A 54,395-nucleotide genomic window follows, 5' to 3' on the forward strand; every position below is an offset into this window, starting at 1 on the left:
CAGGTGGCTCCAGTCGATGGGCAGCAGGCCCATCGGCGATGTCTGGTAGATGAAGCCGTAGGCCGAGGTCATCAGGGCGAAGCAGACGCCGGCGATGAGGCCGATCTTCAGGCCGTTCATCCAGCCCGGCGCGCCGTCGCGGGCGATGAACCAGCCCAGACCGACCATGGTGACGAAGGTCTGGACCAGGCCCAGCATCATCCACATCGAATCGCCGCTGCCTTCGTCGGTGACGCCGGTGAGGGCCATCCATTTCTCGGCGAAGATCAGGCCGTACCAGAGGAAACCGGTGAAAAAGGCGACCACGGTCGCCACGATGATGCCCAGCCAGTTCAGTTTCGCCGCCATGTCAGCCCCTCCAAGGCTGCGGATCATCCGCTTCCGGACGAGGCTACGCCTGTTCCCGAAGCGATCAATGAACGATGTTCACTCAAGCGCCGCGGCGATGCGGTCGGCGAGCGCGCGCAGGGTTTCGGTGTCGGCCATGGGGGCGTGGCCGTGGCCCTTCATCGCCCGGTCGGCCCAGCGGGGGATGATGTGGAAATGCAGGTGGAAGACGGTCTGGCCGCCCGCCTCGCCGTTGAACTGCATGATCTGGAGGCCGTCGGGCTGCAGCGCCTTTTCGACCGCGCGGGCGGTGCGCCGCGTCGCCTCGGCGAGGCGGGCGAGGGCGTCAGGCTCGATCTCCAGCAGGGTGCGGGCCGTGGAGGTCTTCGAGACCAGCAGGACGTGGCCTTCCGACTGGGGGAAGACGTCCATGAAGGCGAGGACGTGATCATCCTCCCAGACCTTCACCGACGGGATTTCGCCGCGCAGGATCTTTGCGAAGATGTTGTCGGGATCATACGGGGCGTTGAGGGTCATGGCAGGCTCCGGGCGGCTGTCAGGCGAGGCTAGCAACGGAGGCGAGACGAGGGGAGCCCCGGCGGCCGTCGGGTGTTATGGTCAAGGTCAAAAGGGAGTCGGCCATGTTGCGGTTCATCGTCCAGTTTCTCGTCACCTGCCTGGCCCTGTGGCTGGCGGCGCAGGTCGTGCCGGGCGTCGGGTTCACCGACACCCCCTCGCTGCTGCTGGCGGCGGTGCTGCTGGGCGTGGCCAACGCCATCGTGCGGCCGATCCTGACGATCCTGACCTTCCCGCTGACCATCATCACCTTCGGCCTGTTCCTGCTGGTGGTGAATGCGGCGGTGATCGGCCTGGTGGCGATGCTGCTGGGCGGGTTCGTGGTCGACGGCCTGGCGGCCGGGATCGGCGCGGCCATCGTCACCGGCATCGTCAGCTGGATCGCCGGCTGGTTCATCGGCGAGGACCCGAAGCGCGACGGCTGAGCCATCAGCCGCCCCTGCGGAAGGGCGAGAGCTCTTCGGCCATCACGGCGATCTCGGCCTCCACGGCGGGCCGCTCGCCTTCCAGATAGCGGGCCACGGGCTCGCGCAGGGCCGGGTCGGCGATGAAGTGGGCCGAGTAGACGGGGGAGGGCAGGTAGCCGCGGGCGATCTTGTGCTCGCCCTGGGCCCCGGCCTCGACACGCGACAGGCCGCGCGAGATCGCGAAGTCGATGGCCTGGTAATAGCAGAGCTCGAAATGGAGGAAGGGGACCTCCTCCAGCGCGCCCCACTGGCGGCCGTAGAGGGCGTCGGCGCCGATCAGGTTCAGGGCGCCCGCGATGGCTTGACCGTCCCGGAAGGCCATGACCAGGGCGATGCGGTCGGCCATGGTCGCGCCGAGGCGGGTGAAGAAGTCGCGCGTCAGATAGGGCCGGCCCCATTTCCGCTCGCCGGTGTCCATGTAGAAGGCGAAGAAGGCGTCCCAGTGCGCTTCGGTGATGCCGGCGCCGGTCAGGACGCGGATGTCGAGCCCGGCCCGGGCCTCGCGGCGTTCGCGGCGGATGGTCTTGCGGCGGTTCGAGGACAGGGCGGACAGGAAGTCGTCGAAGGTCGCATAGCCGTCGTTGCGCCAGACGTACTGCATGTCCTGCCGCTGCAGCAGGCCGGCCTCGCCCATGGCGGCCCATTCGGACCGTGTCGGGAAGTTGACGTGCAGGGAGGAGACGCCGAGCCGCTCGGTCAGGGCCAGGGCGCCCTGCAGCAGGGCTTGCCGGATCGTGGCCGGGTCGGCGTCGGGATGGGCGAGGAAGCGCGGGCCGGTGACGGGGGTGAAGGGCACGGCGGCCAGCAGCTTGGGATAGTAGCGGCCGCCGGCGCGTTCGTAGGCGTCGGCCCAGCTGTGATCGAAGACGTATTCGCCCTGGCTGTGGCCCTTGAGCCAGAGGGGCATGACGCCGAGGACGCGGCCGGTTTCGTCCCTGAGCGACAGGTGGCGGCCGGCCCAGCCCTGCTGCGGGACGGCGCTGCCGGAGGCCTCGCAGGCATCGAGGAAGTCGAAGGAGACGAACGGGTCGCCGGAGGGGGCGGCGCAGGCGTCCCACGCCTCGCGGCCGATGTCGGCGACCCGGTCGTGGACGTGGATCGTGAATCCCGTGCTCATGCGGGCGTCCCGCGAAGCGGGCCTTGATCTTCGCGGCGCGCCGGTCGGGCGAGGGGAAGCTTCATCACGAAGGACACGAAGGGTTCACAAAGCACACGAGGGGACTTGCGCATGGCTCCGGCCCCGTTGTGCCCTTCGTGAGACCTTCGTGTCCTTTGTGATGAACCCGCTTCGCGGGGGAAGTCAGTGGTCACCGCACCTCGACGATGGCGTCCACCTCGACGGCGAAGCCGAGGGGGAGTTTGTAGACGCCGACGGCCGAGCGGGCGTGGCGGCCCTTGTCGCCGAAGACCTCGACCATCAGGTCCGAGCAGCCGTTGATGACGGCGGGGATGGCCTCGAAGTCGCCGGCGGCCTGGACGAAGCCGCCCAGTTTGACCACGCGGACGACGCGCTCGAGATCGCCGTCCAGGGCGGCCGACATCTGGGCCAGCAGGTTGACGCCGCACATGCGGGCCGCGTCCTTCGCCTGGTCCGGCGAGACGTCGGCGCCGACGGTGCCCTTGATCCCGCCCGCGGCGTCGTTCGACAGTTGGCCGGAGATGTGGACCAGGTTCCCGGTCTGGACGAAGGGCACATAGTTGGCGACCGCCTTGGCGGGTTCCGGCAGGGAGATGCCGAGTTCGGCGAGGCGGGCGGCGACGGTCATGGGAAGGCTCCTGGGGGTTTGGCGGCGGTTTAGCGCGGCCGGATCGTATTGTCTTCTCCCTCTCCCGAAGTGGGGAGGGATGTCGGCGTGAAGCGACGACTGGGTGGGGAAGTGTGAAGCCGGGCGCCGTCGGGGCGGGACTGGCGTTCCCACCCGGGCTCCGCTGCGCTTCGCCGTTCCTCCCCCTGAAGGGGAGGGATAAAAAATGCGGTATTTTAATACCGTTCCCTGATAAGCATTCTATTTCAATAGGATAGTCTATATGTACGCATCTTGTCTGCCTTGACCCCACGCCCCCCTTCCTCTATCAGCGCGCCTTCCGCTCGTCCCCGTCATCGGGAGGGGCCCTCCGTTCGTCTGTCCCAGGAACCCCGAACATGCTGAAGAGCACCACGGTCGCGCTGAAGCCGGCCGAGGTCACGAAGAAGTGGATTCACATCGACGCCGAAGGCGTCGTCGTGGGCCGTCTCGCGACCTTCATCGCCAACCGTCTGCGCGGCAAGCACCGCGGCGACTACACCCCCCACGTCGATTGCGGCGACTATGTCGTCGTCACCAACGTCGACAAGGTGGTGTTCACCGGCAAGAAGAACACCGACAAGATCTACTACCGCCACACCGGCCACCCGGGCGGCGTCAAGCAGACGACCCCGGAGAAGGTCCTGAACGGCCGCTTCCCCGAGCGCGTGCTGGAGAAGGCCGTCGAGCGCATGCTGCCCAAGGAGAGCCCGCTGGCCCGCCTGCAGATGACGCACCTGCGCCTGTTCGCCGGCGCGGCGCACACCCATGAAGCCCAACAGCCGGAAACGATCGACTTCAAGTCGGCGTCCGCCAAGAACACCCGGAGCGTCTGAGCATGACCGACGTGACTGCTGAAACGCCTGTCGTCGAGAACGACGCTCCCGCCGCCGCGCCCGCCGCGACCGGCTTCGATGCCCTCAAGGGCATGGGCACCGCCTCGGCCTCCGAGGACGCCCCGGTCTATGTCCAGAAGCTGGACGCCCAGGGCCGCGCCTATTCGACCGGCAAGCGCAAGAACGCGATCGCCCGCGTGTGGATCAAGCCCGGCTCGGGCAAGATCACCATCAACGGCAAGGATCAGATGCAGTATTTCGCCCGCGAAATCCTGCGCATGATGATCGCCCAGCCGCTGGAAGTGACCGACCGCCTGACCCAGTTCGACGTCGACTGCACCGTGCAGGGCTCGGGCCTGTCGGGCCAGGCCGGCGCCATCCGCCACGGCCTGTCGCACGCCCTGACCCACTATGAGCCGGCGCTGCGCCCGGTCCTGAAGCCGCACGGCTTCCTGACCCGCGACAGCCGCGTCGTCGAGCGCAAGAAGTACGGCCGCGCCAAGGCCCGCAAGTCCTTCCAGTTCTCGAAGCGCTAGGCCGTTTCACATACGGTATGGAGGAGGGCGCTTCGGGAAACCGGAGCGCCCTTTTTCTTTGGAGACGCCAGTGGCCATCACGATCGAAAAGGGCATCGAGCAACCGCCGACGCACTGCGATTGCTGTGGTCGTGCGACGCGTGCGTTGAGTGGTTACGCCTCGGACGAGCTTGGGGCGCTCGCCACGTATATGGTCCAATGGACCGACGGCCACGTGGTCGCGAACGGCGCCAATTTCGATCTCATCGTCGGTGCATGGGGCGGCGCTCCCTCATCGAAGCGCATCGCGGTGAGCCTTGAGTATCGGCAAATGGCGTCGGGGCCGGGCTTTACGATCATCGACGCGCCTGACCGCGCCTTCTCGATGAGCCCCGTTGTCGGCGAAGCGTTGAGCCGCAGCGATGTCGTCGGCACAAAGCTGGCGGACGAGGTTTTCGCCATCATCGACGCAATCTGGCTACAGGACGAGCGCATCCGCGATCTGCGCCCTGAGAACCAAATCTAAGAGCAGACGTCCGGACATGACCCACACCATCTTCATCGACGGCGAGGCCGGGACCACGGGGCTGGAGATCCGCGAGCGGCTGGAGGCGCGCTCCGATCTGGAACTGATCCTGCTGGGCGACCGGCGGCGCGACGTGGAGGCGCGGCGCGAGGCGCTGAACGCCGCCGATGCGGTGATCCTGTGCCTGCCGGATGAGGCGGCGAAGGAAGCCGTGGCGATGATCGAGAACCCCGCCGTACGGGTGATCGACGCCTCGACGGCGTATCGGGTCGATCCGGCATGGACCTATGGCTTCGCCGAGATGGCGCCGGGTCAGCGGGAGAAGATCGCGGCCTCGAAACGGGTGTCGAACCCGGGCTGCTATCCGACCGGCTTCATCGGCCTGGTCCGGCCGCTGGTCAGCGCGGGGATCATTCCGGCGGGCTGGCCGGTCACGGTCAACGCCGTGTCGGGATACTCCGGCGGCGGCAAGGCCATGATCATCCGCTACGAGGACGAGACCTGCTCGGCCCATACGACCGAGGCCTTCCACGCCTACGGCCTGTCGCTGCAGCACAAGCATGTGCCGGAGATGACGCTGCACACCGGGCTGGAGCGGCGCGTGCTGTTCGCCCCGGCGGTGGGGCGGTATCTGCAGGGGATGCTGGTCGAGGTTCCGCTGCACCTCGGGGCCCTGCCGAAGTCGCCGTCGGTCGAGGTGGTGCACGGCGCCCTGGCCGCGGCCTATGCCGGCTGCCGCTTCGTCGAGGTGGCCGAGCTGGAGGAGACCGAGGCCATGACTGGGATCGATCCCGAGGGGCTGAACGGGACCAACCGGATGCGGCTGCATGTGTTCGGCGACCGGGGCGCGGAGCAGGTGCGGCTGGTGGCCCTGCTGGACAACCTCGGCAAGGGGGCGTCGGGAGCGGCGGTGCAGAACCTGAACCTGATGCTGGGGCTTGGGGAAGATACTGGCCTTTCGTGATCCTTCTCCCCTCGGGGGGAGAAGGAAGGCGCACTTGAAACTTCCGCGGCGACGCCGACGTATCTCCGGCATGAGCCCGATCAACCGCCGCCATCTGCTCGTGACCGCCGGGGCGGTCGCCGTGTCCGCCTGTTCGCCCGGGCGCGCGGATGCGTCGGAGCGGCAGTACGCCGGTTCGCCGTTCCGGCGGATCACCGACGCCCAGTGGCGTCAGCGGCTGCCGCGGGCCAGCTATGACGTGCTGCGCCATGAGGCGACGGAGCGGCCCGGGACCAGTCAGCTGAACAATGAGCACCGGCGCGGGACCTTCGTCTGTCGCGGCTGCGACCTGCCGTTGTTCCGGTCGTCGTGGAAGTTCGACAGCGGCACGGGGTGGCCCAGCTTCTATGACGTCATCGCAGCCAACATCGGGACGAAGACCGACTTCGCCATCGGCTTTCCGCGGACGGAGTATCACTGCGCCCGCTGCCTCGGGCATCAGGGGCATCTGTTCATGGACGGGCCGAGACCGACCGGAAAACGCTATTGCAACAACGGCGTGGCGCTGAAGTTTCAGCCGGCCTGAGAGCGGGCCTTGATCGCGGACTCGGCCGTCACCCCGAACCAGACGGCGGCGATGATGACCAGCAGGCCGTAGTCGCGACCCGGCCAGAAGACGGGCACGGCGGCGGAGAGAATGACCATCATCGGGAACAGGGTGGCCCAGACGGCCGTGCCCGGCGCGTCCGGATGGATCATCGGCGGGCGCGGCGTGATCTTCATCATCCGCAGCATCACCGGATTGAGCAGCACGAAGCCGCCGGCGCAGATGATAGCCAGCAACGGATTGCGGATCAGGCCGACGGGCGGGCCGTAGACGGTGGCGGTGATGACCACCAGCAGCAGGGCGAAGCCGGTGGTGACGGCCAGCAGGAGATTGGGTTCCAGACGCTTCAAGACTTCACTTTCACATAGGACCCCGGCGCCGGTTCTATCGCAGGAAGCGGGCCCTTTTTGGGGTCGCGGGCCGGAACCCAGCCGCCGGATTTGTCATGCAGCCAGTCGGCCCAGTGGTTCCACCAGCTGCCGGGATGTTCGACGGCCTTGGCCTGCCATTCGCCGAGCGTGGCGGGCAGGGCGGGGTTGGTCCAGTGCTGGTATTTGTTGGCCGAGGGCGGATTGACCACCCCGGCGATATGGCCCGATCCGGCGAGCGTCAGGGTCACGTCGGCGTTGGAGAAGGCGCGGGCCGAGCGGTAGACCGAATTCATCGGCGCGATATGGTCCTCGCGGCTGGCCTGGAAATAGAGGGGGAGGGTGACCTTGGACAGGTCGACCTTGAGCCCGCCGATGACGAACTCGCCCCGGGCCAGCCTGTTCTGGCCGTACATGGAGCGGAGGTAGTCCATGTGCAGCTTCTTCGGCATGCGGGTCTGGTCGGCGTTCCAGAACAGCAGGTCGAAGGCGGGCGGGTCCTTGCCCATCAGATAGTTGCTGACGAAGAAGGACCAGATCAGGTCGTTGGCGCGCAGGGCGTTGAAGGTCTCGGCCATGGAAGCCCCGGGCAGGACGCCGCCGGCGGCGTCCATCTGCTGCTCGATCTCGTTGAGCCAGTGCTCGTCGGTGAACAGCAGCAGGTCGCCGGCCTCGGCGAAGTCGTGCTGGGCGGCGAAGAAGGTGTTGGCGGTGACGCGCCTGTCGCCCTTCGCGGCCATGTGGGCCAGGGCCGCGCCCATGAGGGTGCCGCCGATGCAGTAGCCGACGGTGTTGATGTGCTCGGCCTGCGACTGCTCCAGCGCCTTCTCGACAGCGCGGTAGATCCCCTTTTCCAGATAGTCGTCGAAGCCGAAGCCGGCCTTGTCGACATCCGGATTGACCCAGGAGCAGACGAAGACCGTGAAGCCCTGGGCCGAGAGCCAGCGGATCATCGAGTTCTCGGGCTGCAGGTCCAGGATGTAGAATTTGTTGATCCAGGGCGGGAAGATCAGCAGGGGGATGGCGCGCTGTTTCTCCGTCGCGGGATCGAACTGGATCAGTTCGAACAGCTCGTCGCGCCAGACCACCTGGCCGGGGGCGGTGGCGACGTTCTCGCCGACGACGAATTTGCCGTAATCGGCCTGGCTGATCTTCAGCTTGCCGGCGCCGCGCTCCATGTCGGCGGCGAAATTCTGCATCCCCTTCACCAGCGATTCGCCGTTGCTCTCGGCCAGGGCCTTGAGAGCCGCGGGGTTGGAGGCGAGGAAGTTGGAGGGGGAGAAGGCGTCGGTCAGCAGTCTGGTGAAGAATTCGGCCCGGCGCTTGGTCAGTGGATCGACGTCCTCGACGCTGGAGACGAGGCCGTTCATCCAGTCCGAGGTCACCAGATAGGACTGGCGCATGACATCGAACATCGGGTTTTCGGACCAGGCGGGGTCCCTGAAGCGCTTGTCCTTGGACAGTTTCGCCTCGTGGGCGGCGGGGGTCTCGTCCCCGGCGGCGCGGCGGGTCGTGGAGGCCCACAGGTCCATGTAGCGGTTGAACAGATCGGCCTGGGCGGCGAACAGCTTGTCCGGGCGCGAGGCCAGGCTGGTCATGACGGAGTTCATGGCCGGGCCGACGTTGAACGGGTCGGGCGAGAGGGCGGCGGGGCGGTCGGCCTGGGACAGGGCGGCCTCGGCGATGGCCGACTGGGCCGTCATGGCCGCCCGGGCCAGGTTCATCGACAGGGTTTCGAGCATCTGGCGCTGGTCGGCGCCGGGGAAGGCGAAGGCGTCGGCGGCGGCCGGCGCCGGTTCCGGTTGCGGCGCGGGCTGTCCGGGCGGCGGAGCCGGCTTGGCCTCGGCCTGGGCGGCGCGCGGGCGGGGCGGCTTGGCCGAGGTCGGGCGGCCGGACTTGCGCGGCGGGCGGGGGGCGATCGTCTCCGGATTGGGGGCGGGCGGAGGGGTCGGGCGCTTGGCCATGGGGGAGGGCTCCGGGGTCGTCAGGATCGGTGCAAGGGCCGCGCGCCCTTCCGCCTGTGGCGATCATGGCATATGACCGCCCCTGATATGAACGCGCCAATCCGGAAAATCGCAGCGATGACGGCGGCGACCCTGCTGACGGGGGGGCTGTCGGCCTGCGCCGGCCTGTTCGACCCCGCCACCGACGCCACTTCGCCGGTCGCGCCCCGCGTGCAGGCGCTGGTCGACGCGCACCGGGAATACCCCCGCTGGGCCGACTTCCCCAAGGTCGTCGAGCCGCTGCCCGCGCCGGTCGCCATCGCGGCCCGGGTCAACACGCTGCGGGTGACCGGCGGCAGTCTGGCGGGCGAGGTGTCGCGCATCGACTGGCAGACCGCGGGCGATCCCGAGGTCTTCGCCGACGACGTCCGGGCGCGGGTCGAGGCCACGCCGGTCGCGCCGGTGACGGCCCAGACCCAGGCGGAGATGGACGAATTCGTGCGCCGCACCCGCGAGCGCGGCCGCGCCCCGCCGCCGGTCGATCGCCGGTAGATCCAACAGAACAGTCGCCCGGACGGCAGAATCCGGGGATCATCGCCTCAGGAGAACGCCCATGGCCGCTTCGGCTCCCTATGCATCCACGCTTGCCGCCGACGCCGCGCGGGTGACCGAACTGGCCGCCATCGCCAGCTACGCCCAGATCGGCCGCGGCGACGAGAAACAGGCCGACCAGCTGGCCGTGGACGCCATGCGCACCGCGCTGAACAGCCTCGACATCGACGGCAAGATCGTCATCGGCGAGGGCGAGCGCGACGAGGCCCCGATGCTCTACATCGGCGAGAAAGTCGGCACCGGGAAGGGCCCGGCCATCGACATCGCGCTCGATCCGCTGGAAGGCACGACCCTGACGGCCAAGGCCATGGCCAACGCCCTGTGCGTGCTGTCGATGTCGCCGGGCGGCGGCATGCTGCACGCGCCCGACACCTACATGGACAAGATCGCCATCGGTCCCGGCTTCGCGCCCGGCACCGTCGACCTGGACATGAAGCCGGGGGACAACGTCCGGTCGCTGGCTTCGGCCAAGGGGGTGAAGCCGGAGGACATCACCGTCTGCGTCATGGACCGGCCGCGCCACGCCGAGCTGATCGCGGCGCTGCGCGAGGTCGGGGCCCGGGTGCTGCTGATCACCGACGGCGACGTGGCGGGCGTGATTCACACGGCGGAGCCGGAGACGGGCATCGACCTGTATCTGGGCTCGGGGGGGGCGCCGGAAGGCGTGCTGGCGGCCAGCGCGCTGAAATGCGTCGGCGGCCATTTCCAGGGTCGGCTGATCTTCCGCAACGACGACGAGCGGGAACGGGCGCGCAAGACGGGGGTCACCGACTTCGACCGCAAATACGACCTGCATGAGCTGGTGTCCAAGGACGCCATCTTCGCCGCCACCGGCGTGACCAAGGGCGCCATGCTGGACGGGGTCAAGGTCGCCGACGGCTTCGTTTCGACGCATACGCTGGTGATGGATTCCTCGACGCGGACGGTCCAGCGCATCCGCACCATCCGGCCGCTCTGATGGCCGACGGGGGCGCGGACGCGGACTTCGGGCCTGCGTTCCTCGGCGTGTCCCGCTCCCTGTCCGGACGCGCCTGGCGGCAGCGGCCCGCCGAGGCCGGTCTGATCCGCAGCCATATGCAGGCCCTGGGTCTGGAAGAGCCTCTGGCGCGGGCGCTGGCGGCGCGCGGCGTGCGCGCCGATCAGGGGGCCGACTTCCTGCAGCCGACGCTGAAGGCGCTGTTCCCCGATCCGTCCAGCTTCATGGACATGGATGCGGCGGCCGAGGCGATCCTCGATGCTTTGCAGGCCAAGGCCTCGATCCATGTCTTCGCCGACTATGACGTCGACGGGGCGTCGAGCGCGGCCCTGCTGGTGCGCTGGTTCCGGGCCGTGGGGGCCGAGCTGCCGATCTATGTGCCGGACCGGATGACCGAGGGCTACGGCCCCAGCGCGCGGGCCTTCGACACGCTGAAGGCCTCGGGCGCCGATCTGGTCATCACCGTGGACTGCGGCGCGGCGGCCAATGAGGCGGTGGCCCATGCGGCGGCGATCGGGTTGAAGGTCGTGGTCATCGACCACCACATGATGCGCGAGCATCCGCCGGTCTGCGCCGCCGTGGTCAATCCGAACAGGCCGGGATGCAACTCGGGGCAGGGCAACCTGGCGGCGGCGGGGGTGGTGTTCGTGCTGCTGGCGGCGCTGAACCGCGAGGCGCGGCGGCGCGGGATGTTCGGCGACCTGAAGGAGCCGGACATCCGCCAGTGGCTGGATCTGGCGGCCATGGGGGCGATCTGCGACGTGACGGGCCTGACCGGCTTCAACCGGGCCCTGACCAGCCTGGGCCTGCGGCGGATGTCCGAGTGGGCCAATCCGGGCCTGCGAGCGCTGCTGGCGGCGGCGGGGGCCGAGCCGGGGCCGGCCAAGTCGAACCATGCGGGCTTTATCCTGGGGCCGCGGATCAATGCGGGCGGGCGGATCGGCAAGTCGGATCTGGGCGCGCGCCTGCTGTCGACCGACGATCCCGTCGAGGCCGCGGCGCTGGCCCAGGAGCTTGACGCCCTGAACATCGCCCGGCGCGAGGTCGAGCGGCAGGTGACGGAACAGGCCACGCGCATGGTCGAGGCCACCGGCGCCCACGCGGATGGTTCAGCGGTGGTGGTGATCGAGGGCGACGATTGGCATCCCGGCGTGGTCGGCATCGTGGCGGGCCGTCTGCGCGAACGCTGGCGCAAGCCGGTCGTGGTCATCGGCGTCGATGCGATCAACGGCGTCGGCAAGGGCTCGGGCCGGTCGCAGCCGGGCATGAATCTGGGCAAGGCCGTGCAGGCGGCGTGGGAGAGCGGCGTGCTGATGGCCGGGGGCGGCCACGCCATGGCCGCGGGGCTGACGGTGCGGGCCGACGACATCGGCCGGCTGCGCGATTTTCTGAACGAGCGGATGGCGGGCGAGCAGGCGGCGGCGGATGCGCTGGACCTGGTCGAGATCGACGCCCTGATCGATCCGGGCGCGGCGACGCGGGGACTGTTCGAACAGTTCGAGCAGCTGGCGCCGTTCGGCCCGGCCAATCCCGAGCCGCTGTTCGCCCTCGAGCATGTCTCGGTGCGCGACGCTGTGGCCATGACCGGCGGCCATGTGCGCTGCCGGCTGGTCGGGGCCGACGGGGCGTCGGTGAAAGCCATTTCCTGGCGCTGCGCCGATTTGCCCGGCGGTCAGTCGCTGTTGTCCGGACAGGGCGGGCTGAGCGTGGTCGGACGGTTGAAGGCCGACGACTGGAACGGCCGCAAGGGCGTGCAATTCGAGATCGAGGACGTGGCCGATCCGCGGATGGCGTGAATACCCGGCATATTCCCGCGAGCCGGGATGCCCGGAATACTGTGTGTCGGCCCTCGGCGTTTTGCGGGTTGCACGGCCCGGAATCGGCGGCTATATCGCCCGCTCTCCGCGCAGCGGTCCCTTCGTCTATCGGTTAGGACGTCAGGTTTTCAACCTGAAAAGAGGGGTTCGACTCCCCTAGGGACTGCCAGCGCGGAGCTTCCCTTTTTCGCTGTGACCGTCGCAACGCCGAGCCTTTCCGGGTCTGGCGCGTTTGAACGTCGCGTCCGGTCGCCGGGCGAGGGAGGAGCCGGTTGATCCAGATGCCCGAGACGCCCACCCCGATACGCGACCTGCGGCGTGAGGACGGCCGCGAGTCCGTGCTGATGGTCGAGGACAATGCCGAGGTCCGGACGATGGGCGCGACCCTGCTGGAGGAGGCGGGGTTCGAGGTCCACCAGGCCGGCGACGCCGACGAGGCTCTGGCGCTGGTCGCGGAAGGCCTGTCGTTCGACCTGCTGTTCACCGACATCGTCATGCCCGGCGCGATGGACGGGGTCGCCCTGGCGGCCGAGGTGCGCCGGCTGCGGCCGGGAACGCCGGTCCTGCTGACGACCGGCTGGGGTGACCGCTCGGATGACCGCGGCGGGCTGGAATTGATCGGCAAACCCTACCGCAGCCCCGATCTGATGCGGAAGATTCGCGCCGTTCTGGACGAGCCGCAGCCGCCGATCTGAACACAATTCGGCGATTCCGGCGGGAAACCGGAGTTTTTTGCTTTTCCGGCCTTCACAGAACCGTGTTAAATAAGCGCCGTCCGCAAGGGTTGCGGGCAGGGGGAAGGCTGTGTCTGACTACGAGGGCGTTGGGACGATTACCGCCGCGGTGCGTATCGCGGGGCGGGTGAAATGGTTCGATCCCGGCAAGGGATACGGCTTCATCGTGCCCGACGATCCCAGCCTGACGGATATGAAGGATGTCCTGCTGCACATCTCCAGCCTGCGCGACAGCGGGCGGGATACGGCGCCCGAAGGCGCGCCCATCACCTGCGATTGCGCGCGGCGGCCCAAGGGCTGGCAGGTCACCGAGGTCCACGAACTGGGCGAGGGCGATCCAGACCTCGCGCCGGCGCCGAAGCGCAGCGGCTATGAGGGCCTGAGGCAACAGGAGGCGTCGCGGATCGCCGACGGCGAGACGGCGTCCGGCGGCCCGCTGGAGACGGCCGTGGTAAAATGGTTCAATCGCACCAAGGGCTACGGATTCGTGGTGCGCGACGGCGCGCCCGGCGATATCTTCGTCCATGTCGAGACCTTGCGGCGCTGCGGGCTGGATGACCTCCTGCCGGGCGAGACGGTCGCGGTGCGGTTCGCCGAGGGGCCCAAGGGCCTGGTGGTCGCTGAAATCAGGCCGGGCGGATAGTCTCCGCCCCCGAAGAGGGTGGATGCGTGATGCTACGTCGTGGAATACTGGCCGTCCTGTCCACCGCGGTCCTGCTGGCCGGCTGCGCCGGGGCGGGAACGCCCAGGGACGCCCAGGGAAACCCTCTGGAAGCCCTGACCATCACCACCGCCAGCGGCGAGCACCGCTTCATGGTCGAGATCGCCGACGACGACGCCGAGCGCCAGCGCGGGCTGATGTTCCGCGATCCGCTGGCGGACGACCGCGGCATGCTGTTCCAGTTCCCCGACGTGGCCGAGCGCGGCTTCTGGATGCGCAACACACCGAGCCCGCTGGACATCATCTACATCGACCCGCGCGGGCGGATCGTCTCGATCGCGAAGAACGCCACGCCCCAGTCGGACACGGTCATCCCGTCCAACGGCCCGGCCAGCGGCGTGCTGGAACTGCGGGCGGGTCGCGCCGACGAGATCGGGGCGAAGGCGGGCGACAGGGTGCGCCATCCGTTCTTCGCAGAATAACCCGGCCGGGTGCGTTGCGGCGCGGCGTCGAGTGTGTCAAATCCCGCCGCCGGAGTGTAGCGCAGCCTGGTAGCGCATCTGGTTTGGGACCAGAGGGTCGGAGGTTCGAATCCTCTCACTCCGACCAAAAACTCTGGAAGCGTGCATAGGCCCCCCGGGCTTGAACTTGCGTTCCCGCTGAAACGCGCTGTCGCCGGGCAGGGCCTCTCCTAGACCACCGTTCCGAACAGGCGACCGATGCCGGCGGTGGCGGCCATGGCGATGACGCCCCAGAAGGCCACGCGAAGCACCGACCGCGGCACATTGGCGCCGCCCGCCATCGCGCCGAGCGCCCCCAGCCCCATCAGCCCCGCCAGAGCCGTGACGCCGACCCATACGATCAGGCCGTTGAGCGGCGCCAGCAGCACCACGACCAGGGGCGGGGCCGCGCCGAGGGCGAAGGTCAGGGCCGAGGTCAGGGCGGCCTGGATCGGCCGGGCGGTGGTGAAGTCGGAAATGCCCAGCTCATCGCGGGCATGGGCGCCGAGGGCGTCCCGCGCCATCAGCTGTTGCGCCACCTGCCGCGACAGGGCGGGCTCCACCCCCCGGGCGGCGTAGATGGCGGCCAGTTCGTTGACCTCGGCTTCCGGATCGGCCGCCAGTTCGGCGGTTTCGCGGGCGAGGTCGGCCTTTTCGGTGTCGGACTGGGAGCTGACCGAGACGTATTCGCCTGCGGCCATCGACATGGCCCCGGCCACCAGGCCCGCGACGCCGGCGATCAGTATGCCGCCGCGCGCGGCCTCGGCCGCCGCCACGCCGACGACGAGGCTGGCCGTGGAGACGAGGCCGTCGTTGGCGCCGAGAACGGCGGCGCGCAGCCAGCCGATGCGGGCGACGAGGTGGCGTTCGGGGTGACGCTCAAGGCGGCTCATGGACGGTCTCCCCGGTCAGCGGCGGCGAGGCAGCATGAGCCCCAGGGTCCCGTCCTTCAACACATACTGGTGGATCAGGGCGGCGGCGGCGTGCAGGCCGATCAGCCAGTAGCCGGCGACGCCCAGGGTCTCGTGCCACTCCTCGAGCTGTTCGGTCAGGCCCTCGTTCGGCGCGACCAGGGGCGGCAGGGAGAGGCCGAAGAAGGGAATGTCCTTGCCGTCGGCGCTCAGCGCCAGCCAGCCGAGCAGCGGCATGGCGATCATCAGGCCATACAGGGCGAGATGCCCGACCGCCGCCGGCCAACGGGTCCAGCCGGGCGAAGGCGACAGGAGGGGCGTCCGCCAGCGGGCGATCAGCCGGATCCAGACGAGGACGAAGACCGACAGACCGAGCATGAAATGCCAGGTCTTCAGGCCCTCGCGGATGTCGCTGCCGCGCGGATAGAATTCCCGCAGTTCGATGCAGGCGTAGACCGCGGCCAGCAGGAGCAGCATCAGCCAGTGCAAGCCGATGGACAGCCCCCCGAACGCGGGGCGGGCGTGGCGTGACTCGGACAGATAGATGATCATCGGCGAATTCCCGCAGGCTGTGACCAAGCTGCGCCGTACCTGCTGCGGCGGATTTGATCCAGCGCAACCGCCGCTGCGTCGGATCGCCGCGCGCCGCGCCGGCGTCGGGATCGCCCGGCGCTGGACCGGGGTCCGGCGTCGGGGTATCTGGCCCTGCGCGGACCGCATCCGCCCACGACCGCCAGGAGCCCTCCATGCTTGCCCGCATCTACCGCCCCGCCAAGACCGCGATGCAATCGGGCAAGGCCACGGCGAGAGACTGGCGTCTGGAGTTCGAGCCGGCGTCGGCGCGAACGATCGATCCGCTGATGGGCTGGACCAGCTCGTCCGACATGAACGGCCAGGTCCGCCTGACCTTCGATTCGGCCGAGGAGGCGGTGGCCTATGCCGAGCGGCACGGGATCCCGTTCCGCCTGCACGAGCCGCAGGATCCGCCCGTGATCCTCAAGGCCTACGCTGACAATTTCGCCACCTTCCGCAAACAACCCTGGACGCATTGATTCCTGTTGCGGCTACCGCGCTTCGCGCTACTTGAGCCGCGCGGTTGTTCGGCTACCGCGCTTCGGGCTACTTGAGCCGCGCGGTTGTTCGGCTACCGCGCTTCGGGCTACTTGAGCCGGATCGCGCGGTGGCCGTCGGCGCCCATAGCTCAACCGGATAGAGCACCCGCCTTCTAAGCGGGATGTTGCAGGTTCGAGTCCTGCTGGGCGCGCCATTCCTGAACCGGCCCGGCGCCCGCGCATTGAGGGGCGATGCGGATCGCCACCTTCAACATCAACGGCGTCAACACGCGGCTGCCCAACCTGCTGGCGTGGCTGGAGGCGGCGCGGCCGGATGTCGTGTGCCTGCAGGAGCTCAAGTCCACGGACGCGCAGTTCCCTGCGGCGGCCATCCGCGACGCGGGGTATCACGCCGTGTGGAAGGGCGAGCATCGCTGGAACGGAGTGGCGATCCTGTCCCGGAGCGCAGAGCCCGTGGTGACGCGGCGCGGCCTGCCCGGGGACGGGGGCGACGCGCAGAGCCGCTATATCGAGGCGGCGGTTGAGGGGGTGCTGATCGCATCCCTGTACCTACCCAACGGCAATCCGCAGCCGGGGCCGAAATTCGACTACAAGCTGGCCTGGTTCGAGCGGCTGATCGCCCATGCGGCGGATCTGCTGACCAGCGGGGCGCCGGTGGTGTTGGCGGGCGACTACAATGTCGTGCCGACCGAGGCCGACATCTACAACAGCCGCTCGTGGAAGAAGGACGCCCTGCTGCAGCCCGAAAGCCGGGCGGCGTATGCAAGGCTGCTGGACCAGGGCTGGACCGACGCGATCCGCGAGCGGTTTCCGCACGATCCGCCGCCGTGGACCTTCTGGCAGTATTTCCGGCAGGCATGGGAGCGGGACGCCGGTTTGCGGATCGACCATCTGTTGCTGAGCCCGTCCGTGACCGGGCGGTTGAGCGACGCGGGGGTGGACCGCGAGGTGCGCGGGCGCGAGCGGGCCAGCGATCATGCGCCGACCTGGATCGTGCTGGACTGAACCGGCACGCAGCGGGGCCGTTCAGGGGTCATGGCGCGCGCCCTGAAGGTCTTTTCCTATTCCGACGGTTTCCATTCGTGGACCGTGGCGGCGACGTCGCGGGCGAAGGCGCTGGAAGCCTGGGGCGTGAAGCGGGACCTGTTCAAGGATGGCGCGGCGGTGGAGGCGGCGGAAGGGCCGGATCGGCAGGCGGCGCTCATGGCTCCGGGCGAACTGATCGAGCGGGGCCTTTCGGTCGATATCGGACGGGTTGAGAAGACCAGGGCTCCGAAGGCGGCGAAGAAACGCGGGCCGAGCGCGAAGGACATGGCCCGGGTCGAGGCGCTGGAGAGCGAGCTGGCTGCGCTGGACGCCACGCAGCAGGCGGAAACGCAGGGGCTGGAGGCGCGGCGGGCGGCGCTGGAGCGGGAGGCGTCGGCCCTGGCGAACCGTCAGGCGAAGGCGACGGATGCATTGCGCGCGAAGCTGAAGACGGCGCGGGCGAAGCTCAGCGGATAGCGGCCCGCCAGGCCGCTAGGCCGGATTGGAGGTCGGCGATCAGGTCGGCTGGCGCCTCGAGCCCGACGTGGAGTCGCAGCAGTTGGCCCGCCAGCACGGGCGGGTCGCGGCGGTGGGCGAGCTGGCCGGTCTCGTGGGTGATCAGGCTTTCGAACCCACCCCAGGAATAGCCGAGGCCGAAGAGCTCCAGCGCCGACATCAGGGCGTGGGCGGCGGCTTCGTCGCCGCCGTGCATGACGACGCCGAACAGGGAGGCGGCGCCCGTGAAATCGCGCCGCCAGAGGTCGTGGCCGACCGAGCCGGGCAGGGCGGGATAGAGGACCCTGGCGACCTCGGGGCGGGCCTGCAGCCAGGTCGCCACGGTCATCGCCGATCGGGCCTGTTCCTCGTAGCGAAGGGGCAGGGTGCGGGCGCCGCGCAGGGCCAGCCAGGCGTCGTCGGGCGAAACCCGCCAGCCGAGATCCTCGATCGTCTCTGAAATGACCCGGCCGACCGCGAGGTCGGCGACGGCGATGGAGCCCATCAGCAGGTCGGAATGGCCGCCGACATATTTTGTCACGGCCTGGACGCTGACGTCGACGCCATGCGCCAGCGGATGGAAGGCGAGGCCCGCGGCCCAGGTGTTGTCCATGACGGTGCGGACCCCTCGGGCGCGGCAGGCGGCGGCCAAGGCGGGGACGTCCAGCATCTCGAAGGTCAGGGAGGCGGGCGATTCGATCAGCAGGACGCGGGTGCGGTCGGTGAAGCCGGCGAGGACTGCATCGGTGGAGGCGTCCGGCGCGTGGAACACCGTGGTCACGCCGCGCGCCTTCATGTGTCGGGTCAGGAAGCGGCGACTGGGGCCATAGAGGGCGTCGGTCGTCACGATCTCGTCGCCGGGGCGCGCCAACGCGGTCAGGGGCACGGTGACGGCGGCGAGGCCGGACGGAACCAGCCAGGCCTCCCTCGCCCCCTCAAGATCGGCGAGGGCGGCGCGCAGTTCGCGGGCCGCGGTCAGATCCTCGATGCCGTAGACGGGGCCGACCGTCTCGTCGCGCATGGCCCCGGGCGCATCGTTGAGCAGGGTGGAGGCCCGCTCGACCGGCGGGGCCACGCCACGACGTCCGCGTCCGCGCCGGGTGGCGGAGGCGATCAGTCGGGTGCGGTCGCTGCGGTCGGACATTCGGGTCCCGGGAGGCTTGCGGTTCGGTCTGCAAAAGCCTCTAAAGCGAGGCGAGGCGCAAGGTCTGAAGGCTTTGGCGAGGCGTAATGAGGGCAGGTTTGGCAGGACGCTGGACGGCGGCTGCGGCGATCGCGGCGGCCCTGACGCTGGTCGCCTGCGGGCGCGGCGAGCGCGACGCCGGCGGGGACGCGGATACGGACGCCGACGCCCAGACCGAAACCGCCGCTCCCGCCTTCGCCAGCCCGACCCTGGCTGCGATCAAGCGGCGCGGCCGGCTGAACTGCGGCGTGCATGAGGGACTGGTCGGCTTCGCCTTCACGGATAACCGAGGCCAGTGGCGCGGGTTCGACGCGGACTTCTGCCGCGCCCTGGCGGCGGCGGTGCTGGGCGACGCGGACGCGGTGCGGTTCGTGCCGCTCGTCAGCAGCCAGAGGTTCGAGGCGTTGCGCAGCGGACGGGTCGATGTGCTGTGGCGCTCGACGTCGTGGACCCTGTCGCGGGAGGCCCGGGAGGGCGTCCGCTTCGCCGGGATAAACTACTATGACGGCCAGGGTTTCCTGGTGCGGCGGTCGCTCGACCTGGCCAGCGCCACGGAACTGAACGGCGCGCGGATCTGCGTGCAGCGCGGCTCGACCTCGGAACTGAACGTCGCCGACTGGTTTCGCTCACGGGGGCTGGAATACACGCCGGTGGTCACCGCCAATGAGGAGGCGGCGCGCGCGGCCTACGGGCGCGAGGACTGCGACGCCTTCAGCGCGGACATCTCGGCCCTGGCGGCGGCCCGCACCACCCTGTCGAATCCCGAACAGCACGCGGTCCTGCCGGACGTCATCTCCAAGGAGCCGCTGGGGCCCGCGGTCAGGCGCGGCGATGAGGCCTGGACGTCGATCGTGCGCTGGACCCTGAACGCGGTCATCCTGGGCGAGGAGCTGGGCGTGACCCGCGACAACGCCGGCGACCTGGCGGACGATTCGCGCGATCCCCAGGTCCGGCGCCTGCTGGGGGTCGAGGGCAACGTCGGGCCCATGCTGGGACTGCGCAGGGACTGGGCCAGGCTGGCGATCGAGGCCGAGGGAAACTACGGTGAGATTTTCGCGCGGAACGTCGGGGCGGAATCATCGCTCGACCTGACGCGCGGGCTTAACGCACAATGGAACGCAACGCCGGGCGGACTGATCTACGCCCTGCCCATCAGATAACGACATCGGCCGAGGGCCGGGGGGACGCATGGAAACGACCAAAAAGGGCGGCGTGCCGCTCTATCTGTGGATGCTGCTGGGCTTCGTGGTGGGCCTGGGAGGCGGGCTGTACGTCAATCTGACGGGTCAGACGGTGATCCCGGCCGTGATGGACATCATCCAGGCGGTCGGCCAGATCTTCCTTCGCCTGTTGTTCATGCTGGTCCTGCCGCTGCTGTTCGCCGCCCTGGCGGTCGGGGTGGCCGAGATGGGCGACCTCAAGTCGCTGGGCCGGGTCGGACTCAAGACCCTGCTGTTCACCGTTGTCGTTTCGGCCATCGCCGTGGGTATCGGTCTGGGCATGGTCAACCTGTTCCGGCCCGGAGACGGCGTCGATCCGGCGCTGGCGCAGCAACTCCTGGCCCAGGGGGCCGAAGGCGCCTCGGCCATCGTCGGCAATGCGCCCAAGTCGATCGAGGCGGGGAAATTCTTCCTCGACATGATCCCGTCCAACGTCGTCACCGCAGCGGCCGAGAACCAGATCCTGCCGGTGATGATCTTCGCCCTGATCTTCGGCATCGGCATGGTCATGGCCAAGAGCCCGGCCACGGACGCGCTTCAACAGGCCCTGCAGGGTCTGCTGGAAGTCATGATGAAGCTGATCAACCTGGTCATCAAACTGGCCCCGTTCGCGATCGCCGCCCTGATGTTCAACCTGTCGGCGGTGTTCGGCTGGGACCTGCTGGTGCGGCTGGGGGCCTATGCCGGCGTCGCCGTGGGCGCGATGGCGATCCATATGTTCGTCGTCTATCCGCTGCTGATCTGGATCTTCGGCGGCATGAATCCGCTGACGTTCGCCAGGGGCGTGCGCGAGCCCTTCGTGGTCGCCTTCTCGACCGCCTCGTCCAACGCCACCCTGCCGATCGCGATCAAGGCCGCCGAGGAGCAGCTGAAGCTTCCCCGGCGCATCTCGCGCTTCGTCCTGACCGTCGGCGCCACGGCCAACCAGAACGGCACGGCCCTGTTCGAGGGGGTCACGGTGCTTTTCCTGGCGCAGTTCTTCGGCATCGACCTGAACATCCAGCAGCAACTGGTGGTGATGCTCGTGTGCATCCTCGGCGGCATCGGCACGGCCGGGGTTCCCGCGGGATCCTTGCCGGTCATCGCCCTGATTCTCGTCATGGTCGGCGTGCCGGCCGAGGGCATCGGCCTGATCCTGGGCGTCGACCGCTTCCTCGACATGTGCCGCACCACCCTGAACGTCACCGGCGACCTGGTGGCGGCCACGGTGGTGTCCCGCGGCGAGGCCGACGTGCCGGCCGAGATCGCAGGGCCGGAGCCGGTGGCACCGCCGGCCTGAAGCCGGCCTGTCTAGGGGGCGGTCACGACGGTATCCGAGCGGCCGCCCCATTCCGCCCAGCTGCCGTCGTAGAGACGGGACGGCTTGCCGAGTTCGGCCAGCCCGAGGCTGAGGATGGCGGCGGTGACGCCCGAGCCGCAGGTGGTCACGACCGGACGGTCCGGATCGACGCCGGCGTCGCGGAAGGCCTGTTCCAGGGCCGGTCCCCGCTTCATCGTTCCGTCGGCCTTGAGCAAGGCCGGGAAGGGCAGGTTCAGCGCGCCGGGCATATGGCCGGAGCGCAGGCCCGCGCGGGGTTCGGGCTCGCGGCCCTGGAAGCGACCCGCCGACCGGGCGTCCAGCACCTGACCGCCTGTCTCCAGCGCTGTGCGAATGTCGGAGAGGTCGGCGACGGCTCCGGCGTCAAGGCGCGCGGAGAAGACGGCGGGGCCCGGGGCGGGCGGAGAGCCGCTCTCCACCGGACGGCCTTCGGCCAGCCATTTCGGCAAACCGCCGTCCAGAACGCGGACATTGGCGGCTCCCATGACGCGTAACATCCACCAGACCCGGGCGGACGACCGGATGCCGACCGTGTCGTAGACGACGATCGCGTCTCGCTCCGATATCCCCAGACCGCCCATGCGCGCGGCGAAGTCGGCGGACGTCGGGAGCATGTGCGGCAGGGGGCTGTCCGGGTCCGAACTGGCGTCCAGATCGAGGAAGACCGCGCCCGGCAGGCGGGCCGCCTCGAAGTCCGGCCGTCCGTCGCGGCGATCCAGATGCCAGCTGGCGTCGACGAGGCGGAGGTTGGGATCGCCGAGGCGGTCAGCCAGGTCTTCGGTGGTGATCAGCGGCGAGGTCATGGCGGCGTCCGGCGCCCGTCAGTCGCGGGCGAGAACCAGCTGTATCACGTCGGTCCGGGCCGAGCGGAAGCCGGCCTCGCAATAGGCCAGGTAGAAGCGCCAGAGCCGCCGGAACCGCTCGTCGAACCCGCCCATGCGGCGAATGTCGCCCCAGGCGGCCTGGAAGCGCTCATCCCAGAGCTTCAGCGTCTCGGCATAGTCCTGGCCGAACCGCTCGATGGCCAGCCATTCCAGTCCGGCGCGGTCAATGACGGGTTTCAGCTCCTTCTCGGACGGAAGCATGCCGCCGGGGAAGATGTATTTCTGGATGAAGTCGGTGCGCTTGTTGTAGCCGGCGAACAGCGCGTCATCGATGGTGATGATCTGCAGGCCGGCCTTGCCGCCCGGCTTCAGCACGTCATGGATCTTGCCGAAATAGGTGGGCCAGTATTCCAGGCCGACGGCCTCGAACATCTCGATCGAGGCGACGCGGTCGAAGGTCCCCTCGACATCGCGATAGTCCGCCATCCGGATATCGACGCGGTCGGACAGGCCGGCGTTGAACATGCGCTGGCGGGCGAAGTCGAACTGCTCCTGCGAGATGGTGATGGCGGTGACCCGGGCGCCGACGTCGCGGGCCGCGAACTCGGCGAAGCCGCCCCAGCCGCAGCCGATCTCCAGCACCGACTGGCCGGAGCGCAGGTCCATCAACCGCGCGAGAGACGCGTACTTCTCCCGTTGGGCCGCATCCAGCGCCATGCCCGCCCGCGTGAATCGGGCCGATGAATAGGTCATCGAGGCATCCAGCCAGGACGCATAGAAGGCGTTGCCGAGGTCGTAGTGGGCGTGGATGTTCTTGCGCGACCCGGAACGGCTGTTGCGGTTCAGGCGGTGGGACAGCCAGTGGACCGCCTTCATCGCCGGATGGCCGTCGACCAGCCGCCGGATGTGATCGTAGTTGTGGGCGAAGGATTCCAGCAGGGCGGCGAGATGCGGGCTCTCCCACTGGCCGGCCATATAGCCCTCGGCGAAGCCGATATCGCCCGAGGCCAGCACGCGACGGGCGAAGCGATAGTCCTTGATGTCGAAAACGGCTGACGGCCCCGGCTGCGAGCCTTCGAGCTGATGCACCTCGCCATTGGGGAGGTGGACGGTCAGCCGGCCGAAGGTCCAGTTGGCGGCGAGCAGGCGCAGCAGCATCGCAAATCCGCGGGGGGTGCGGGCGCCTGCCTCATACCGCTCGGCTGTCACCGACGTCATGACAGCGACTCTCCGCCTGAGGAGGGACGGGCGTCAATCCCCCCCGGCCTCGCGCCACGCGACGACGTCCTTGAGGGCGTCGAGCGCGCGCTGACGGGCCTCGGCGTGGTCGACGATCGGGGCGGGGTAGTCCCGGCCCAGGCGGAGCCGGGCGTCAGACAGGACTGCGGCGGGCGCCGTCCATGGCGCGTGGAGCCAGCGATCGGGCAGTCGGCTGAGTTCCGGAACCCAGCGTCGGACGTATCGGCCGTCTGCATCGAATTTCTGCCCCTGTATGACCGGATTGAAGATTCGGAAGTACGGTGAAGCATCGGCTCCGGATCCAGCGACCCACTGCCAATTCTGAACATTGGAGGCGAGGTCGGCGTCGACAAGGGTGTCGTGAAACCAGCGTTCGCCCTCGCGCCAGTCGATCAGCAGGTGTTTGATCAGGAAGGAGGCGACGATCATGCGCACCCGGTTGTGCATGAATCCGGTCGTCCAGAGCTCGCGCATGCCGGCGTCCACCACGGGATATCCGGTTCGCCCGCGTTTCCAGGCCGAGAGGCCCGCGGGATCGTCGCGCCACGGCATGGCGTCGTATTCCGGACGGAAGGCGGCGTCCGGCATCTGCGGAAAGGCCTGCAGCAGGTGGGCGGAGAATTCGCGCCAGCCGATCTCGGCCACGAATTTTTCGGCCTCGGCGGCGGGCACACGGCCGTCGGCGGCGGCCTGGCGGGCGGCCAGGACGGCGCGCCAGGGACTGATCTCGCCGAAATGCAGATGGGGCGACAGGCGGCTCGTCGCCGGCGCGGCGGGCCGGTCACGGCCGGCGGAGTAGGATTTCAGCCCCCGGGCCACGAAGGCGGACAGGGCGTCCGAGGCTCCGGCCTCGCCGGGGCTCCAGTCGAAGCCGCCGGACCAGTCGGGTCGGACCGGATGCAGGTCCCAGGCATCGATGTCATCGGAGACGGGGTCGGCCGGAGTCGTGATGGCGGCCGGACCGGTCGTGTGCGGCGGGGGGGCGGCCGTGGCCAGCAGGGCCTTCAGGAACGGCGTGAAGACCTTGTAGGGCTGGCCCGACCCGTTCAGGACGCTGCCCGGAGGCGACAGGAGGGCGGCGTTCCAGCCCTTGCACTCGACGCCTTCGGTCCGAAGGCCGTGGGCGATGTCGGCGTCGCGGGCGAAGGCGTCGGGTTCGAACAGCCGGTTCATGAAGACGGCGCCGGCGCCGGTTTCGTCGATCAGTCGGCGCAGTTCGGCCTCGCTGTCGCCGCGGCGCAGGATCAGGCGCGAGCCGCGCTCTCCCAGGGCGGCGTCAAGCGCGCGCAGGGACTTGTCCAGCCACCAGAGGGAGGCGGCGCCCATGGGGCGGACGCGCGAGCCTTGGTCGAGGATGTAGACGGGGACGACCGGCCGTCCGGTTTCGGCGGCGTGGGTCAGGGCCGGATTGTCGGCCAGCCGCAGATCCTGACGGAACCACAGGATCACGGGTCGGGCGTCGGCCTTGGTGGTCATGCGGTCGGGCTCCGTGATAGCTTGCGAACCTATACGTCCGACGCCACCTGATGGCCGCATGAGTGCGGCATCGACCGCGCGTCGCAAAGCCGCAACTCCGGGAAGTCTGCCTTGTCCAAGCCCAACGCCGTCATCGACATCACACAAGGCCTGAAGCGCCCCGTAAGCATCGGCGGCGGTCAGCGCATCGTCTTCATCGCCGGTCCGTGCCAGCTGGAAAGCCGCCAGCACGCGCTGGAGATGGCCCATGCGCTGAAGGAAATCGGCGAGCGGCTGAACGTCGGCGTCATCTACAAGACCAGCTTCGACAAGGCGAACCGGACCTCGGCCACCGCCGCGCGCGGATTCGGGCTTGAGGGCTCGCTGCCGATCTTCGCGGAGATCCGTGAGGTCACCGGCCTGCCGGTGCTGACCGATGTACACACGGAAGAGCATTGCCGCATCGCCGCCGAAGCGGTGGACGTGCTGCAGATCCCGGCCTTCCTGAGCCGCCAGACCGATCTGCTGCTGGCCGCCGCGGCGACCGGCAAGGTCATCAACATCAAGAAGGGCCAGTTCCTGGCTCCCTGGGACATGAAGAACGTCATCGCCAAGGTCGTGGGCGCCGGAAACCCCAACGTCATGGCCTGCGAGCGCGGGGCCAGCTTCGGCTACAACACCCTGGTCAGCGATATGCGGTCGCTGCCGATCCTGCGCGAGATCGGCTGTCCGGTGGTGTTCGACGCGACCCATTCCGTGCAGCAGCCGGGCGGGCAGGGCACGTCCTCGGGCGGGCAGCGCGAGTTCGTGCCGGTGCTGGCGCGGGCCGCCGTGGCCGTGGGCGTCGACGCGGTCTTCATGGAGACGCACCAGGACCCCGACAATGCGCCATCGGACGGGCCGAACATGGTGCCGCTGGACCAGTTCGAGGCCCTGGCCGCCGACCTGATCGCCTATGACGACCTGACCAAGGCGCGGATGGCGAAGGCGGCCTGAATCCGATAGGCCAAGGGGATGGCTGAACGCACGCTCGATCTCGGTGAACTGCAGGCGCTGCTGGAGCGAGTGCGTGGGCTGAAGATCGCCTGCGTCGGCGACCTGATGCTGGACCGCTATGTCTATGGCGAGGTCAGCCGGATTTCGCCCGAGGCGCCCATTCCCGTTCTGCGCATGGGTCGGACCCTCGCCATGCCGGGCGGGGTCGGCAATGTGGCGCGCAATGTCGCCGCCCTCGGGGGCGTGGCGCGACTGGGCGCGGTGGCGGGGCAGGATGCGGCCGGCGATGAGCTGGCGGCGCTGATCGCGGCGGAACCCGGCATCGAGGACGCGGTCGAGCGGCGCGCCGGCGTGGCCACCATCGTCAAGACGCGCTTCGTCGCCGCCGGCCAGCAGCTGTTGCGGCTCGATGAGGAAGCGGCGGCCTTGATGGGTGATGAAAGCGACGCCCTTACGGGTGCTTCCGTCTATCTGCTCTCAGATTACTCCAAGGGCGTGATCAGCGATCTGGTGATCGCCCAGGCCCTGTCCGCGTCGCAGACGAGCGGCGCGCCGGTGGTGGTCGACCCCAAGGGTCGCGACTTCGCCCGCTATGGCGCGGTGGATCTGATCAAGCCCAACGCCAGCGAACTTGCCGCCGCCACGGGCCTGCCGGTGGAGAGCGACGCCGAGGTCGAGGCGGCGTTGAAGGCGCTGCTGCACGCCACCACGGTCAAGGCTGTGGTGGTCACCCGGGCCGGCAAGGGCATGAGCCTGATGCGGCGCGGGGAGGCGGCGAAACATTTCCCCGGACGGGCGCGCGAGGTGTTCGACGTTTCGGGCGCGGGCGACACGGGTCTGGCGGCGCTGGGGCTGGCGCTGGGCGCGGGCGCTTCGCTGGAGACGGCGGTTGAGTTCGCCATCCTCGCCTCGGGCGTCGTGGTCGGCAAGGCGGGGACGGCGGTGGTCACCCCGGCCGAGCTGATCGACGCCGAGATGAGCCAGCATGCCGCCGGGGCCCACGCAAAGGTCATGCCGCTGGAGGAGCTGGCGCATGTGGTCGAGGGCTGGAAGCGGCAGGGGCTGAAGGTCGGCTTCACCAACGGCTGTTTCGACATCCTGCATCGCGGCCACGTCGCCTATCTGGCCCAGGCGCGCGGGTGGTGCGACCGGCTGGTGGTGGCGCTGAACACCGACGCCTCGGTGCGCCGCCTGAAGGGCGAGGGGCGGCCGATCAACGATCTGGACAGCCGGGCGGTGGTCATCGGCGGGCTTCAGTCCGTCGACCGGGTGACGGCCTTCGACGACCCGACGCCTCTGGCCCTGATCGAACGGCTGAGGCCCGATGTCCTGATCAAGGGCGCTGACTACACCCGCGAGGGGGTGGTCGGCGGCGATCTGGTCGAGAGCTGGGGCGGCGAGGTCAGGCTGGCCACATTTGAGGACGGCTATTCGACCACGAAGACGGTCGAGAAGATGAAGGGCGAACGATGATCCGGCGCATGATCGTGGTGACGGGCGGGGCCGGCTTCATCGGCTCGAACATCGTTGCGCGCCTGTGCGCCGAGGGGCGGCGCGATATCGTCGTGGTCGACCGGCTGGAGACGGCCGATCTGGGCAAGTGGAGGAATCTCGCCAAACATCCGATCGCCGACTTCTGGTCGCCCGAGGAGATGTTCGATCAGCTGGAGCGGAACGCCGAGCGGATCGAGGCCGTGGTTCACATGGGCGCAATTTCGTCGACGACCGAGCCGGACGCGGACCTGATCCTGCACACCAATTTCAGCCTGTCGCGGGACCTGTGGGCCTGGTGTTCGTTGCGCGACGCGCGGCTGATCTACGCTTCGTCGGCGGCGACCTACGGCGATGGCGGACTGGGGTTCGAGGACCATGACGATCTTCGGTCCCTGTCTGCGCTTAGACCGCTAAATGCCTATGGTTATTCGAAATATCTGTTTGATCAATATGCGGCGAGGCAGGCGCAATACCGGACGGCGCCGGCCCAGTGGGCGGGGCTGAAATTCTTCAACGTCTATGGACCGAACGAGTACCACAAGGGCGGGATGAAGTCGGTCGTGGCCCAGATCTGGCCCAGGGTTCAGGCCGATCAGCCGGTGACCCTGTTCCGCTCGCACAATCCGAACTACGCCGACGGCGGCCAGATGCGCGACTTCGTGTTCGTCGACGACGTGGTCGACATGGTCGAATGGCTGCTGGAGACGCCCGAGGTGTCGGGCGTGTTCAACGCCGGCTCGGGGCAGGCGCGGTCCTTCCTCGATCTGGCCAACGCCACCTTCGCGGCGGCGGGCAAGACGCCCCGGATCGAATACGTCGATACGCCCGAGAGCATCCGCGACAAATACCAGTATTTCACCGAGGCGCGGATGGAGCGGGTGCGCGAAGCCGGGTTCAGCGGTCAATCGACGCCGCTGGAAGAGGGCGTGCGCCGCTATGTGCAGGACTTCCTCGCCACGGCGGACCCGTATCGATGACGCGGCCGAGGCTGACCTTTCGCCAGTGGGTCGGCTGGATCGGCCTGACGATCATCCTGGTGCTGGCCGCCGCCGTCGCGGTGTGGCGCGGCGACATCCTCAGGGCCGGGCTGGACCCCCAGGTGCCGTTCCAGACCTACACGCCGCCGCCCGCGCCCGATTACGGGGCGCCGGCGGCCTGGGCGTTGCGGGAGACGCGGACAGCGGGCGCGGGGCCGGCGGCTGTCTTCTTCGTCCATTCGACCACCTATGACGGCGGGGCCGAGTGGAACGGTCCGATCGGAGACCGGGCGGCGGACGCCTATCTCAGCCGGGTGGTGCTGCCCAACTACGCCGGGCCGTTCGCGCGCGCCGGGGCGATCAGCGCGCCGCGCTATCGGCAGGGCAGCCTCTACACTCGCCTGACGCTGCGCGAGGATGCGCGCGAGGCGCGGGCCTTCGCCTGGGGCGATGCGGCGGCGGCGTTCGACGTCTGGATCGCCAACCATCCCGGCGGGCCGATCGTGCTGGCCGGGGTGGAACAGGGCGGCGACATCGTCGAACGGCTGGTGCGTGAGCGCGTGGCCCCCGATCCGGCGCTGAGCCAACGGCTCGTCGCGGCCTATCTGATCGATGTGGTGGCGGCCGCCGACGGCTTGTCGCCCCGGGTCCCTGCCTGCGCCAGGCGCGATCAGGTCGGCTGCGTCGTCGGCTGGTCGCCGGTGGGCGAGGGCAATGACGGCGCGGCTCGGCGGCGGCTGCGCCGGGCCCTGGTCTGGGACGCGCGGGGCCGGCTGGTCGACCTGGGTCAGCGCCCGGCGCTGTGCGTCAATCCCGTGACCGGCTCGACCGACACGGCGCCGGTCGAGGCGCGGCGGCACAAGGGAGCGACCAACGCCACCGGGCTGGAGTGGGGCGCGCGGCCGGCCTTGATGGCGCGTGAGATCGCCACCCAGTGCCGCGGCGGCCTGCTGCGCCACACAGAGCCCAGGACGGAGTCCTTCCGCGAGACCGGAAGTTGGGCTGATCGAAGAAAGTCTCGCCCATACAATCTGTTCTATGGTGACATTGAAGCAGATGTTCAAGCGCGTCTGACGGCCTGGCAGGCTCGCCAGGCGGCCTAGTCGATGCCCGGCCGGTCGTTGCGCCAGTCGAACAGGGCCTCGAGCACCCTGACCGCCTCGCCGCGCGGCGAGGTCAGGTCGGGATCGCGGCCCAGCACCAGACGGGCGTCGTCGGCGGCGGCCAGCATCAGGGCGCGGTGCCGGATCGGGTCGGCGAAGCGGTAGGCCGGGAAGCCGCTCTGCTTCAGACCCAGCGGATCGCCGCCGCCGCGCAGGCGGAAATCCTCCTCGGCGATCTCGAAGCCGTCCTCGGTGCGGCGCAGGGTCTCCAGCCGGGTCTTCGCCGTCTCGCCGAGACCGTCGTCTCCGCCGCCGTAGAGCAGGATGCAGGCGCTGGCCTTGGCCCCCCGGCCGACGCGGCCGCGCAGCTGATGAAGTTGGGCCAGGCCGAACCGGTCGGCGTGCTCGATGACCATGATGGTGGCGTTGGGCACGTCGACGCCGACCTCGACCACGGTGGTGGCGACCAGCAGCGGGATGCGGCCGTCGGCGAAGTCGGCCATGACGGCCTCGCGCTCGGGCCCCGGCATCTGGCCGTGTGCGAGGCCGACCTCGACCTTGAGGATGCGGCGCAGGTCGGCGGCGCGGGCCTCGGCGGCGGCGAGGTCGGAGGCTTCGCTCTCGGCCACCAGCGGGCAGATCCAGTAGGCCTGGGCGCCGCTGTCGATGGCGGCCTTGAGCCGCTTCGCCACCTCGCCGATGCGGGCGAGAGGCAGGACGGCGGTGGTGACGGGTGTGCGGCCCGGCGGCTTCTCCATCAGGCGCGAGACCTCGAGTTCGCCGTACTGTGTCAGTTCGAGGGTGCGGGGGATGGGCGTCGCCGACATGGTCAGCAGATGGACGCCGCCTGTGCGCGGGTCGCCCTTGGCCTGGAGCCGCTGGCGCTCGTTGACGCCGAAGCGGTGCTGTTCGTCGATCACGGCGAGGGCCAGCCGGTCGAAGCGGACGGCGTCCTGGAACAGGGCGTGGGTGCCGATGGCGACCTGGGCCTCGCCCGAGGCGAGGGCGGCGAGACGGGCGCGGCGCTCGGCCGGCGCATCCCTGCCGGTCAGGAGGACGGCGCTGACGCCGGCGGCCTCCATCATCGGCGCGATGCGCTGATAGTGCTGGCGGGCGAGGATTTCGGTCGGCGCCATCAGGGCGGACTGGAAGCCCGAGGCGGCGGCGTCGGCCAGGGCCAGGGCGGCGACCGCGGTCTTGCCCGAGCCGACATCGCCCTGCAGCAGCCGGCCCATCTGTTCGCCCGAGGCGAGGTCGCGGCGAATCTCGGCGATGGCCTGATGCTGGGCCCCGGTCAGCTGGAAGGGGAGGGACTCGAGCAGGCGAGCCGAGGCGTCGCCCGGATGGATCACCGGCGCGGGCGTGATCTGGCGGGCGCGGCGGCGACGGGCCAGCGCCAGCTGGTGGGCGAGCAGTTCGTCATAGGCCAGTCGCTGGCGGGCGGGTGCGTCGGGCTCCAGATCGGGCTCGGCCTCCGGGGCGTGCAGGCGTTCGAGGGCGGCGCGCCAGCCGGGCCAGCGGGTTCTGGCCAGCCAGGCCGGGTCCTGCCATTCGGGCAGGTCGGGAGCGTGCTGGAGCGCGGCCTGGACCAGTTTGCGGATGATGCGGGAGGACAGGCCCTGGGTCGCCGGATAGACGGGCTCGATGGCGGGAATGTCGCCCGCCTGTTCGGGGGTGAAGATGTCCGGGTGGACGATCTGCACCTCGCTGTTGAAGCGCTCGACCTTGCCGGTGACCAGCCGGGTCTGGCCCCGCGGCAGCAGGCGGTCGATGTGCTGGGCCGAGCCGCCGAACCAGATCAGGTGGACGAAGCCGGTGGCGTCGGTCGCCCGCACCTTGATGGGCGCGCCGGGCTTGGGCGGGACGATCAGGCGGTCGATGACGATCTCGAAGACGCCGACCTGGCCCTCGACGGCGTTCGCGGCGGTCATCGGGCGACGCACGATCAGTCCGGACGGCGACAGGAACGCGACGTCGCGCACCAGCGGCCCGGCCAGCTTCTGGACGAGCGGGAGCACCTTCGGACCTACGCCCTTCAGGGTGGAGACCTCGGCGAACAATGGAAACAGGACCTCGGGGCGCATGATTACCAATACATCCCTAGATTGTATCGCTGCGCCATCCGTGTCTTTATGCGGGAGTCGATTTCGGCGAGGACGGAGGGCAGGCGCATGTCGGTCCAGGATCTGCAGAACACTCTACGCGCCAAGGGATACGATCCCGGCGCGGCCGACGGCCAGCTGGGGCCCCGAACGTTTCAGGCCTTCGCGGGCTATATGTCCGACGGCCGGGCGCCGGCCGGCACGGGCGCCCTGATCGCGCAGTACGCGCCTGCTGGCGAACTGACCACCCGCCTGCGGCTGATCCATTTCCTTGCCCAGGTCAGTCATGAGAGTGGTTTCCGCCCGATCGCCGAGAACCTGAACTACTCGGTCGACGGCCTCAAGCAGACGTTTTCCGCCGCGCGCATCTCGCGGGCCCAATGCGAAGCGCTGGGGCGGGCGCCGGGACGGCCGGCGGATCAGCAAGCCATCGCCAACGCCGTCTATGGCGGGACCTGGGGCGCGGCCAATCTGGGCAACACCCGGCCGGGGGACGGGTGGCGATATCGGGGGCGGGGTCTGATCCAGCTGACCGGCCGCGCCAACTACGCCCGCACCGGCGCAGGGTATGAGGCGGATCCGGATCAGGTCATGACCCCGGCCGGATCTGTCCAATGCGCGGTCGACTACTGGCGCACGCGGGGCTTGAACGCGGCGGCGGACGCGGACGATGTGGCGCGGGTGACCCGGCTGATCAACGGCGGGGTTCTGGGGCTGGCGGAGCGGACGGCGCTGACCGACCGGGGAAAGGCTGTCTGGCCCGCGTAAGTACGGTGGCGGCGGGGCTCCGCGCCCGCTATATCCCCCGCTTCATGACCGATGACCGTGAGCAGACCCGTCTGGCCCGCGCGCGCTTTCGCGCGTGGCGTCGAGGCTTTCGCGAAGCCGATCTGGTGCTGGGCCCCTTCGTCGACAGCGTCGGCCCGTCGCTGTCCGCAGCGGAACTGGGAGCGTTCGAGGCGCTTCTGGATGCGGATGACTATGCGCTTTACGGCTGGATCACCGGGACCGGGCCGACCCCTGACGAGCATGAGACCCCGGTGATGGGCAAGATCCGCGACTTCATGCGCGACCACGTCGCCGCCGCCGTGGCCGAGGGCGCCGGCTGATGGACGCGGCGGTCCCCAAACGGGGCGATCAGGAACTGGGCGGCGCGCCGGAGGGCCTGGATGCGCTGACGGTCGCGGAGCGGCTGAGGGCCGAGGGCGGCCTCGGCGTGTTCGTGGCCCGCGACTACGCCCGCATGGGCGAGTTCGTTCAGGCGTTCGGCTTCTTCGCCCAGGATATCGAGGTCATCGAATTTCCGGCCTGGGACTGCCTGCCCTACGACCGGCTGAGCCCGTCGTCTTCGGTTTCGGCCGAGCGGATGGCGGCGCTGACGAAACTGGCGCAGCGGCAACCGGGCGACAGCCGTCCGACGCTGGTCGTGACCACGGTCGGGGCGGCGATCCAGCGGACACCGCCGCGCGAGGTGACGTGCGGGGCCGGATTCGAGACCACGGTCGGGCTGGATCTCGATACGGCGGCGCTGGAGCGGTATTTCGCGGCCAACGGCTACATGCGCGCCTCGACGGTGTCGGAGCGCGGCGAGTTCGCGGTGCGCGGCGGGGTGATCGACGTCTATCCACCGGGCTTCGAAGAGCCGGTGCGGCTGGACATGTTCGGCTCGGAGCTGGAATCGATCCGCACCTTCGATCCGGCGACCCAGCGGTCGACGGGGCAGCGGCGCGAGGTGTCTCTGGCGCCGGTGTCCGAAGCCCTGCTGGACGCCGAAAGCATTTCGCGGTTCCGCACCGGCTATCTGAGCCTGTTCGGCGCGGCGGGAGACGACCCGCTGTACGGGGCCATCAGCGAAGGCGCGCGGCGGCAGGGCATGGAGCACTGGCTGCCGCTGCTCTACGACCGGCTGGAGACGCTGTTCGACTATCTGCCCGACGACGCGAAGGTGTTTCTGGACAATCAGGTCGAGGCGGCGCGGGCCGAACGCTGGACCCTGACCCGCGACGCCTACGAGGCGCGCCGCGACGCGGCGATGAGCCGGAAGGCGGGCAGCGGGGGCTCGGCCTATCGCGCCCTGCCGCCCGAGCGGCTGTATCTCGACGAGGCCGAGTGGAACACCGCCTTGGCCGGGCGCCGGGTGTGGCGGATGTCGCCGTTCCACGGGGCGGGCGAGGACGCCGGCGGCCGGCTGGGCCGCAGCTTCGCGGCCGAGCGGGCGCAGGACAGCGTCAATCTGTTCGAGGCCGTGGCGCGCCACGCCGAGGCGGTGAAGGCGGCGGGCAAGCGGGTGCTGTTCGCGTCGTGGACAGAGGGCTCGTCCGAGCGGCTGGCGGGCATGCTGGCCGATCACGGGCTGGAGCATGTCGTCGCCGTGCGCGACTGGACCGACGTCCAGAAGGCGCCGAAGGACATCTATCTGCGTGGCGTCCTGCCGGTCGAACACGGGTTCGAGACGGGGGATGTCGCCGTCATCTCCGAGACCGACATTCTCGGCGACCGGCTCGCGCGGCCGAGGAAGAAGCGGCGGGCGTCGAACTTCCTCGCCGAGGCCTCGGCCCTGACCACCGGCGACCTGGTGGTCCACCTCGATCACGGCATCGGCCGCTATGAGGGGCTGAAGACGCTGGAGATCCAGCAGGCGCCGCACGACTGTCTGGAGTTGCTCTACGCCGGGGACAGCAAGCTGTATCTGCCGGTCGAGAACATCGACCTGTTGACCCGGTACGGCAGCGATTCCGATGGCGCGCAGCTGGACCGGCTGGGCGGGGCGGGCTGGCAGGCGCGCAAGGCCAAGGCCAAGGCCCGCCTGCGCGACATGGCCGAGGGGCTGATCGCCCTGGCGGCCAAGCGGTCGCTGCGCTCTTCGGACCCGATCACGCCGCCGCACGGCCTGTTCGACGAATTCTGCGCCCGCTTCCCGTACGAGGAGACGGACGACCAGCTCAACGCCATCGGCGACGTGCTGGAGGACCTTGGCAAGGGCACGCCGATGGATCGCCTGATCTGCGGCGACGTCGGCTTCGGCAAGACCGAGGTGGCGCTGCGGGCCGCCTTCGTGGTGGCCATGACGGGCCAGCAGGTGGCCATCGTCTGCCCGACGACCCTGCTGGCGCGGCAGCATTTCAAGACCTTCAGCGAGCGGTTCGCCGGCTGGCCGGTCACGGTGCGCCATCTGTCGCGGATGGTGACGGCGAAGGATGCGGCCGAGACTCGGGCGGGCCTGAAGGACGGCTCGTTCGAGATCGTCGTCGGCACACATGCGGTGCTGAGCGAACAGGTCGGGTTCAAGGACCTGGGCCTGGTGATCGTCGACGAGGAGCAGCACTTCGGGGTCAAGCACAAGGAGAAGCTGAAGTCCCTGCGGGCCGACGTCCATCTGCTGACCCTGACGGCGACGCCCATTCCGCGGACGCTGCAGATGGCGCTCTCGGGCATCCGCGAGATGTCGATCATCGCCACCCCGCCGGTCGATCGTCTGGCGGTGCGGACCTATGTGACGCCTTGGGACCCGGTGCTGGTGCGCGAGGCCCTGCTGCGCGAGAAATACCGCGGCGGTCAGGCCTATTACGTCGTGCCGCGCCTGTCGGACCTGCCGGACATCGAGAAATTCCTGCGCGAGCAGGTCCCCGAGATCAAATTCGTCGTCGGCCACGGCCAGATGTCGCCGACCCAGCTGGAAGACGTGATGAGCGCCTTCTACGACGGCAGCTACGACCTGCTGCTGTCGACAACCATCGTCGAGAGCGGGCTGGACGTGCCGACGGCCAACACCCTGATCGTGTACAAGGCCGACATGTTCGGCCTGGCCCAGCTGCACCAGATCCGCGGCCGCATCGGACGGGCCAAGGCGCGGGCCTTCGCCTATCTGACCACGCCGCCGAACAAGCCGATGAGCCTGTCGTCCGAGCGCCGTCTGCAGGTGCTGCAGTCGCTGGACAACCTCGGCGCCGGCTTCCAGCTGGCCAGCCACGATCTGGACCAGCGCGGCGGCGGCAATCTGCTGGGCGACGAACAGTCGGGCCATATCCGCGAGGTCGGGGTCGAGCTGTACCAGCAGATGCTGGAGGACGCGGTCGCTGAACTGCGTCAGGCGGGCGAGGGCGGCGGCGTCGTCGATCGGGGCTGGTCGCCGGCCATCAATGTCGGCGCGGCGGTATTGATTCCAGAGGAATACGTCCCGGACCTCAACGTCCGTCTGAGCCTGTATCGTCGTCTGTCTGACGCCGAGAACTCGGAAACGCGCGAGGCCCTGGCGGCTGAACTGATCGACCGGTTCGGGCCGCTGCCGGACGAGGCGAAACAGCTGCTGCGCATCGTGGGCATCAAGGCCAACTGCAAGACGGCCTGCATCGAGCGCATCGACATCGGGCCCAAGGGCGCGGTGCTGACGCTGCGCAACAACGCCTTCCCCAATCCGATGGGGCTGGTGGGGCTGATCCAGAAGAACCACGCCTTCTGGAAGCTGCGGCCCGACCAGAAGATCGTGGTCAAGGGCGAGTGGGACACGGCGGCCGACCGGCTGAAGGTGGCCGAGCGCATCACCGCCGATCTGGCGCGGGTGGCCGGAGCCGCTTAACCGGTGTGCGGGTCGGCGTTCTCGAAGCGCGCGTCCCACCAGGTCTTCCAGCGGCCTTCCAGATCGGCGAAGGCCGCGTCGGACAGGCCGTAGGTGGTCAGGGTCAGCATGGTGGAGCCGCGCGGGCGCTTGTCTTCCCTGGGTGGGCTGTCCAGCACGACCAGCAGGCCGTCGCCCCAGGCGTCGACCGTGACGCCGATCTGGTGGCGCGCCGTGAACCAGACCTGGCCGGACGCATCATCGGGGCCGAGCGGCATCGCATAGGGCTCGCCCGGCGCCGGGGCGGCGTCGAGACCCAGCAGCGACCGGCCCAGCCGGTCGGCGCGAGGCGGGCCCGAGAAGAAGATGGTGCGCCGCGTCTGGCCGGCGTGGCGGGCGAAGGCGAAGGCCAGCTGCCAGGTGAAGGAAATCCAGCCCTCGATCATGCCGTCGAACACGTCGGTCCATTCACCGGCGGGGGCCGAGCGGACCACCCGGACGAGGCTGGTCGTCGGGCCGGTCGCCTCGACCTCGTAGCGGTCGTTGACGCCGACGAAGGTGACGGTCCGGCGCGCTTCGTCCGCCTCGGCGTGGGTGACGAAGATGAAGTCGATCTCATCCTTCAGGCCCTCGGTCTCCCAGCCGAACCAGTTCCTGATCTGCTGCGGATCGCGCAGGGCGGCCCAGACCGCGTCGGCGGGGGCGGGCACGGTGACCTCGACGAGGACGTGGTCTTCCATGGGCTTCGCGGCTTCGGTCATGGTCAGTTCCTGGCTGGAGCGGGTCTGGGCGTCGCCGGGTGGGCGGCGGCCGTGAGGCGGTAGCGGCGGCCGGACGGGGCCGCATATTTGCGGGCCAGCGCCGCGACGGCGGCGCTGACCTCTTCGGTGAAGGCGTCGAAATCGGCGGGCGCGGCGAAGGTCACGTCGGCCTCGACCGTCAGGGTCAGCAGGCGCGAGCCCTCGGCGGCCGCGTCCTGGCGCATGCGGGCGACGTCGCGGACGATGGTCGAGGCGGTCGAGATCAGGTGATCGGCGGCGTGGCGATCCTGGGCGTCGATCGCGTCGGGATCGGCCGGGGCCTGCATCATGGCCGGGTCGAACACATAGCTCCGGGCGGCGACGAACAGGCGTTCGGTGAAGCCGCGCTTGCGCCGCTCCTCGGCCAGCTGGATCAGGCCCGCGGTCTCGAGGGCGCGCAGATGGTGGCCGATGTTCTGGCGCGGCAGGCCCAGCTTTTCCGACAGGCCGGCGGCGGAGGCGGGCTCGGTCAGGGCCGCGAGAATACGCCGACGGATGGGCGCCAGCGCCAGCAAGGCGGTGTCCAGGTCGTCGAGCAGGGCTGAAGGACGCGCCGTCATGGCGCGAACCTGCATTAGACAAATCAGATTGTCAAATGAACGTCAGGCCTGGGACCGGACGTCCTTCGAGGCGCGTTCCAGCACCGCGGCGGGAGATTCGTCGGGCTCGATCTCGGCCACCCCCACCTCGAACTCCACCACGAAGGGCGAGCGATCGGGACCGGCGTCGAAGGCGGTGCAGCCGATCACCGCCGCGATCCGGTCCGCGGCGATGCGCGCCGACGGGCCGTGGGTCGCCGGCAGGGCGAGGGCGAAGACGTCCGGGGACAGCCGGGCCGCCGTGTCCTCGGTGCGGATCAGGCGCGAGACCATGGCGCCGATCTGGGGCAGGGCGCGGTCCAGCCAGCCGCCCTTGCGGGCCTCGACGACGGCCTCGGTCTCGGAGACGCGCAAGACGGCGACGGACAGGGGGCGGCGGCGCAGACGGGCGCCCTCGGCCACCCGGGCCAGATGGCTGGCGAACAGTTGAGGCGTGAACAGGCCGGTGGCGGGGTCGGTCAGGCCCGAACCCCGCGCGCTTTCCAGCGCCTTGCGGATGGCGACGTGGCGGCGGTGGGCGCGGGCCAGGGTGGCGATCCGCTCGGCGGTTTCATCCTCCGGCGTGTCGGCGGCGGCGACGTCGGCGAAGCCGCGGTTGTAGAGCTCGGCCAGGTTGATCTCGCCGGCGCCGCGCAGATAGAGCACGGCGGGGATGTGGTAGAGGCGCGTGTTGCGCTTCATGCCCGAGGCGATCGACAGGGCGGGCGCGTGATCCTCGGCGCCCCAGAGGACGGCGGCGTCGAACGGCTTTTCGTGCAGATAGTCGAAGGCGGTGTAGGGGGTCGGCGCGGCCACGACCTCGCAGCCGCGTTCGGTCAGGGCGTTGGACAGGGCGAGGAAATGCCGGTCCGGCTTGCCCGCCGCGAGCACTCGCAGAGGGGTCGCGTCGACATCGGTCGGGGGCAGGGGCTGACCGCGGGCGGCGAAGGTGGCCTCGCGCAGGCTGACTTCCTCCTCGGCGATGGCCGAGCGAATGAGGTTTTCGAGCCGCAGGGCCGCCTGGGCGGCGTGCGGCGGGTTCGACATGGCGATATCGGCCAGGCCCGACTCCCAGGACGGGGTCTCGGGGCCGATGGCCAGGACGGGCAGCCGGCGGGGCGACACGGTCTGGCGAAGGGCCTCGACGCCATCGGCCGCGTTCGGCAGGCGGGCGTCCAGAAGCACCGCTTCCAGCGGCCAGTCGATCAGCGTCTGGACGGCGCCGGCCAGCGAGCGGGCGGTGACCGTGCGCCAGCCGAGGGCGTCCAGCCCCTGACACAGGGGGCCGACCAGGTCGTCGTCGGGTGCGACGACCAGAATGCGCGGATCGGAACCCAAGGGCGGCGTCTCCAGCCGCGCCCAGCCCCGGGCGCGGTTTCATGGCGGCGGACCATAGCGACCGTCGGCGGCTGTAAGCAACGGGTCCGCGGCCCCTATCCCCGGCTCCCGCTTTCCCCCGGCGCGAATTGCGGTAGAAGTGCGCGCTTCAACGGTTGTGGGGACCGGCTTGCAGGCCAGATCGGACATTGAAGCCGCCGCGCGCTGGGCCACGCCCATGCTGTGGGGCCGGCTGGCGGTCAAGGCGTTCACGCGCAGCTGGGGCCGCGACGTGATGCTGTACACCGGCGGGGTGTCGTTCTTCGCCCTGCTGGCGGTGTTCCCGGCCATCGCCATCCTGATCGGCTTCTACAAGGCGGTGCTGTCGATCGCCCAGGTCAGCGAGCAGGCGGCGGCCCTGGCCGACGTCATGCCGACGGCGGCCCGGGCGATCTTCCGGGCCGAGGTCGAGCGGCTCGCCAACGCCTCCGCGCGGACCGTGTCGGCGCAGAGCTTCTTCGCCGTGGTCATCGGCGGCTACGCCGCGCACCGGGGTTTCAAGGCCCTGCTGGCCGGGCTGAACCTGATCCACGACGAGAAGGAGCCGCACGGCTTCTTCAAGTTCAACCTGCTGGCCTTCTTCGTCGCCCTGGCGGCCTTCCTGCTGTTCACCGTGGTGTCGGGCGCGGTCGTGACCTCGCGGCTGCTGGAGCACGCCGGCCCGGCGTCGGAGGGCGCGCCATCGCCCGGCGGCATCCCGCTGGACGGGCTGTGGCCCGCCCTGGGGCTCGCGATCGGCCTGACCATGCTCTACCGCTACGCCATGTCGCACCGGACGCCGGTGGCCTGGGCGCCGTCGATCGCCGGGGGATTGGTGGCGACGGTGATGTCGACGATTTCGTCGTGGCTGTGCGCCATCTATGTCGAGCAGATCGCGCCGCTGGGCGCGACCTATGGCTCGGTCGGCGCGGTCGTCGTCCTGCTCATCTGGCTGTCCTGGAACGTCAACGCCATCTTCTACGGCGGGGCCTTCGCCACCGAGATGGAGATCGCGGCGCGGTCGCTCGGCGCGCCCGATATCGAACCCGAGGAGCCGCTGCCCGAAAGGGTCGTCAGCCTGTCGGAGCGGCGGGCGTCTCGACCACGATAGTCAGGACGCCTTGCGTCTCGTCGACCGAGACGACGCGGCCGCCCAGACCGGTCATCAGATGCGGCACGTCGATGCGGGCCATGGGGTCGGTGGCCAGCAGGGTCAGGCGCGCGCCGGCGGGGGCGCCGCGTATCGCCTTCTGAAGTTTCAGGCTGGGGGTCGGGCAGCGGTGGCCGCGGGCGTCGACGATCATGCCCCGAGCCGGTCAAGCAGCAGCCGCAGGGCCAAGCGCACGCTTTCCAGCCGGATCGCCTCGCGTCCGAGGTCGCCGAAGCGGTGTTCGACGTGGATCAGGCCGGTCGGACCGGCCGCGGCGAAATGGACCAGGCCGACGGGCTTGTCGGCCGAGCCGCCGCCCGGCCCGGCGATGCCGGTGATCGAGACGGCGACGGACGCGCCCGATCGGCTCACGGCCCCCTCGGCCATGGCGCGGGCGACGGGTTCGGAGACCGCGCCATGAGCTTCAATCAGATCGGCGGGGACGCCCAGCATGTCGTTCTTGGCGGCGTCGCTGTAGGTCACGAAGCCGCGCTCGACTGCCGCCGAGGAGCCCGCGATGGCGGTCAGGGCGCCTGCGACCAGGCCGCCGGTGCAGCTTTCGGCCGTGGCGATCATCAGGCCGCGTGCGGCGGCCGCTTCGACCACCTGTCGGGCCAGGGACTGAATATCGTCGGGGAACATGCGGCGGGGCTTTCCGAAGGCGGGACGAGTCGGGCTAGGGTGGTTCAAAGCGCCGGGAAACGGCGCCAGCATACGGGGCGGGCATGAGCGACACCACCGGGGACCGGGACGTCGAGATGGGCATCGACGCGGGCGCGCCCGGGAGGCCCGCGGACAGGCTGACGCCGCTGCTGTTCGCTTTGGCCATCTTCACCTCGGCCTCGCTGGTGTTCGTGGTCCAGCCGATGGTGACCAAGCTGGTACTGCCCATGCTGGGCGGATCGCCGGCGGTGTGGAACACGGCGATGGTCTTCTTCCAGACCGCGCTGCTGGCCGGCTACGCCTATGCCCACGTCCTGCAGAAGGCGGGATCGATCAAGACCCAGGTGGCGATCCATCTGGGCCTGCTGGTGCTGGCGGGACTGTTCCTGCCGTTGCGCGTCAACGGCTGGCTGGGAGATCCCGACCCGTCGGCGCCCATCGGCTGGCTGCTGGCCACCCTGGCGTTGTCGGTCGGGGCGCCGTTCGCCGTGCTGTCGGCGACCGCGCCCCTGCTGCAGGCCTGGTACGCGCGCGTGCGCGCCGGCTATGCGGACGGCCGGAACCCCTATGTGTTGTACGCCGCCTCCAACCTCGGCAGCTTCCTGGCGCTGCTGTCCTATCCGGTGCTGATCGAGCCGCTGGCGACCCTGTCGGGGCAGCGGTGGGGCTGGAGCGGCGGCTATGCCGCCTTCATGCTGATGGTCGTGGCCCTGGCCCTGGTGGTCTGGCGGCGCCGGCTGGACCGGACGGCGGAGCCCGCCCGGCTGGCCGTCAGCCCGCCGATGACGCTGCGCGAGAAGATCATCCTGGTGCTCCTGGCCGCCGCGCCGTCCAGCCTGATGCTGGGGGTGACTTCGCACCTGTCGACCGACGTGGCCTCTGCGCCCTTCCTCTGGGTCGTGCCGCTGGCCCTGTATCTGCTGACCTTCGTGATCGCCTTCCAGAACCGGCCGTGGATCCCGCTGGGGGCCACCCTGCCGATCCAGGCGGCGATCGGAGCGGTCTGCGTGCTGACGGTGGCGTTCCGTTCGTCCAACTGGTCCATGGCCTTCGCCATCCATCTGATCGCCTTCTTCTTCGCGGCCCTGATGTGCCACCAGCTGCTGGCGGCGCGGCGGCCGGCGCCCGACCGGCTGACGGAATTCTATCTGCTGATGTCGCTGGGCGGCGTGGTCGGCGGCGCCTTCACCGCCCTGATCGCTCCGGTGATCTTCAACATGGTCTGGGAATATCCGCTGGTGCTGGTGCTGGTCGGCCTGGCGCGCCCGTGGGGCCGGGGTCCGCTCAACGCCACACAGACCGGTCTGCTCGTGGCCGCCGCCCTGATCGCGGTCTCGCCGGTGGCGCTGTCGCTCTGGCTGAACAGCAATGACGGAGCACGGGCCGCCTTCTACGCCACGTCGCCCTTCCAGATGGGCCAGCTGGCCATGATCCTCCTGCTGCCGGCGGCCATCTGCGCCTTCCTCGTGCGGGAACGGGCGCTGGCCTTCACCGCCATCCTCCTGATGATCACCCTGTCGTCGCAGTGGATCGCGCGCGGCTATGACTGGAGTTATTCCGGACGCAGCTTCTTCGGCGTGATGCGGGTGGCCAATTCGCCCGATCCCCGGCTGGGCGGAGACGTCCATGTGCTGATGCACGGCACGACCCTGCACGGGGCCCAGGCGCGGGATCCCCGCTTCGACTGCGTGCCGACCCTGTACTACGCCCCCGCCACGCCCATCGGCCAGGCGGCGGAGATGATCGAGCGGCGCGGTCCGGCGCGGATCGGCGTCGTCGGCCAGGGTTCGGGCGCCATGGCGACCTACAAGCGGTCCGAGGACTCGATGACCTTCTTCGAGATCGATCCGATGGTCGACCGGCTGTCGCGCGATCCCGAGTGGTTCACCTATATCTCGGACTGCGCCGCGGGACCGATCGACACCGTGCTGGGCGACGCGCGGCTGACCTTGGCGAAACAGCCGGCGGGATCGTACGACCTGCTGATCATCGACGCCTTCTCGTCGGACGCCGTGCCGACCCACCTGCTGACGGCCGAGGCCATCGAAGGCTATCTGAAGCTGCTGAAGCCCGACGGGGTGGTGCTGCTGCACCTGTCGAACCGCAACCTCGACATCACCCTGCCGGCCATCGCGGCGGCGCAGGCGCTGGGCAAGGCGAGCCTGCACCAGATCTACTACGAGGGAGACTCGACGCCGGAGATGGCCGAGGCCTCGACCGAGGCCCTGATCCTGTCGCCGACGCCCGAGGGGCTGGCGGACTTCCGCGCCGACGCGCGCTGGAAACAGCCGCTGCCGACGACCGTGCGGCCTTGGACGGACGACTACGTCAACCTGTTCGGCTCGTTGTGGCGGAGCATGTTCCCGCCGGCGGAACGGCCGCTCTAGGCCGGCAGTTCGATGGTCGCCAGGGCCTGGGCGGCCAGACCCTCGCCGCGGCCGGTGAAGCCCATGGCCTCGGTCGTGGTGGCCTTGACGCTGACGGCGTCGAGCGGCAGCGACAGGATGTCGGCGAGCCGCTCGCGCATGGCCTGACGGTGCGGCTTCACCTTGGGCCGCTCGCAGATCAGGGTCACGTCGACGTTGACCAGCCGCCCGCCGCGGGCGGTCAGCCGCTCGACGGCGTGGATCAGGAACAGGTCGGACGACGCGCCCTTCCATTGCGGATCGCTGGGCGGGAAGTGGTCGCCGATGTCGCCGTCGCCCATGGCGCCGAGGATGGCGTCGGTCAGGGCGTGCAGGCCGGCGTCGGCGTCGGAATGGCCGATCAGGGTCTGGTCGTGGGCGATCTCGACGCCGCACAGCCAGACCGAGGTTCCGGGCCCCCAGCGGTGGGCGTCGAAGCCCTGGCCGACGCGAATCTGGCGAGGGATGAGCGCTTCGGCCATGGCGAAATCCTCGGGGAAGGTCAGTTTCATCAGCCGCGCGTCGCCCTCGACGACGCGGACGCGGCCACCGGCGCGCTCCAGAACGGCGGCCTCGTCGGTGGCGGGTTCAGCGTCGGGCCAGGCGGCGTAGGCCTCGACGATGGTCTGGTAACGGAACGCCTGCGGGGTCTGGGCCCGCCACAGGCCCTCACGCTCGACGGCGCCGGAGACAAGACCTTTGGTGGCGCGGCGCAGGCTGTCGGCGACGGGCAGGGCGGGCAGGGCGCCGTCCGCGTCGGCGAGCGCCGCGATCAGCCGCTGGATGACGGCGGCCTCAAGGAAGGGCCGGGCGGCGTCGTGGATCAGGACGGGACGGTCGCCGGGGCCGCCGAGAACCTGCAGGCCGCTTCGGACCGAGGCCGCGCGAGTGTCGCCGCCCGCGGCCAGCCGCCATCCCGAAAGACCGGCGAGCGCGGTCTGCGCCTCGGCTTCCGAGCCTGCGGAGACCACGACGACCAGATCCTGCGCGCCAGCCTTCAGCAGGGCCTCGACCGACCAGCGCGCGACCGGCCTGCCGCCGAGGGCGCGCCACTGTTTGGCTCCTCCGGCGCGGGAGCCGGAGCCGGCGGCGACCACGATGGCGGCGAAGGCGGGTGCGGGCGTGGTCATCCCGGCCTTCTAATCGCCGCGGTTGCGCTTGACGAGGGGCGGCGACGGCGCGGAAAGGGACCGATGGCTGCAGGCATACAGATCGGCGACGTGTGGGTGCCCGGACGGGTGCTGACCGCGCCCATGACAGGGATCACCGACCTGCCGTTCCGGCGGCTGGCCTCGCGGCTGGGCGCGGCCTATGTCGCGACCGAGATGGTGGCGGCCGCCGAGCTGGCGCGGGCCCGGCCGGACGTGGTGCGGCGCGCCGCCGTGGGCGAGGGCCTGCCGCTCACCGTGATCCAGCTGGTGGGGCGCGATCCAGCCGCGATGGCCGAGGGCGCGCGCATGGCCGAGAGGGCCGGGGCCGACATCATCGACCTGAATTTCGGTTGTCCGGCCAAGGAGGTCACCGGCTCGGCCTGCGGCTCGGCCCTGATGCGGACGCCCGAGCTGGCCTGCCGGCTGATGCAGGCGGCGGTCGAAGCGACCACGCGGCCGGTGACGGTCAAGATGCGGCTGGGCTGGGACGACGCGCACCGCAACGCGCCCCTGCTGGCGAAACGGGCCGAGGAGATCGGCGTGCGGGCGGTGACCGTGCATGGCCGGACGCGGGCGCAGTTCTACACCGGGCAGGCGGACTGGACGGCGGTGGGCGAGGTCAAGGCGGCGGTGGGCATTCCCGTCATCGTCAACGGCGACATCCTGACCGCCGACGACGCGCGCGAGGCCATGCGCCAGTCGGGCGCCGACGCGCTGATGCTGGGCCGCGGCGTCTATGGCCGGCCGTGGCTGGCGGCGCATATGGAACGGGCCCTGGCCGACGGGACCGTGCTGCTGGAGCCCGGGCGCGAAGAGCGGCTGGACATCGTCATCGAACACCTGCGCGCCTCGGTCGCCTTCTACGGCCTGCCGCTGGGCCTGAAGATGTTCCGCAAACATCTGGGCTGGTACATCGAACAGGCGCCCTGGCCCGCCGATCCCCTTGAGCGCAGGGCGGCCAAGTCCCGGTTGTGCCGCCTGGAAACGCCGGAGGATGTCGAGCGGGAGCTTGGCGCGCTGTGGCGGCCAGTGACGCATTCCGGCAACCCTGTTGTTGATATTCAGCCACAGTTGGTCGAAGCTGGCGTTGCATGACGGATATTCCGACCGCTGACGCAGAGCCTGAACCCGCCGCGGACCGACGCGGTGTGGTTCGCTGGTTCGCCGGCTGGTCGGAGGAGCGGCGGCGCAACACCTTCCTCGTCTTCTACACGCTCGCCTTCCTGATCACCGTCGCCGCCATCTGGCTGGTCGCCGTCGCGCCGGGCAGCAGCGGCGAGGGCGCGCGGGCAAGCGCCAGCCAGGCGGTGCTGGTCATCCTGAGCGCCAACCTGCTGCTGATCGGAAGCCTGGCGATCGTTGTGGGACGGCGAGCCTTGTCCCTGTTCCGGCGACGGACGGACGCGGGCGCGCGCCTGCATCTGAGGTTCGTGACCCTGTTCTCGCTGGTGGCGCTGGTGCCGGCGGTGCTGATCGCCCTGGTGTTCGGCGTGCTGGTCAACCGCGGGGTGGACCAGTGGTTCAGCGACAACGTCCAGTCGGCGGTCCAGAACGGAGCCCTGATCGGCGAGGCCTATCTGGACGACGTCTCGGAGGAGATGGACGGGGACCTGCGGGTGATCGCAGACCAACTGGTCGGGGCCCGGCCGCTGTTCGAAAACCGCATACAGTTTTCCGACGCCCTGACCCAGATCGCCGATCTGTTCGGCTATCCCGCCATCTATATCCTCGGGCCGGAAGGCGAGGTTCTGGCCAGCGGCGAGGCGCCCGGGGCCCCCCGCTATGTCGCGCCGCCCATCGCGGTGCTGGAGGCGGCGGCCCAAGGCGGGGAACCGCCCCAGCAGGTCACGGAGAACCCCGACACCGTGCGGTCGCTGATCGCCTTGCCGGCCTATGGCGACGCCTATCTGTATCTGGTCCGGCCCCTGCAGGACGGCCTGATCGCCCAGATGCGCAACGGCGAGGAGTCAATCGTCGCCTATCGCGAGGCCAAGGAGAGTCGGCAGCGCATCCAGGCCGCCTTCGCCCTGAGCTATTTCGAGACGGCCCTGCTGGTGCTGGTCGGCGCCATATGGCTGGGCATGGGGGCGGCGAGCGCCATATCGGCGCCGATCGGCCGGCTGGTCGAGGCCGCCGACCGCGTGGCCGGCGGAGACCTGACCGCGCGCGTCGACGCGGCCGACGGGCCGGGCGAGATCAAGACCCTGGCGGCCGCCTTCAACCGCATGACCGGCGACCTCGCGGCCCAACAGGCGGCATTGCGAGCCGCCAGTGAGGAGGCCACGGGCCGCAGCCGGTTCATCGAGACCGTGCTGTCCGGCGTGTCGGCGGGCGTGATCGGTCTGGACCGCCAGCGCCGCGTCTCGGCCATCAACGACAGCGCCGTGGAACTGCTGGCCATTCGCGAAGCCGACATCATCGGTCGGCCGCTCGGCGACGTGTCGCCGGAGCTCAGCGAGCTGGCGGGCCGGGCTGAGGCCCATATCGAGGAAGAGATCGACGTCAGCCTGGAGGGCGAGACCCGGCGGCTGCGCGTGCGCATCGAGGGCGGCGTCGGCGGCGAGATGGTGCTGACCTTCGACGACATCACCCGGCTGGTGACGGCCCAGCGCAACGCCGCCTGGCGCGACGTGGCGCGGCGCATCGCCCATGAGATCAAGAACCCCCTGACCCCGATCCAGCTGTCGGCCGAGCGGCTGCGGCGGCGCTACCGCGGCCAGGTCATGGACGACGTCGAGGTGTTCGACCGCTGCACCGAAACCATCATCCGCCAGGTCGGCGACATCGGCCGGATGGTCGATGAGTTCTCGTCCTTCGCCCGCATGCCGGCCCCGCGCTTCACCGCCGTCGATCCGGCCGAATTGCTTCGCGAGGCGGTGTTCGCCCAGCGCGTGGCGGCGTCCGACATCGGGGTCGAGCTGATCGAGCCGTTGCCGAAGGCCGTGCTGCACGCCGACCGGCCCATGATCGGCCAGGCCCTGACCAATATCCTCAAGAACGCGGGCGAGGCCGTGGCGGCGCGCCGGGCGATCGCGCCGCGCGAGGGCGATGGCGAACGTCCGGGGATTTCGGCGCGGCTGACGGTCGAGGACGAGACGGCGACCTTCGTCATCGAGGACGACGGCATGGGACTGCCCGCGAAGGACCGCGACCGGTTGACCGAGCCCTATGTGACGACGCGCGAGAAGGGCACCGGCCTGGGCCTCGCCATCGTCAAACGCATCTGCGAGGAGCACGGCGGCGAGTTGAAGATGGCCGATGCAGAAATCCTTTCGGGCGCCCGGGTGTGCCTGATCTTCCCCCTCAAATCCCAACCCAAATCGACCGGCGCGGCCGGGGCGAAGGATGCGAAAGCATCCCGGTCCCCGGCCGTCCCGGCCGCCGAATAGCGAGGCGTCATGCGATCCACGGGAGCCGACATTCTGGTCGTCGACGACGAGGCCGATATCCGGGAGCTGGTCTCTGGCCTGCTCGAGGACGAGGGCCACGCCGTGCGCACAGCCTCGAACTCGGACGAGGCCCTGGCCGCGATCCGGGCCCGAAAGCCGTCGCTGGCGCTGCTGGATATCTGGATGCAGGGCGGGGGCCTGGACGGGCTGGAACTGCTGGACGTGATCAAGGAGCTGGATCCCGACCTGCCGGTGGTGATGATCTCGGGTCACGGCAATATCGAGACGGCGGTCACGGCGCTGCAGCGCGGGGCCTATGACTTCATCGAGAAGCCGTTCAAGTCCGACCGGCTGGTGGTGGTGGTCCAGCGCGCCCTCGAGGCCAGCTCGCTGAAGCGCGAGAACCGGCGCCTGCGGGCCCAGGTGGCGGCCCCGACGGGCTTCATCGGCCGCTCCGCCGCGGCCCAGGCCCTGCGCAGCACCATCGCCAAGGTCGCGCCGGCCAACAGCCGGGTCCTGATCTCGGGTCCGCCGGGCTCGGGCAAGGAATTGGTCGCGCGCCAGATCCACGAGGCCAGCGCCCGCTCGCGGGGCGAGTTCGTCGCCATCGCCGCCGCCGGCATGACGCCCGAACGTCTGGATATCGAACTGTTCGGGGAGGAGGGCGTCGACGGCCGGCCGCGCAAGATCGGCGTGTTCGAACGCGCCCACAACGGCACCCTCTATCTGGACGACGTCGGCGACATGCCGCGCGAGAGCCAGAGCCGCGTGCTGCGCGTGCTCGTCGAGCAGCGCTTCCGCCGGGTGGGCGGCGAGCAGGACGTGCAGGTCGACATCCGGGTGGTGACCTCGACCTCGCGCGACCTCAAGCAGGAGATCGCCGAGGGCCGCTTCCGCGAGGACCTGTTCCACCGCCTCAATGTGGTGCCGATCCGCGTGCCCGCCCTGTCGGAGCGGCGCGAGGATATCCAGGAGCTGATCGACTACTTCATCGACACCCTGTCGGCGTCGCAGGGCCTGACCCGGCGGCGGCTGGGCGACGACGCCATCGCCGTGCTGCAGGTCCATCCCTGGCCGGGCAATGTCCGCCAGCTCAGGAACAACGTCGAGCGGCTGCTGATCCTGGCCACGGGCGATCCTGACGAGCCGATCAGCGCCGACATGCTGCCGCAGGAGGCGACCAACGCCAACTCCACCGGCACTCTGGGCGGCGAGCGCATCATCGCCCTGCCGTTGCGTGAGGCGCGCGAGGTGTTCGAGCGGGAATATCTGGCGGCGCAGATCATGCGTTTCGGCGGCAACATCTCGCGCACCGCGGCCTTCATCGGCATGGAGCGGTCGGCCCTGCACCGGAAGCTCAAGTCTCTGGGCGTGTCGCCGTCGCGCGGCGGCGAGGAAGACATCGAAGAGGTTGTCGAGGCATGAGCCGGGTCGCCTACGTCAACGGCCAGTACCAGCCGCACGGACAGGCCGTGATCCATGTCGAGGATCGCGGCTTCCAGTTCGCCGACGGCGTCTATGAGGTCTGGTCGGTGTTCGACGGCCGCCTGGCCGACTTCGACGGCCATATGACGCGCCTGCACCGCAGCCTGAACGAGTTGCGGATCCCTGTTCCGATGACGGCCGAGGCACTCGCGCGGGTGCTGAACGAGACGGTGCGGCGCAACCGGGTGCGCGAGGGACTGGTGTATATCCAGGTCACGCGCGGCACGGCCCGCCGCGACCATCCGTTCCCCCCCGACGGCACGGCGCCCAGCGTGATCGTCACCGCCCGCTCCCTGCCGCTGTCGAAGGGCAATGCGGCGGCGAAGAAGGGGGTGGCCGTGGTCACCCATCCCGACATTCGCTGGGGCCGCTGCGACATCAAGACCGTGGGTCTGTTGCCCAACGTCCTGGCCAAGCAGGCAGCCAAGGAAAAGGGCGCGGCCGAAGCCTGGATGGTCGACGAGATGGGCCTGGTCACCGAGGGGTCGTCGACCAACGCCTGGATCGTCGACGAGAACGGCGTGCTGAGAACCCGCGACGCCCAGTCCAACATCCTGCGCGGCATCACCCGGGCCGCCGTGATGAAGCTGATCGAGGAGGAGGGGCTGGCGTTCGAGGAACGGGCCTTCAGCGTCGACGAGGCCACGCGGGCCAGGGAGGCCTTCTACACCTCGGCCAGCGGCTTCGTCATGCCGGCGGTGTCTATCGACGGAACGAAGATCGGCAACGGCAAGCCCGGACCGATCGCGACGCGGCTGCGGACCCTGTATCTCGATCAGGCGATCCGCGACGCGATCTGAGGTCCGCGCGCACGGAATGAGATTGATCGGCCGCCGCCGATGCCTATGCTGACGGGGCCGGACATCCGATCCAGCCCCGCGCCGCTCCTCCTCGGCCGGAGAACAAGCAAGAACAGGCTGAACCTGCCATGTCGCAAGACAAGTCCAAGAACCTTCAGGACACCTTCCTCAACTCGGTCCGCAAGACCAAGACGCCGCTGACCATCTTCCTCGTCAACGGGGTCAAGCTGCAGGGCATCGTGACCTGGTTCGACAACTTCTGCGTGCTGCTGCGCCGCGACGGCCAGTCGCAGCTGGTCTACAAGCACGCCATCTCGACCATCATGCCGTCCGCGCCCGTGCAGCTGTACGAGCCGGAAGCCGACGAGGACTGATCGCTCCGCCCCTTCGACCGTCACCCTCGGGCTTGACCCGAGGGCCAGACGTGGTGCGGCTGTGCGTCAGGGATGGCCCAACGGCCGTCGACTTCCTATCTGTCGATCCGCACCCCAACATCCGATCCTCGGGTCAAGCCCGAGGGTGACGGCGTAGAGAAAGCCCGAGACCTGACCACCAAACACATCGACCACGCCGTCCCGCTGATCCGGGCCGTCGTCATCCACCCCGAACGCTCCGACTCCGGCGCCGGCGACAGCTCGCGCCAGTCGGTCGAGCGTCTGGAGGAAGCCGTCGGCCTCGCCCGGGCGCTGGACCTCGACGTGCGCGGCGAAGAGATCGTGCGCATCCGCAAGGTCACCCCCGCGACCCTGTTCGGCTCGGGCAAGGTCGAGGAGCTGGCCGCCCTGGTCCGCGCCGCCGAGGCCGAGGCCGTGGTCGTCGACGACGACCTCTCGCCGGTGCAGCAGCGCAATCTGGAGAAGGCCTGGGACTGCAAGGTCATCGACCGCACCGGCCTGATCCTCGAGATCTTCGGCCGCCGCGCGCGGACCAAGGAAGGCCGGCTGCAGGTCGAGCTGGCGCGGCTGGACTATGAGAAATCCCGCCTCGTCCGCACCTGGACCCACCTCGAGCGGCAACGCGGCGGCACCGGCTCGACCGGCGGCCCCGGCGAGACCCAGATCGAACTCGACCGCCGCCTGATCGCCGACCGGATCGTCAAGCTGAAGGTCGAGCTGGACGAGGTGCGCCGCACGCGCGGCCTGCACCGCAAACAGCGCCAGAAGGTCCCGTTCCCGACCATCGCCCTGGTCGGCTACACCAACGCCGGCAAGTCGACCCTGTTCAACCGGCTGACCGGCTCCGAGGTCTTCGCCAAGGACCTGCTGTTCGCCACCCTCGACACGACCCAGCGCACCATCCGCCTGCCGCAGGGCCGTCCCGCGATCGTGGCCGACACCGTCGGCTTCATCTCCGACCTGCCGCACGAACTGGTCGAGAGCTTCCGGGCGACGCTGGAGGAGGTCGGCGAGGCCGACCTGATCCTGCACGTCCGCGACATCGCCTCGGCCGACAGCGAGGCCCAGGCCAAGGACGTCGAGGCGGTGCTGAAGCAGATCGAGACGCCGGAGGGCAAGACGCGGCGGGTGCTGGAGGTTTGGAACAAGATCGACCTGCTGGCCGACGACGTGCGCGAGGCCGTGCTGGGCCAGGCCGAACGCCTGTCGCGCGAGGGCAAGGCGGTCGCCGTCTCGGCCTGGACCGGGGAGGGGATCGAACCCCTGCGCCAGGCCATCGCCGGGCTGATCGACGACGACCCCGAGACCGAACTGGTGCTGGACCCGTCCCAGGGCGAGGCCCTGGCCTGGCTGTACGAGAACGGCCGCGTCACCGGCCGCGAGACGGATGATCAGGGCCGGACCCATGTGGTGGTGCGGCTGCACCCGGCGGCCCTGGGCCGGTTCGAGCGGCAGTTCGGGTAGGGGCGGGGCTCCTCTCCACCGCTTCGCGGTCCCCCTCTCCACTGCGTAGGGAGGAGATGGAGCACTGTTGTCTCCTCCCTGTCGGCGAAGCCGATGGGGAGGGGGACCGCGAAGCGGTGGAGGGGTATCAGCCGCCGCACCGCTCATGAGCGGTTCGCCGGATGAAATTCACGACCCCATCCAGATGCACCCGGACATCCTCGGCGGCGAGCCGAAAGACCCTCACGCCCTGTTCGCGCAGCCACGCTGTGCGCCGCGTGTCGTGCGCGATCTGCTCGGAACGTTCGTGGCCTTGACCGTCGACTTCGACGGCCAACTTCGCTGCCGCGCAGTAGAAGTCGAGAACGTACGGGCCGATCGGATGCTGCAGAACTAACGACGCCAGCGAATACAATCTCAGGTTAGAAGGTCAGCCTCTTTCGTGCGCCTTCGCCGCGTCCCACAGCCCGTCCATCTCGGCCAGATCGCTCTGCTCCGGACCCCGCCCGTCCTTCGCCAGTTCCGCCTCGATGAAGCCGAACCGCCGCACGAATTTCGCATTGGCCCCGCGCAGCGCGTCCTCGGGCTCCACTCCCAGCTTCCGCGCCAGGTTGGCGACCACGAACAGCAGGTCCCCGACCTCGTCGCGGGCCTTGTCGAGGTCGCCGGCGGCGATCTCGACGCGCAGTTCGGCGACCTCCTCGTCCAGCTTGTCGAACACCTCGTCGGTCGAGGGCCAGTCGAAGCCGACGCGGGCGGCGCGTTTGGTCAGCTTGGCGGCGCGGGCGAGGGCGGGCAGGCCGACGGGCACGTCGTCCAGCACGCCGTGCTGCGCTTTCGCGACGCGTTCGGCCGCCTTGATGTCCTCCCAGCGGGCCTTCTGGGCGGCGCCGTCCGGTTTCGCCGCCTCGTCGCCGAAGACATGCGGATGCCGCCGCTCAAGCTTGTCGGCGATGGCGTTGGCCACGTCGTCGAAGGCGAACAGCCCCTGTTCCTCGGCCATGCGGGCGTGGAAGACGGTCTGGAACAACAGGTCGCCCAGCTCGGACTTGAGATCGTCCATGTCGCCCCGCTCGATAGCGTCGGCGACCTCATAGGCCTCCTCCAGGGTGTAGGGGGCGATGGTGGCGAAGGTCTGCTCCACGTCCCAGGGACAGCCGCCGACCGGGTCGCGCAGCCTGGCCATGATGGCGGTCAGGCGGTCGATGGGGGTCATGCGGGCTCCCCGACCGGATCGGCGGCCACGCCGTCGCGCGCCTCGAGCGCCTTGCGGATCTCGTCATGCCGGGCGGGGGTCAGCGGATAGCCCTTGAGCACGAGCGCGGCGGCCGCCAGCAGGACGCCGGGCACGAGAATGAAGAGAATCTGCAGCGTCAGCAGCGCGCTTTCGCTGTTCCCTTCGACCCCCGGGATGGCGCGGAAACCGACCCATTGCAGGATCAGGTAGGGGATCAGGGCCACGACGTGGCCGATCTTGGTGGTCGCCGACAGGATGGAGAACATCAGGCCGGTCCGATCGACGCCGGTCTCCAGTCTGATCTCATCGCCCGCATCGGCCATCATGGCCCGGAGAAGGAACAGGCCGGCCGCATAGGGCAGGCCGGCGATGAACATGGCCGCCGCCGTCAGGGCGAAATTACCGCCCGGGACCAGGGTCGCGCCGATATAGAAGACGGCGAAGATCAGGCTGGCCGTCGCCAGGGCCTTGTCCTTGCCGATCTTCGTCGCCAGCCACGCCCAGAACGGCGCGCCGACCAGTCCGGCGACGAAATAGAACAGCATGAACAGCGAGGCCTGGGTGTGGTCGTAGCCCTTGATCTGGCCGAAGAAGAAGAACAGCAGCGAGCCGGTGATCCCGGGCGCCACGCCCAGCAGCAGGTCGGCGAACAGCAGCTTGCGCACCGTCTTCTTGCCGAACAGGCTGAGATAGGCCTTCGGGCCGCCGTGCGGGGCGGCGCCGGCGTTGACCGGCTCGGGCACGACGAACATGGCCAGGCCGATGGTGACGGGCAGGGCGATCATGATGGCCCAGCCCATGATGCGCACGCCGGCGGCGTAGTCGCCGAGCCCGGTCTTCACCACCACCGTCGGCAGGATCAGGATCAGGATCACGCCGATGATGTTGAACACCTGCCACCAGCCGTAGACGCGGCTGCGCTGGTCGTACTGCGGCGCCAGCACCGAGGCCCAGCCCAGCTGGCCCAGGGTGCCGATCGAGAAGCCGAGATAGAGGACCAGCAGCCAGCCGAACAGATAGGCCGCGCCGGCGCCGGGCTGGACCAGCACGAACATCATCAGGGCCGACAGCATCAGGATCGGGGTCGAGATCGCCATCCACGGGCGGTAACGGCCCCACTTCGTCTTCGTCCTGTCCATGCCCCAGCCGATGAAGGGGTCGAAGACGATGTCGATCAGCCGCACCGCCATGAAGACGGCGGCCACCACGCCCAGCTCCAGTCCCACCCAGGTCGCGTAGAACTCCGGCAGGGTCACCGGCAGGGCGACGCCGAAGGCGGCCAGCGGCAGGCAGGGACCCGAGAAGGCCGCCAGAACGGCGTTGGAACGGCGGGCCGGGCCCGGGGCGGCTGCGGCGACGGGTGCGTCGGTCATGGGTGAG

The 54,395-nt window shown here is 69.6% G+C and carries 54 protein-coding genes and 3 tRNA genes (1 of these 57 running past the window's edge); 35 read left to right on the forward strand and 22 right to left on the reverse strand.

The annotated features are described in order from the left end of the window. Both ASD59_RS06530 and ASD59_RS06535 read right to left on the reverse strand, forming a co-directional pair. Positions 1 to 348, reverse strand: the 5' portion of a protein-coding gene (locus tag ASD59_RS06530; protein WP_055830070.1) for a DUF1761 domain-containing protein. It extends 63 nt beyond the left edge of the window; the window shows 348 of its 411 coding nt (coding positions 1-348); it begins with the start codon at positions 346 to 348; its stop codon lies off the left edge, out of view. Positions 349 to 426: 78 nt separating this feature from the next. Continuing rightward, positions 427 to 864 (reverse strand): HIT family protein, encoded by a 438-nt coding sequence (locus tag ASD59_RS06535; protein ID WP_055830072.1) that lies wholly within the window; start codon positions 862 to 864, stop codon positions 427 to 429. Positions 865 to 968: 104 nt separating this feature from the next. Here ASD59_RS06535 and ASD59_RS06540 point away from each other — a divergent pair, with 104 nt between their 5' ends. Beyond that, positions 969 to 1,328: a phage holin family protein gene (locus tag ASD59_RS06540; protein WP_055830661.1), complete on the forward strand. Its 360-nt coding sequence runs from the start codon at positions 969 to 971 to the stop codon at positions 1,326 to 1,328. A 4-nt stretch (positions 1,329 to 1,332) separates the two neighbouring features. On the opposite strand, the gene ASD59_RS06545 is transcribed toward ASD59_RS06540, so the two are convergent. Both ASD59_RS06545 and ASD59_RS06550 read right to left on the reverse strand, forming a co-directional pair. Continuing rightward, positions 1,333 to 2,487, reverse strand: a complete 1,155-nt coding sequence (locus ASD59_RS06545; RefSeq protein ID WP_055830075.1) for a GNAT family N-acetyltransferase — start codon at positions 2,485 to 2,487, stop codon at positions 1,333 to 1,335. 190 nt (positions 2,488 to 2,677) lie between these two features. Beyond that, on the reverse strand, positions 2,678 to 3,136 hold the full coding sequence (locus tag ASD59_RS06550; protein WP_055830077.1) for a RidA family protein: 459 nt from the start codon (positions 3,134 to 3,136) through the stop codon (positions 2,678 to 2,680). A gap of 377 nt (positions 3,137 to 3,513) precedes the next feature. Here ASD59_RS06550 and rplM point away from each other — a divergent pair, with 377 nt between their 5' ends. From rplM to msrB, 5 genes are all read left to right on the forward strand, one after another. Then, complete coding sequence (rplM, locus tag ASD59_RS06555; RefSeq protein ID WP_055830078.1) at positions 3,514 to 3,990, forward strand: 50S ribosomal protein L13; 477 nt, start codon at positions 3,514 to 3,516, stop codon at positions 3,988 to 3,990. A 92-nt stretch (positions 3,991 to 4,082) separates the two neighbouring features. After that, a complete protein-coding gene (gene rpsI, locus ASD59_RS06560; RefSeq protein WP_055830663.1) occupies positions 4,083 to 4,526 on the forward strand; it encodes a 30S ribosomal protein S9 in 444 nt (147 codons plus the stop codon). Between the two features lie 70 nt (positions 4,527 to 4,596). Next, entirely contained in the window at positions 4,597 to 5,031 is a 435-nt protein-coding gene (locus ASD59_RS06565; protein ID WP_055830081.1) for a hypothetical protein, read from the forward strand. A gap of 16 nt (positions 5,032 to 5,047) precedes the next feature. Then, positions 5,048 to 5,995 carry an N-acetyl-gamma-glutamyl-phosphate reductase gene (argC, locus tag ASD59_RS06570; RefSeq protein ID WP_055830083.1) on the forward strand — a complete coding sequence of 316 codons (948 nt, stop codon included), beginning with the start codon at positions 5,048 to 5,050 and terminating at the stop codon, positions 5,993 to 5,995. A gap of 70 nt (positions 5,996 to 6,065) precedes the next feature. Further along, positions 6,066 to 6,560 (forward strand): peptide-methionine (R)-S-oxide reductase MsrB, encoded by a 495-nt coding sequence (gene msrB, locus ASD59_RS06575; RefSeq protein ID WP_055830085.1) that lies wholly within the window; start codon positions 6,066 to 6,068, stop codon positions 6,558 to 6,560. Here msrB and ASD59_RS06580 read toward each other — a convergent pair. Together ASD59_RS06580 and phaC are read right to left on the reverse strand one after the other, a co-directional pair. Then, entirely contained in the window at positions 6,548 to 6,931 is a 384-nt protein-coding gene (locus ASD59_RS06580; RefSeq protein WP_055830087.1) for a hypothetical protein, read from the reverse strand. The genes msrB and ASD59_RS06580 overlap by 13 nt on opposite strands. Beyond that, entirely contained in the window at positions 6,928 to 8,913 is a 1,986-nt protein-coding gene (phaC, locus tag ASD59_RS06585; RefSeq protein WP_156376958.1) for a class I poly(R)-hydroxyalkanoic acid synthase, read from the reverse strand. Before phaC ends, ASD59_RS06580 begins: the two co-directional genes overlap by 4 nt. A gap of 117 nt (positions 8,914 to 9,030) precedes the next feature. Between phaC and ASD59_RS06590 the strand changes: the two genes are divergently transcribed. The 8 genes from ASD59_RS06590 to ASD59_RS06625 all read left to right on the forward strand — a co-directional run bounded on the left by ASD59_RS06590 (position 9,031) and on the right by ASD59_RS06625 (position 14,301). Beyond that, entirely contained in the window at positions 9,031 to 9,444 is a 414-nt protein-coding gene (locus ASD59_RS06590; protein WP_235561741.1) for a hypothetical protein, read from the forward strand. 61 nt (positions 9,445 to 9,505) lie between these two features. Next, a complete protein-coding gene (gene glpX, locus ASD59_RS06595; RefSeq protein ID WP_055830091.1) occupies positions 9,506 to 10,462 on the forward strand; it encodes a class II fructose-bisphosphatase in 957 nt (318 codons plus the stop codon). Next, positions 10,462 to 12,276, forward strand: a complete 1,815-nt coding sequence (gene recJ / locus ASD59_RS06600) for a single-stranded-DNA-specific exonuclease RecJ (protein ID WP_055830093.1) — start codon at positions 10,462 to 10,464, stop codon at positions 12,274 to 12,276. The genes glpX and recJ overlap by 1 nt, the downstream gene beginning before the upstream one ends. Before the next feature lie 115 nt (positions 12,277 to 12,391). Beyond that, positions 12,392 to 12,466 (forward strand) — tRNA-Glu (locus ASD59_RS06605). Positions 12,467 to 12,578: 112 nt separating this feature from the next. Then, complete coding sequence (locus ASD59_RS06610) at positions 12,579 to 12,992, forward strand: response regulator (RefSeq protein ID WP_156376959.1); 414 nt, start codon at positions 12,579 to 12,581, stop codon at positions 12,990 to 12,992. Between the two features lie 109 nt (positions 12,993 to 13,101). Next, complete coding sequence (locus ASD59_RS06615) at positions 13,102 to 13,674, forward strand: cold-shock protein (protein WP_055830097.1); 573 nt, start codon at positions 13,102 to 13,104, stop codon at positions 13,672 to 13,674. A 29-nt stretch (positions 13,675 to 13,703) separates the two neighbouring features. Beyond that, the gene (locus ASD59_RS06620) at positions 13,704 to 14,174 is read left to right on the forward strand and encodes a DUF192 domain-containing protein (RefSeq protein ID WP_055830098.1); all 471 of its coding nucleotides are present in this window, start codon (positions 13,704 to 13,706) and stop codon (positions 14,172 to 14,174) included. A gap of 50 nt (positions 14,175 to 14,224) precedes the next feature. Next, positions 14,225 to 14,301: transfer RNA gene (locus tag ASD59_RS06625), tRNA-Pro, on the forward strand. An 82-nt stretch (positions 14,302 to 14,383) separates the two neighbouring features. Here the strand turns inward: ASD59_RS06625 and ASD59_RS06630 are convergent. Together ASD59_RS06630 and ASD59_RS06635 are read right to left on the reverse strand one after the other, a co-directional pair. Next, the gene (locus tag ASD59_RS06630) at positions 14,384 to 15,085 is read right to left on the reverse strand and encodes a VIT1/CCC1 transporter family protein (protein WP_055830099.1); all 702 of its coding nucleotides are present in this window, start codon (positions 15,083 to 15,085) and stop codon (positions 14,384 to 14,386) included. A gap of 15 nt (positions 15,086 to 15,100) precedes the next feature. After that, positions 15,101 to 15,655: a cytochrome b gene (locus ASD59_RS06635; protein WP_055830100.1), complete on the reverse strand. Its 555-nt coding sequence runs from the start codon at positions 15,653 to 15,655 to the stop codon at positions 15,101 to 15,103. 194 nt (positions 15,656 to 15,849) lie between these two features. Here ASD59_RS06635 and ASD59_RS06640 point away from each other — a divergent pair, with 194 nt between their 5' ends. The 4 genes from ASD59_RS06640 (at position 15,850) to ASD59_RS06655 (ending at position 17,679) form a co-directional block, all read left to right on the forward strand. Then, on the forward strand, positions 15,850 to 16,155 hold the full coding sequence (locus ASD59_RS06640; RefSeq protein WP_055830101.1) for an ETC complex I subunit: 306 nt from the start codon (positions 15,850 to 15,852) through the stop codon (positions 16,153 to 16,155). Between the two features lie 138 nt (positions 16,156 to 16,293). Then, positions 16,294 to 16,370, forward strand: a tRNA-Arg gene (locus ASD59_RS06645). A 37-nt stretch (positions 16,371 to 16,407) separates the two neighbouring features. Beyond that, entirely contained in the window at positions 16,408 to 17,181 is a 774-nt protein-coding gene (locus tag ASD59_RS06650) for an exodeoxyribonuclease III (RefSeq protein ID WP_055830102.1), read from the forward strand. A gap of 30 nt (positions 17,182 to 17,211) precedes the next feature. Then, complete coding sequence (locus ASD59_RS06655) at positions 17,212 to 17,679, forward strand: hypothetical protein (RefSeq protein WP_055830105.1); 468 nt, start codon at positions 17,212 to 17,214, stop codon at positions 17,677 to 17,679. On the opposite strand, the gene metC is transcribed toward ASD59_RS06655, so the two are convergent. Next, entirely contained in the window at positions 17,669 to 18,841 is a 1,173-nt protein-coding gene (gene metC, locus ASD59_RS06660; RefSeq protein WP_055830112.1) for a cystathionine beta-lyase, read from the reverse strand. The genes ASD59_RS06655 and metC overlap by 11 nt on opposite strands. A gap of 86 nt (positions 18,842 to 18,927) precedes the next feature. On the opposite strand from metC, the gene ASD59_RS06665 reads away from it, so the two are divergent. Continuing rightward, entirely contained in the window at positions 18,928 to 20,040 is a 1,113-nt protein-coding gene (locus tag ASD59_RS06665) for an amino acid ABC transporter substrate-binding protein (protein WP_055830114.1), read from the forward strand. Positions 20,041 to 20,068: 28 nt separating this feature from the next. After that, a complete protein-coding gene (locus ASD59_RS06670) occupies positions 20,069 to 21,379 on the forward strand; it encodes a dicarboxylate/amino acid:cation symporter (RefSeq protein ID WP_055830116.1) in 1,311 nt (436 codons plus the stop codon). 11 nt (positions 21,380 to 21,390) lie between these two features. Here the strand turns inward: ASD59_RS06670 and ASD59_RS06675 are convergent, their stop codons facing one another. Genes ASD59_RS06675 through ASD59_RS06685 form a run of 3 tightly spaced genes read right to left on the reverse strand, consistent with a single transcriptional unit; the run spans position 21,391 to position 24,957 of the window. Then, positions 21,391 to 22,221: a sulfurtransferase gene (locus ASD59_RS06675; RefSeq protein ID WP_055830117.1), complete on the reverse strand. Its 831-nt coding sequence runs from the start codon at positions 22,219 to 22,221 to the stop codon at positions 21,391 to 21,393. 18 nt (positions 22,222 to 22,239) lie between these two features. Beyond that, on the reverse strand, positions 22,240 to 23,460 hold the full coding sequence (locus ASD59_RS06680) for an SAM-dependent methyltransferase (RefSeq protein WP_055830120.1): 1,221 nt from the start codon (positions 23,458 to 23,460) through the stop codon (positions 22,240 to 22,242). A gap of 33 nt (positions 23,461 to 23,493) precedes the next feature. After that, the gene (locus tag ASD59_RS06685; protein ID WP_055830122.1) at positions 23,494 to 24,957 is read right to left on the reverse strand and encodes a cryptochrome/photolyase family protein; all 1,464 of its coding nucleotides are present in this window, start codon (positions 24,955 to 24,957) and stop codon (positions 23,494 to 23,496) included. A gap of 111 nt (positions 24,958 to 25,068) precedes the next feature. On the opposite strand from ASD59_RS06685, the gene kdsA reads away from it, so the two are divergent. From kdsA to ASD59_RS06705, 4 genes are read left to right on the forward strand one after another with little or no spacing between them, the layout of a single operon-like run. After that, complete coding sequence (gene kdsA, locus ASD59_RS06690) at positions 25,069 to 25,932, forward strand: 3-deoxy-8-phosphooctulonate synthase (RefSeq protein WP_200943746.1); 864 nt, start codon at positions 25,069 to 25,071, stop codon at positions 25,930 to 25,932. An 18-nt stretch (positions 25,933 to 25,950) separates the two neighbouring features. After that, a complete protein-coding gene (gene rfaE2 / locus ASD59_RS06695; RefSeq protein ID WP_055830124.1) occupies positions 25,951 to 27,405 on the forward strand; it encodes a D-glycero-beta-D-manno-heptose 1-phosphate adenylyltransferase in 1,455 nt (484 codons plus the stop codon). Continuing rightward, positions 27,402 to 28,403 (forward strand): ADP-glyceromanno-heptose 6-epimerase, encoded by a 1,002-nt coding sequence (gene rfaD / locus ASD59_RS06700; protein WP_055830125.1) that lies wholly within the window; start codon positions 27,402 to 27,404, stop codon positions 28,401 to 28,403. The genes rfaE2 and rfaD overlap by 4 nt, the downstream gene beginning before the upstream one ends. Continuing rightward, positions 28,400 to 29,506 (forward strand): DUF3089 domain-containing protein, encoded by a 1,107-nt coding sequence (locus tag ASD59_RS06705; protein ID WP_055830127.1) that lies wholly within the window; start codon positions 28,400 to 28,402, stop codon positions 29,504 to 29,506. The genes rfaD and ASD59_RS06705 overlap by 4 nt, the downstream gene beginning before the upstream one ends. Here the strand turns inward: ASD59_RS06705 and recG are convergent. Next, positions 29,503 to 31,590 carry an ATP-dependent DNA helicase RecG gene (gene recG, locus ASD59_RS06710; protein WP_055830129.1) on the reverse strand — a complete coding sequence of 696 codons (2,088 nt, stop codon included), beginning with the start codon at positions 31,588 to 31,590 and terminating at the stop codon, positions 29,503 to 29,505. The two genes, ASD59_RS06705 and recG, sit on opposite strands and share 4 nt — an antisense overlap. A gap of 87 nt (positions 31,591 to 31,677) precedes the next feature. On the opposite strand from recG, the gene ASD59_RS06715 reads away from it, so the two are divergent. Genes ASD59_RS06715 through mfd form a run of 3 tightly spaced genes read left to right on the forward strand, consistent with a single transcriptional unit; the run spans position 31,678 to position 36,184 of the window. Further along, positions 31,678 to 32,376 carry a hypothetical protein gene (locus ASD59_RS06715; RefSeq protein ID WP_055830131.1) on the forward strand — a complete coding sequence of 233 codons (699 nt, stop codon included), beginning with the start codon at positions 31,678 to 31,680 and terminating at the stop codon, positions 32,374 to 32,376. Between the two features lie 44 nt (positions 32,377 to 32,420). Continuing rightward, positions 32,421 to 32,717 carry an FAD assembly factor SdhE gene (locus ASD59_RS06720; protein WP_055830669.1) on the forward strand — a complete coding sequence of 99 codons (297 nt, stop codon included), beginning with the start codon at positions 32,421 to 32,423 and terminating at the stop codon, positions 32,715 to 32,717. Beyond that, the gene (mfd, locus tag ASD59_RS06725; protein WP_055830134.1) at positions 32,717 to 36,184 is read left to right on the forward strand and encodes a transcription-repair coupling factor; all 3,468 of its coding nucleotides are present in this window, start codon (positions 32,717 to 32,719) and stop codon (positions 36,182 to 36,184) included. Before ASD59_RS06720 ends, mfd begins: the two co-directional genes overlap by 1 nt. On the opposite strand, the gene ASD59_RS06730 is transcribed toward mfd, so the two are convergent. Genes ASD59_RS06730 through ASD59_RS06740 form a run of 3 tightly spaced genes read right to left on the reverse strand, consistent with a single transcriptional unit; the run spans position 36,181 to position 38,879 of the window. Then, positions 36,181 to 36,924 carry an SRPBCC family protein gene (locus ASD59_RS06730; protein WP_055830136.1) on the reverse strand — a complete coding sequence of 248 codons (744 nt, stop codon included), beginning with the start codon at positions 36,922 to 36,924 and terminating at the stop codon, positions 36,181 to 36,183. The genes mfd and ASD59_RS06730 overlap by 4 nt on opposite strands. A 2-nt stretch (positions 36,925 to 36,926) precedes the next feature. Next, positions 36,927 to 37,523, reverse strand: coding sequence for an ArsR/SmtB family transcription factor (locus ASD59_RS06735; RefSeq protein WP_162246624.1), 597 nt, complete (start codon positions 37,521 to 37,523; stop codon positions 36,927 to 36,929). Positions 37,524 to 37,565: 42 nt separating this feature from the next. After that, positions 37,566 to 38,879 carry a diguanylate cyclase domain-containing protein gene (locus ASD59_RS06740; RefSeq protein WP_055830140.1) on the reverse strand — a complete coding sequence of 438 codons (1,314 nt, stop codon included), beginning with the start codon at positions 38,877 to 38,879 and terminating at the stop codon, positions 37,566 to 37,568. Positions 38,880 to 39,096: 217 nt separating this feature from the next. Here ASD59_RS06740 and ASD59_RS06745 point away from each other — a divergent pair, with 217 nt between their 5' ends. Further along, a complete protein-coding gene (locus ASD59_RS06745) occupies positions 39,097 to 40,008 on the forward strand; it encodes a YihY/virulence factor BrkB family protein (protein WP_055830143.1) in 912 nt (303 codons plus the stop codon). Here ASD59_RS06745 and ASD59_RS06750 read toward each other — a convergent pair. Next, positions 39,971 to 40,201, reverse strand: coding sequence for a sulfurtransferase TusA family protein (locus tag ASD59_RS06750; protein ID WP_055830144.1), 231 nt, complete (start codon positions 40,199 to 40,201; stop codon positions 39,971 to 39,973). The genes ASD59_RS06745 and ASD59_RS06750 overlap by 38 nt on opposite strands. Further along, complete coding sequence (locus ASD59_RS06755) at positions 40,198 to 40,689, reverse strand: CinA family protein (RefSeq protein WP_055830146.1); 492 nt, start codon at positions 40,687 to 40,689, stop codon at positions 40,198 to 40,200. Before ASD59_RS06755 ends, ASD59_RS06750 begins: the two co-directional genes overlap by 4 nt. Before the next feature lie 83 nt (positions 40,690 to 40,772). Between ASD59_RS06755 and ASD59_RS06760 the strand changes: the two genes are divergently transcribed. After that, the gene (locus ASD59_RS06760; protein WP_235561743.1) at positions 40,773 to 43,097 is read left to right on the forward strand and encodes a fused MFS/spermidine synthase; all 2,325 of its coding nucleotides are present in this window, start codon (positions 40,773 to 40,775) and stop codon (positions 43,095 to 43,097) included. On the opposite strand, the gene ASD59_RS06765 is transcribed toward ASD59_RS06760, so the two are convergent. Next, positions 43,094 to 44,245, reverse strand: coding sequence for a bifunctional 2-C-methyl-D-erythritol 4-phosphate cytidylyltransferase/2-C-methyl-D-erythritol 2,4-cyclodiphosphate synthase (locus tag ASD59_RS06765; protein ID WP_055830149.1), 1,152 nt, complete (start codon positions 44,243 to 44,245; stop codon positions 43,094 to 43,096). The genes ASD59_RS06760 and ASD59_RS06765 overlap by 4 nt on opposite strands. A 63-nt stretch (positions 44,246 to 44,308) precedes the next feature. Between ASD59_RS06765 and dusB the strand changes: the two genes are divergently transcribed. The 6 genes from dusB (at position 44,309) to hflX (ending at position 51,799) form a co-directional block, all read left to right on the forward strand. Beyond that, positions 44,309 to 45,361, forward strand: a complete 1,053-nt coding sequence (gene dusB, locus ASD59_RS06770; protein WP_055830151.1) for a tRNA dihydrouridine synthase DusB — start codon at positions 44,309 to 44,311, stop codon at positions 45,359 to 45,361. Between the two features lie 53 nt (positions 45,362 to 45,414). Further along, positions 45,415 to 47,655 carry a sensor histidine kinase NtrY-like gene (locus ASD59_RS06775; RefSeq protein WP_235561744.1) on the forward strand — a complete coding sequence of 747 codons (2,241 nt, stop codon included), beginning with the start codon at positions 45,415 to 45,417 and terminating at the stop codon, positions 47,653 to 47,655. A 9-nt stretch (positions 47,656 to 47,664) separates the two neighbouring features. After that, positions 47,665 to 49,080, forward strand: coding sequence for a nitrogen assimilation response regulator NtrX (ntrX, locus tag ASD59_RS06780; protein WP_055830154.1), 1,416 nt, complete (start codon positions 47,665 to 47,667; stop codon positions 49,078 to 49,080). After that, a complete protein-coding gene (locus ASD59_RS06785; RefSeq protein WP_055830156.1) occupies positions 49,077 to 49,940 on the forward strand; it encodes a D-amino-acid transaminase in 864 nt (287 codons plus the stop codon). Before ntrX ends, ASD59_RS06785 begins: the two co-directional genes overlap by 4 nt. 128 nt (positions 49,941 to 50,068) lie before the next feature. Next, positions 50,069 to 50,314 (forward strand): RNA chaperone Hfq, encoded by a 246-nt coding sequence (gene hfq, locus ASD59_RS06790; RefSeq protein WP_055830158.1) that lies wholly within the window; start codon positions 50,069 to 50,071, stop codon positions 50,312 to 50,314. A 171-nt stretch (positions 50,315 to 50,485) separates the two neighbouring features. Continuing rightward, complete coding sequence (gene hflX, locus ASD59_RS06795) at positions 50,486 to 51,799, forward strand: GTPase HflX (RefSeq protein ID WP_055830673.1); 1,314 nt, start codon at positions 50,486 to 50,488, stop codon at positions 51,797 to 51,799. 127 nt (positions 51,800 to 51,926) lie between these two features. On the opposite strand, the gene ASD59_RS06800 is transcribed toward hflX, so the two are convergent. Genes ASD59_RS06800 through ASD59_RS06810 form a run of 3 tightly spaced genes read right to left on the reverse strand, consistent with a single transcriptional unit; the run spans position 51,927 to position 54,388 of the window. Next, positions 51,927 to 52,193 (reverse strand): endonuclease domain-containing protein, encoded by a 267-nt coding sequence (locus ASD59_RS06800; RefSeq protein ID WP_055830159.1) that lies wholly within the window; start codon positions 52,191 to 52,193, stop codon positions 51,927 to 51,929. Between the two features lie 15 nt (positions 52,194 to 52,208). Beyond that, the gene (gene mazG / locus ASD59_RS06805) at positions 52,209 to 52,994 is read right to left on the reverse strand and encodes a nucleoside triphosphate pyrophosphohydrolase (protein WP_055830160.1); all 786 of its coding nucleotides are present in this window, start codon (positions 52,992 to 52,994) and stop codon (positions 52,209 to 52,211) included. Then, the gene (locus tag ASD59_RS06810; RefSeq protein WP_055830161.1) at positions 52,991 to 54,388 is read right to left on the reverse strand and encodes an MFS transporter; all 1,398 of its coding nucleotides are present in this window, start codon (positions 54,386 to 54,388) and stop codon (positions 52,991 to 52,993) included. The genes mazG and ASD59_RS06810 overlap by 4 nt, the downstream gene beginning before the upstream one ends. Positions 54,389 to 54,395 lie beyond the last annotated feature (7 nt).

The organism is Brevundimonas sp. Root608, from assembly GCF_001427825.1.
Taxonomy (GTDB): Bacteria; Pseudomonadota; Alphaproteobacteria; order Caulobacterales; family Caulobacteraceae; genus Brevundimonas.

What these genes read in the sequence shown, in the direction of transcription:
- ASD59_RS06535 (WP_055830072.1), bottom strand. Translation starts at nt 864, where the DNA reads ATGACCCTCAACGCCCCGTATGATCCCGACAACATCTTCGCAAAGATC.
- ASD59_RS06540 (WP_055830661.1), top strand. Translation starts at nt 969, where the DNA reads ATGTTGCGGTTCATCGTCCAGTTTCTCGTCACCTGCCTGGCCCTGTGG.
- ASD59_RS06545 (WP_055830075.1), bottom strand. Translation starts at nt 2,487, where the DNA reads ATGAGCACGGGATTCACGATCCACGTCCACGACCGGGTCGCCGACATC.
- ASD59_RS06550 (WP_055830077.1), bottom strand. Translation starts at nt 3,136, where the DNA reads ATGACCGTCGCCGCCCGCCTCGCCGAACTCGGCATCTCCCTGCCGGAA.
- rplM (WP_055830078.1), top strand. Translation starts at nt 3,514, where the DNA reads ATGCTGAAGAGCACCACGGTCGCGCTGAAGCCGGCCGAGGTCACGAAG.
- rpsI (WP_055830663.1), top strand. Translation starts at nt 4,083, where the DNA reads ATGGGCACCGCCTCGGCCTCCGAGGACGCCCCGGTCTATGTCCAGAAG.
- argC (WP_055830083.1), top strand. Translation starts at nt 5,048, where the DNA reads ATGACCCACACCATCTTCATCGACGGCGAGGCCGGGACCACGGGGCTG.
- msrB (WP_055830085.1), top strand. Translation starts at nt 6,066, where the DNA reads ATGAGCCCGATCAACCGCCGCCATCTGCTCGTGACCGCCGGGGCGGTC.
- phaC (WP_156376958.1), bottom strand. Translation starts at nt 8,913, where the DNA reads ATGGCCAAGCGCCCGACCCCTCCGCCCGCCCCCAATCCGGAGACGATC.
- ASD59_RS06590 (WP_235561741.1), top strand. Translation starts at nt 9,031, where the DNA reads ATGACGGCGGCGACCCTGCTGACGGGGGGGCTGTCGGCCTGCGCCGGC.
- glpX (WP_055830091.1), top strand. Translation starts at nt 9,506, where the DNA reads ATGGCCGCTTCGGCTCCCTATGCATCCACGCTTGCCGCCGACGCCGCG.
- recJ (WP_055830093.1), top strand. Translation starts at nt 10,462, where the DNA reads ATGGCCGACGGGGGCGCGGACGCGGACTTCGGGCCTGCGTTCCTCGGC.
- ASD59_RS06610 (WP_156376959.1), top strand. Translation starts at nt 12,579, where the DNA reads ATGCCCGAGACGCCCACCCCGATACGCGACCTGCGGCGTGAGGACGGC.
- ASD59_RS06620 (WP_055830098.1), top strand. Translation starts at nt 13,704, where the DNA reads ATGCTACGTCGTGGAATACTGGCCGTCCTGTCCACCGCGGTCCTGCTG.
- ASD59_RS06630 (WP_055830099.1), bottom strand. Translation starts at nt 15,085, where the DNA reads ATGAGCCGCCTTGAGCGTCACCCCGAACGCCACCTCGTCGCCCGCATC.
- ASD59_RS06635 (WP_055830100.1), bottom strand. Translation starts at nt 15,655, where the DNA reads ATGATCATCTATCTGTCCGAGTCACGCCACGCCCGCCCCGCGTTCGGG.
- ASD59_RS06640 (WP_055830101.1), top strand. Translation starts at nt 15,850, where the DNA reads ATGCTTGCCCGCATCTACCGCCCCGCCAAGACCGCGATGCAATCGGGC.
- ASD59_RS06650 (WP_055830102.1), top strand. Translation starts at nt 16,408, where the DNA reads ATGCGGATCGCCACCTTCAACATCAACGGCGTCAACACGCGGCTGCCC.
- ASD59_RS06655 (WP_055830105.1), top strand. Translation starts at nt 17,212, where the DNA reads ATGGCGCGCGCCCTGAAGGTCTTTTCCTATTCCGACGGTTTCCATTCG.
- metC (WP_055830112.1), bottom strand. Translation starts at nt 18,841, where the DNA reads ATGTCCGACCGCAGCGACCGCACCCGACTGATCGCCTCCGCCACCCGG.
- ASD59_RS06665 (WP_055830114.1), top strand. Translation starts at nt 18,928, where the DNA reads ATGAGGGCAGGTTTGGCAGGACGCTGGACGGCGGCTGCGGCGATCGCG.
- ASD59_RS06670 (WP_055830116.1), top strand. Translation starts at nt 20,069, where the DNA reads ATGGAAACGACCAAAAAGGGCGGCGTGCCGCTCTATCTGTGGATGCTG.
- ASD59_RS06675 (WP_055830117.1), bottom strand. Translation starts at nt 22,221, where the DNA reads ATGACCTCGCCGCTGATCACCACCGAAGACCTGGCTGACCGCCTCGGC.
- ASD59_RS06680 (WP_055830120.1), bottom strand. Translation starts at nt 23,460, where the DNA reads ATGACGTCGGTGACAGCCGAGCGGTATGAGGCAGGCGCCCGCACCCCC.
- ASD59_RS06685 (WP_055830122.1), bottom strand. Translation starts at nt 24,957, where the DNA reads ATGACCACCAAGGCCGACGCCCGACCCGTGATCCTGTGGTTCCGTCAG.
- rfaE2 (WP_055830124.1), top strand. Translation starts at nt 25,951, where the DNA reads ATGGCTGAACGCACGCTCGATCTCGGTGAACTGCAGGCGCTGCTGGAG.
- rfaD (WP_055830125.1), top strand. Translation starts at nt 27,402, where the DNA reads ATGATCCGGCGCATGATCGTGGTGACGGGCGGGGCCGGCTTCATCGGC.
- ASD59_RS06705 (WP_055830127.1), top strand. Translation starts at nt 28,400, where the DNA reads ATGACGCGGCCGAGGCTGACCTTTCGCCAGTGGGTCGGCTGGATCGGC.
- recG (WP_055830129.1), bottom strand. Translation starts at nt 31,590, where the DNA reads ATGCGCCCCGAGGTCCTGTTTCCATTGTTCGCCGAGGTCTCCACCCTG.
- ASD59_RS06715 (WP_055830131.1), top strand. Translation starts at nt 31,678, where the DNA reads ATGTCGGTCCAGGATCTGCAGAACACTCTACGCGCCAAGGGATACGAT.
- ASD59_RS06720 (WP_055830669.1), top strand. Translation starts at nt 32,421, where the DNA reads ATGACCGATGACCGTGAGCAGACCCGTCTGGCCCGCGCGCGCTTTCGC.
- mfd (WP_055830134.1), top strand. Translation starts at nt 32,717, where the DNA reads ATGGACGCGGCGGTCCCCAAACGGGGCGATCAGGAACTGGGCGGCGCG.
- ASD59_RS06730 (WP_055830136.1), bottom strand. Translation starts at nt 36,924, where the DNA reads ATGACCGAAGCCGCGAAGCCCATGGAAGACCACGTCCTCGTCGAGGTC.
- ASD59_RS06735 (WP_162246624.1), bottom strand. Translation starts at nt 37,523, where the DNA reads ATGACGGCGCGTCCTTCAGCCCTGCTCGACGACCTGGACACCGCCTTG.
- ASD59_RS06745 (WP_055830143.1), top strand. Translation starts at nt 39,097, where the DNA reads ATGCTGTGGGGCCGGCTGGCGGTCAAGGCGTTCACGCGCAGCTGGGGC.
- ASD59_RS06750 (WP_055830144.1), bottom strand. Translation starts at nt 40,201, where the DNA reads ATGATCGTCGACGCCCGCGGCCACCGCTGCCCGACCCCCAGCCTGAAA.
- ASD59_RS06755 (WP_055830146.1), bottom strand. Translation starts at nt 40,689, where the DNA reads ATGTTCCCCGACGATATTCAGTCCCTGGCCCGACAGGTGGTCGAAGCG.
- ASD59_RS06760 (WP_235561743.1), top strand. Translation starts at nt 40,773, where the DNA reads ATGAGCGACACCACCGGGGACCGGGACGTCGAGATGGGCATCGACGCG.
- ASD59_RS06765 (WP_055830149.1), bottom strand. Translation starts at nt 44,245, where the DNA reads ATGACCACGCCCGCACCCGCCTTCGCCGCCATCGTGGTCGCCGCCGGC.
- dusB (WP_055830151.1), top strand. Translation starts at nt 44,309, where the DNA reads ATGGCTGCAGGCATACAGATCGGCGACGTGTGGGTGCCCGGACGGGTG.
- ntrX (WP_055830154.1), top strand. Translation starts at nt 47,665, where the DNA reads ATGCGATCCACGGGAGCCGACATTCTGGTCGTCGACGACGAGGCCGAT.
- ASD59_RS06785 (WP_055830156.1), top strand. Translation starts at nt 49,077, where the DNA reads ATGAGCCGGGTCGCCTACGTCAACGGCCAGTACCAGCCGCACGGACAG.
- hfq (WP_055830158.1), top strand. Translation starts at nt 50,069, where the DNA reads ATGTCGCAAGACAAGTCCAAGAACCTTCAGGACACCTTCCTCAACTCG.
- mazG (WP_055830160.1), bottom strand. Translation starts at nt 52,994, where the DNA reads ATGACCCCCATCGACCGCCTGACCGCCATCATGGCCAGGCTGCGCGAC.
- ASD59_RS06810 (WP_055830161.1), bottom strand. Translation starts at nt 54,388, where the DNA reads ATGACCGACGCACCCGTCGCCGCAGCCGCCCCGGGCCCGGCCCGCCGT.